49 protein-coding genes and 1 pseudogene (2 of these 50 only partly in view) are annotated in these 56049 nt (G+C 73.1%); 30 read left to right on the top strand and 20 right to left on the bottom strand.

Annotated elements, in window-relative coordinates:
• Positions 1-52, bottom strand: partial view of a DUF6214 family protein gene (locus ACIQJT_RS10640; protein ID WP_402641911.1) — the 5' end (the start) only. The gene continues 413 nt to the left of window position 1, outside the view; 52 of the gene's 465 nt are visible here — the first part of the coding sequence; it begins with the start codon at positions 50-52; its stop codon lies off the left edge, out of view.
• Positions 53-241: 189 nt separating this feature from the next.
• Between ACIQJT_RS10640 and ACIQJT_RS10635 the strand changes: the two genes are divergently transcribed.
• On the top strand, positions 242-1657 hold the full coding sequence (locus ACIQJT_RS10635; protein WP_402641908.1) for an FAD-dependent oxidoreductase: 1416 nt from the start codon (positions 242-244) through the stop codon (positions 1655-1657).
• A 52-nt stretch (positions 1658-1709) separates the two neighbouring features.
• Complete coding sequence (locus ACIQJT_RS10630) at positions 1710-3086, top strand: nucleobase:cation symporter-2 family protein (protein WP_402641906.1); 1377 nt, start codon at positions 1710-1712, stop codon at positions 3084-3086.
• On the opposite strand, the gene ACIQJT_RS10625 is transcribed toward ACIQJT_RS10630, so the two are convergent.
• A complete protein-coding gene (locus ACIQJT_RS10625; RefSeq protein ID WP_053850425.1) occupies positions 3006-3359 on the bottom strand; it encodes a helix-turn-helix transcriptional regulator in 354 nt (117 codons plus the stop codon). The genes ACIQJT_RS10630 and ACIQJT_RS10625 overlap by 81 nt on opposite strands.
• Positions 3360-3527: 168 nt before the next feature.
• Between ACIQJT_RS10625 and ACIQJT_RS10620 the strand changes: the two genes are divergently transcribed.
• Both ACIQJT_RS10620 and ACIQJT_RS10615 read left to right on the top strand, forming a co-directional pair.
• A complete protein-coding gene (locus ACIQJT_RS10620; protein WP_365448859.1) occupies positions 3528-4607 on the top strand; it encodes an NADH:flavin oxidoreductase/NADH oxidase in 1080 nt (359 codons plus the stop codon).
• Between the two features lie 307 nt (positions 4608-4914).
• On the top strand, positions 4915-5094 hold the full coding sequence (locus ACIQJT_RS10615; RefSeq protein WP_365448857.1) for a hypothetical protein: 180 nt from the start codon (positions 4915-4917) through the stop codon (positions 5092-5094).
• Between the two features lie 4 nt (positions 5095-5098).
• Here the strand turns inward: ACIQJT_RS10615 and ACIQJT_RS10610 are convergent, their stop codons facing one another.
• Positions 5099-6409 (bottom strand): PHB depolymerase family esterase, encoded by a 1311-nt coding sequence (locus ACIQJT_RS10610; protein ID WP_402641901.1) that lies wholly within the window; start codon positions 6407-6409, stop codon positions 5099-5101.
• A 1034-nt stretch (positions 6410-7443) separates the two neighbouring features.
• Between ACIQJT_RS10610 and ACIQJT_RS10605 the strand changes: the two genes are divergently transcribed.
• Together ACIQJT_RS10605 and ACIQJT_RS10600 are read left to right on the top strand one after the other, a co-directional pair.
• Positions 7444-8421 carry a polysaccharide lyase family 1 protein gene (locus ACIQJT_RS10605; RefSeq protein ID WP_365448855.1) on the top strand — a complete coding sequence of 326 codons (978 nt, stop codon included), beginning with the start codon at positions 7444-7446 and terminating at the stop codon, positions 8419-8421.
• Between the two features lie 45 nt (positions 8422-8466).
• A complete protein-coding gene (locus ACIQJT_RS10600; RefSeq protein ID WP_402641898.1) occupies positions 8467-9270 on the top strand; it encodes a pectate lyase in 804 nt (267 codons plus the stop codon).
• A gap of 64 nt (positions 9271-9334) precedes the next feature.
• Here the strand turns inward: ACIQJT_RS10600 and ACIQJT_RS10595 are convergent, their stop codons facing one another.
• Complete coding sequence (locus tag ACIQJT_RS10595; RefSeq protein ID WP_402641895.1) at positions 9335-10093, bottom strand: PaaX family transcriptional regulator C-terminal domain-containing protein; 759 nt, start codon at positions 10091-10093, stop codon at positions 9335-9337.
• Between the two features lie 63 nt (positions 10094-10156).
• Between ACIQJT_RS10595 and ACIQJT_RS10590 the strand changes: the two genes are divergently transcribed.
• Both ACIQJT_RS10590 and ACIQJT_RS10585 read left to right on the top strand, forming a co-directional pair.
• Positions 10157-11824, top strand: coding sequence for an acyl-CoA dehydrogenase family protein (locus ACIQJT_RS10590; protein ID WP_402641893.1), 1668 nt, complete (start codon positions 10157-10159; stop codon positions 11822-11824).
• Between the two features lie 137 nt (positions 11825-11961).
• Positions 11962-13983, top strand: a complete 2022-nt coding sequence (locus ACIQJT_RS10585; protein WP_402641891.1) for a HEAT repeat domain-containing protein — start codon at positions 11962-11964, stop codon at positions 13981-13983.
• Between the two features lie 132 nt (positions 13984-14115).
• Here ACIQJT_RS10585 and ACIQJT_RS10580 read toward each other — a convergent pair whose 3' ends face one another.
• Positions 14116-14703, bottom strand: a complete 588-nt coding sequence (locus tag ACIQJT_RS10580; protein WP_365448845.1) for a hypothetical protein — start codon at positions 14701-14703, stop codon at positions 14116-14118.
• A 285-nt stretch (positions 14704-14988) separates the two neighbouring features.
• On the opposite strand from ACIQJT_RS10580, the gene ACIQJT_RS10575 reads away from it, so the two are divergent.
• Entirely contained in the window at positions 14989-16074 is a 1086-nt protein-coding gene (locus ACIQJT_RS10575) for an exo-alpha-sialidase (RefSeq protein ID WP_365448843.1), read from the top strand.
• A gap of 132 nt (positions 16075-16206) precedes the next feature.
• On the opposite strand, the gene ACIQJT_RS10570 is transcribed toward ACIQJT_RS10575, so the two are convergent.
• Entirely contained in the window at positions 16207-16884 is a 678-nt protein-coding gene (locus ACIQJT_RS10570; protein WP_356598333.1) for a uracil-DNA glycosylase, read from the bottom strand.
• Positions 16885-17038: 154 nt separating this feature from the next.
• On the opposite strand from ACIQJT_RS10570, the gene ACIQJT_RS10565 reads away from it, so the two are divergent.
• Together ACIQJT_RS10565 and ACIQJT_RS10560 are read left to right on the top strand one after the other, a co-directional pair.
• Positions 17039-18022 (top strand): N-acetylglucosamine kinase, encoded by a 984-nt coding sequence (locus tag ACIQJT_RS10565; RefSeq protein ID WP_402641886.1) that lies wholly within the window; start codon positions 17039-17041, stop codon positions 18020-18022.
• Positions 18023-18117: 95 nt separating this feature from the next.
• The gene (locus tag ACIQJT_RS10560) at positions 18118-19041 is read left to right on the top strand and encodes a hypothetical protein (protein WP_365448839.1); all 924 of its coding nucleotides are present in this window, start codon (positions 18118-18120) and stop codon (positions 19039-19041) included.
• Positions 19042-19118: 77 nt separating this feature from the next.
• Here the strand turns inward: ACIQJT_RS10560 and ACIQJT_RS10555 are convergent, their stop codons facing one another.
• Positions 19119-20150 carry a lactonase family protein gene (locus ACIQJT_RS10555; RefSeq protein WP_402641884.1) on the bottom strand — a complete coding sequence of 344 codons (1032 nt, stop codon included), beginning with the start codon at positions 20148-20150 and terminating at the stop codon, positions 19119-19121.
• A 111-nt stretch (positions 20151-20261) separates the two neighbouring features.
• Positions 20262-21749, bottom strand: a complete 1488-nt coding sequence (locus tag ACIQJT_RS10550; protein ID WP_402641881.1) for an FUSC family protein — start codon at positions 21747-21749, stop codon at positions 20262-20264.
• Between the two features lie 199 nt (positions 21750-21948).
• Here ACIQJT_RS10550 and ACIQJT_RS10545 point away from each other — a divergent pair, with 199 nt between their 5' ends.
• Complete coding sequence (locus ACIQJT_RS10545) at positions 21949-22425, top strand: Lrp/AsnC family transcriptional regulator (RefSeq protein WP_053846280.1); 477 nt, start codon at positions 21949-21951, stop codon at positions 22423-22425.
• 20 nt (positions 22426-22445) lie between these two features.
• On the top strand, positions 22446-23135 hold the full coding sequence (locus ACIQJT_RS10540; RefSeq protein ID WP_402641878.1) for an HAD family hydrolase: 690 nt from the start codon (positions 22446-22448) through the stop codon (positions 23133-23135).
• A gap of 355 nt (positions 23136-23490) precedes the next feature.
• Here the strand turns inward: ACIQJT_RS10540 and ACIQJT_RS10535 are convergent, their stop codons facing one another.
• A complete protein-coding gene (locus ACIQJT_RS10535; protein ID WP_365448831.1) occupies positions 23491-23988 on the bottom strand; it encodes an FBP domain-containing protein in 498 nt (165 codons plus the stop codon).
• Positions 23989-24058: 70 nt separating this feature from the next.
• Between ACIQJT_RS10535 and ACIQJT_RS10530 the strand changes: the two genes are divergently transcribed.
• Together ACIQJT_RS10530 and ACIQJT_RS10525 are read left to right on the top strand one after the other, a co-directional pair.
• Complete coding sequence (locus ACIQJT_RS10530) at positions 24059-24628, top strand: WHG domain-containing protein (RefSeq protein WP_365448829.1); 570 nt, start codon at positions 24059-24061, stop codon at positions 24626-24628.
• Positions 24629-24645: 17 nt separating this feature from the next.
• Positions 24646-25842: a GDSL-type esterase/lipase family protein gene (locus ACIQJT_RS10525; RefSeq protein WP_402641875.1), complete on the top strand. Its 1197-nt coding sequence runs from the start codon at positions 24646-24648 to the stop codon at positions 25840-25842.
• A gap of 33 nt (positions 25843-25875) precedes the next feature.
• Here the strand turns inward: ACIQJT_RS10525 and ACIQJT_RS10520 are convergent, their stop codons facing one another.
• On the bottom strand, positions 25876-26679 hold the full coding sequence (locus ACIQJT_RS10520) for a LysR substrate-binding domain-containing protein (protein WP_402641872.1): 804 nt from the start codon (positions 26677-26679) through the stop codon (positions 25876-25878).
• Between the two features lie 58 nt (positions 26680-26737).
• Here ACIQJT_RS10520 and ACIQJT_RS10515 point away from each other — a divergent pair, with 58 nt between their 5' ends.
• Complete coding sequence (locus ACIQJT_RS10515) at positions 26738-27121, top strand: DUF5997 family protein (protein ID WP_402641869.1); 384 nt, start codon at positions 26738-26740, stop codon at positions 27119-27121.
• A gap of 75 nt (positions 27122-27196) precedes the next feature.
• Complete coding sequence (locus ACIQJT_RS10510; protein ID WP_402641865.1) at positions 27197-29368, top strand: hypothetical protein; 2172 nt, start codon at positions 27197-27199, stop codon at positions 29366-29368.
• 231 nt (positions 29369-29599) lie between these two features.
• Here ACIQJT_RS10510 and ACIQJT_RS10505 read toward each other — a convergent pair whose 3' ends face one another.
• Positions 29600-30451, bottom strand: a complete 852-nt coding sequence (locus tag ACIQJT_RS10505; RefSeq protein ID WP_402642598.1) for a fructosamine kinase family protein — start codon at positions 30449-30451, stop codon at positions 29600-29602.
• A 417-nt stretch (positions 30452-30868) separates the two neighbouring features.
• On the opposite strand from ACIQJT_RS10505, the gene ACIQJT_RS10500 reads away from it, so the two are divergent.
• The 4 genes from ACIQJT_RS10500 to ACIQJT_RS10485 all read left to right on the top strand — a co-directional run bounded on the left by ACIQJT_RS10500 (position 30869) and on the right by ACIQJT_RS10485 (position 35037).
• On the top strand, positions 30869-31003 hold the full coding sequence (locus ACIQJT_RS10500; RefSeq protein WP_402641862.1) for a hypothetical protein: 135 nt from the start codon (positions 30869-30871) through the stop codon (positions 31001-31003).
• 88 nt (positions 31004-31091) lie between these two features.
• Positions 31092-32147, top strand: coding sequence for an NAD-dependent epimerase/dehydratase family protein (locus tag ACIQJT_RS10495; RefSeq protein ID WP_402641859.1), 1056 nt, complete (start codon positions 31092-31094; stop codon positions 32145-32147).
• Between the two features lie 134 nt (positions 32148-32281).
• Entirely contained in the window at positions 32282-33874 is a 1593-nt protein-coding gene (locus ACIQJT_RS10490) for an NlpC/P60 family protein (protein ID WP_402641856.1), read from the top strand.
• 392 nt (positions 33875-34266) lie between these two features.
• Complete coding sequence (locus ACIQJT_RS10485) at positions 34267-35037, top strand: LuxR C-terminal-related transcriptional regulator (protein WP_365448815.1); 771 nt, start codon at positions 34267-34269, stop codon at positions 35035-35037.
• Here ACIQJT_RS10485 and ACIQJT_RS10480 read toward each other — a convergent pair.
• The 3 genes from ACIQJT_RS10480 to ACIQJT_RS10470 all read right to left on the bottom strand — a co-directional run bounded on the left by ACIQJT_RS10480 (position 35012) and on the right by ACIQJT_RS10470 (position 41454).
• Complete coding sequence (locus tag ACIQJT_RS10480; protein WP_402641853.1) at positions 35012-36487, bottom strand: MFS transporter; 1476 nt, start codon at positions 36485-36487, stop codon at positions 35012-35014. The genes ACIQJT_RS10485 and ACIQJT_RS10480 overlap by 26 nt on opposite strands.
• 107 nt (positions 36488-36594) lie before the next feature.
• Positions 36595-38040: an alpha-amylase gene (locus tag ACIQJT_RS10475; protein WP_402641850.1), complete on the bottom strand. Its 1446-nt coding sequence runs from the start codon at positions 38038-38040 to the stop codon at positions 36595-36597.
• 36 nt (positions 38041-38076) lie between these two features.
• A complete protein-coding gene (locus ACIQJT_RS10470) occupies positions 38077-41454 on the bottom strand; it encodes a pyruvate carboxylase (RefSeq protein WP_402641847.1) in 3378 nt (1125 codons plus the stop codon).
• Between the two features lie 160 nt (positions 41455-41614).
• Between ACIQJT_RS10470 and ACIQJT_RS10465 the strand changes: the two are divergent.
• Positions 41615-42251: pseudogene (locus tag ACIQJT_RS10465) on the top strand (DUF1684 domain-containing protein); the annotation flags it as partial.
• On the opposite strand, the gene ACIQJT_RS10460 reads toward ACIQJT_RS10465, so the two are convergent.
• The 3 genes from ACIQJT_RS10460 to ACIQJT_RS10450 are packed head-to-tail and all read right to left on the bottom strand — an operon-like array spanning position 42247 to position 44690.
• Positions 42247-43035 (bottom strand): DUF427 domain-containing protein, encoded by a 789-nt coding sequence (locus ACIQJT_RS10460; RefSeq protein ID WP_402641845.1) that lies wholly within the window; start codon positions 43033-43035, stop codon positions 42247-42249. The pseudogene ACIQJT_RS10465 and the gene ACIQJT_RS10460 overlap by 5 nt on opposite strands.
• Positions 43036-43083: 48 nt before the next feature.
• Positions 43084-44280 (bottom strand): cysteine desulfurase-like protein, encoded by a 1197-nt coding sequence (locus ACIQJT_RS10455; RefSeq protein ID WP_402641843.1) that lies wholly within the window; start codon positions 44278-44280, stop codon positions 43084-43086.
• 41 nt (positions 44281-44321) lie between these two features.
• Positions 44322-44690: a MerR family transcriptional regulator gene (locus tag ACIQJT_RS10450; RefSeq protein ID WP_365448803.1), complete on the bottom strand. Its 369-nt coding sequence runs from the start codon at positions 44688-44690 to the stop codon at positions 44322-44324.
• A 100-nt stretch (positions 44691-44790) separates the two neighbouring features.
• Here ACIQJT_RS10450 and ACIQJT_RS10445 point away from each other — a divergent pair, with 100 nt between their 5' ends.
• The 3 genes from ACIQJT_RS10445 to ACIQJT_RS10435 all read left to right on the top strand — a co-directional run bounded on the left by ACIQJT_RS10445 (position 44791) and on the right by ACIQJT_RS10435 (position 47968).
• Positions 44791-45864, top strand: coding sequence for an alkene reductase (locus ACIQJT_RS10445; RefSeq protein WP_365448801.1), 1074 nt, complete (start codon positions 44791-44793; stop codon positions 45862-45864).
• A 74-nt stretch (positions 45865-45938) separates the two neighbouring features.
• Positions 45939-47198, top strand: a complete 1260-nt coding sequence (locus ACIQJT_RS10440) for a glycosyltransferase family 4 protein (RefSeq protein ID WP_402641839.1) — start codon at positions 45939-45941, stop codon at positions 47196-47198.
• Positions 47195-47968, top strand: a complete 774-nt coding sequence (locus ACIQJT_RS10435; RefSeq protein WP_402641836.1) for a hypothetical protein — start codon at positions 47195-47197, stop codon at positions 47966-47968. The genes ACIQJT_RS10440 and ACIQJT_RS10435 overlap by 4 nt, the downstream gene beginning before the upstream one ends.
• 22 nt (positions 47969-47990) lie before the next feature.
• Here ACIQJT_RS10435 and ACIQJT_RS10430 read toward each other — a convergent pair whose 3' ends face one another.
• Positions 47991-49148, bottom strand: a complete 1158-nt coding sequence (locus ACIQJT_RS10430; protein WP_402641833.1) for a cytochrome P450 — start codon at positions 49146-49148, stop codon at positions 47991-47993.
• A gap of 121 nt (positions 49149-49269) precedes the next feature.
• Between ACIQJT_RS10430 and ACIQJT_RS10425 the strand changes: the two genes are divergently transcribed.
• The 4 genes from ACIQJT_RS10425 to ACIQJT_RS10410 all read left to right on the top strand — a co-directional run bounded on the left by ACIQJT_RS10425 (position 49270) and on the right by ACIQJT_RS10410 (position 54355).
• Positions 49270-50640: a hypothetical protein gene (locus ACIQJT_RS10425; RefSeq protein ID WP_402641830.1), complete on the top strand. Its 1371-nt coding sequence runs from the start codon at positions 49270-49272 to the stop codon at positions 50638-50640.
• Positions 50641-50862: 222 nt separating this feature from the next.
• Positions 50863-52083 carry an AAA family ATPase gene (locus ACIQJT_RS10420; RefSeq protein ID WP_402641828.1) on the top strand — a complete coding sequence of 407 codons (1221 nt, stop codon included), beginning with the start codon at positions 50863-50865 and terminating at the stop codon, positions 52081-52083.
• Positions 52080-53330, top strand: coding sequence for a VWA-like domain-containing protein (locus ACIQJT_RS10415; protein WP_402641826.1), 1251 nt, complete (start codon positions 52080-52082; stop codon positions 53328-53330). The genes ACIQJT_RS10420 and ACIQJT_RS10415 overlap by 4 nt, the downstream gene beginning before the upstream one ends.
• Before the next feature lie 125 nt (positions 53331-53455).
• A complete protein-coding gene (locus ACIQJT_RS10410) occupies positions 53456-54355 on the top strand; it encodes an amidohydrolase (protein WP_402641824.1) in 900 nt (299 codons plus the stop codon).
• On the opposite strand, the gene ACIQJT_RS10405 is transcribed toward ACIQJT_RS10410, so the two are convergent.
• Positions 54339-54773, bottom strand: coding sequence for a GNAT family N-acetyltransferase (locus ACIQJT_RS10405; protein WP_402641821.1), 435 nt, complete (start codon positions 54771-54773; stop codon positions 54339-54341). The genes ACIQJT_RS10410 and ACIQJT_RS10405 overlap by 17 nt on opposite strands.
• Before the next feature lie 26 nt (positions 54774-54799).
• Here ACIQJT_RS10405 and ACIQJT_RS10400 point away from each other — a divergent pair, with 26 nt between their 5' ends.
• The gene (locus ACIQJT_RS10400; protein WP_365448784.1) at positions 54800-55327 is read left to right on the top strand and encodes a CGNR zinc finger domain-containing protein; all 528 of its coding nucleotides are present in this window, start codon (positions 54800-54802) and stop codon (positions 55325-55327) included.
• A 153-nt stretch (positions 55328-55480) separates the two neighbouring features.
• On the opposite strand, the gene ACIQJT_RS10395 is transcribed toward ACIQJT_RS10400, so the two are convergent.
• A protein-coding gene (locus ACIQJT_RS10395; RefSeq protein WP_402641818.1) for a helix-turn-helix domain-containing protein crosses the window boundary here: on the bottom strand, positions 55481-56049 show its 3' portion. Its footprint extends 244 nt past the window's final position; the window shows 569 of its 813 coding nt (coding positions 245-813); its start codon lies beyond the right edge, outside the window; it ends in the stop codon at positions 55481-55483.

The raw sequence follows: 56049 nt of genomic DNA, 5'->3' as shown, positions 1-56049 counted from the left end.
ACGCCGTCGCGCCCCCGTCCTCCCGCACTTCCCACGCGGGCCACACGGACACGCTGCCGTCCGTCGGACAACGATCAGAAAGATTAAGAAAGGATGCTTCTAGCACACACGCAACGTAACCGCATGATCACACTCCCCGTGGGCGGACACGCATGCCCAGGTCCCTCCGGCACCCTGTCAGAGCAGCACGGGCGGTGCGATCCTGGGAGTGTCAGCGACTCCTGTCGTAAGGAGTTCCGCCGTGCTGCGTGTCGCCGTCGTCGGCTCCGGGCCCAGCGGGTGCTACACCGCCCAGAGCCTCGTCCAGCAGGACCCCGACGTGCTCGTGGACGTCCTCGACCGGCTGCCGTGCCCGTACGGTCTGGTGCGCTACGGCGTGGCACCGGACCACGAGAAGATCAAATCGCTCCAGAACACCCTGCGGACGATCCTGGAGCACGAGCGGGTGCGGTTCGCCGGAGGTGTCGAGATCGGCCCCGGCGGGGTGCCGGCCGCGCGGTTGCGCGAGCTGTACCACGCCGTCGTGTACTGCGTGGGCGCCGCCGGCGACCGGCATCTCGGGATCCCGGGCGAGGAGCTGCCGGGGAGCTGGTCGGCGACGGAGTTCGTGTCCTGGTACAGCGCGCATCCCGACTCGAGGGCCTTCGGTTTCGTGGCGGGAGCCCGGTCGGCGGTGGTCATCGGCGTGGGCAACGTCGCCGTCGACGTGACGCGGATGCTGGCGCGCGGGACGACCGAGCTCAGCCCGACCGACATTCCTCATCCGGCGCTCACCGCGTTGGCGGCCGGCCGGGTGAGGGAGGTCCACATGGTGGGTCGCAGAGGCCCCTCCCAGGCCAGCTTCACCACCAAGGAGCTGCGCGAGCTGGGGTCCCTCCCGGACACCGAAGTGACGGTCATGGCGGAGGAGTTGGCGCTGGATCCGGCATACCTCGACCCCTCGCCCCTGGCCGCTCCGCAGCGCCGGAACGTGGAGGTGCTGCGGGGCTGGGCGGCGGCGGAGGCACAACCGTCGTCCCGCAGGATCTCGTTGCGCTTCTTCCTGCGTCCCGTCGAAGTCCTCGCCGACGGCGGCCGCGTGGGAGCGGTCCGCTTCGAGAGGACGCTGCCGGACGGACACGGCGGTGTGCGTGGCACCGGTGAGTTCGAGGAGATCGAGGCCCAGTTGGTGCTGCGGTCGGTGGGCTACCGGGGCCTGCCGGTGCCGGGGTTGCCGTTCGACGCGGAGAGCGGCACGGTGCCCAACGTCGAGGGCCGTGTGGTGCGCGGCGGTTCCGCCGTCCCGGGAGTGTACGTGGCCGGTTGGATCAAGCGCGGTCCTACCGGCGTGATCGGCACCAACCGCCCGGACGCCAAGGAGACGGTGGCCTCGCTCCTCGAGGACGCACCCGCGCTCGTACGCGGAGAACGGCGCGATGATCCGCTCGACGTCCTGCGCGCGGCGGGACTCCAGCCGGTGGAGTGGGCGGGCTGGTGCGCCATCGAACGGGCGGAGGCGGAGCTCGGGGCGTCCCTGGGCCGGGGCGTGGTCAAACTCCCCGACTGGCAGTCCCTCCTGGACGCCGCCCAGGGCGTCCAGGGGCGCGAGACCGCGTCCAGCGGCGGCCGGCCCCGCGCGGACGCGGCCCGTCGCCACGAGCCCGCACCGGGCAACTGACCGGCAACACCCCCGAAATCAACAGAATGTGCAAGGAGCTTACGGTCCCCCCATGACCAAGCACCCCGTCGACCAAGTCCCCCCGGTACGCCAACTCACCGCCCTCGGCCTCCAGCACGTCCTCGCGATGTACGCCGGCGCTGTGGCCGTCCCCCTGATCGTCGGCAGCGCGATGAAGCTGTCGCCCGCGGACCTGGCGTATCTGATCACCGCCGACCTTCTCGTGTGCGGCGTCGCCACCCTCGTCCAGTGCGTCGGCTTCTGGCGTTTCGGGGTCCGGCTCCCGATCATGCAGGGCTGCACCTTCGCGGCCGTGTCCCCGATGGTCCTGATCGGCACGACGGGCGGCGGACTCCCGGCGATCTACGGCTCGGTGATCGTCGCGGGCCTCGCGATCATGCTGCTGGCCCCGGTCTTCGGCAGACTCCTGCGCTTCTTCCCGCCACTGGTCACGGGCACGGTGATCCTGGTCATCGGCGTCTCGCTGCTGCCGGTGGCCGGCAACTGGGCGGCGGGCGGCGCCGGTTCGGCCGACTTCGGCGCACCGAGGAACATCGCGCTGGCCGCCTTCGTCCTGGTCGTGGTCCTGGGCGTGCAGAGGTTCGCGCCGGCCTTCCTGAGCCGGATCGCCGTACTGGTCGGCATCCTCGTGGGCCTGGCGGTGGCCGTCCCCTTCGGGTTCACGGACTTCGGCGGGGTCGGGGACGCGGACTGGGCCGGGATCAGCACGCCGTTCCACTTCGGGGCGCCCGTCTTCGAGTTCTCGGCGATCGTGTCGATGCTGGTGGTCGCTCTGGTGACGATGACCGAGACGACCGGTGACCTGATCGCCGTCGGGGAGATGACGGACCGCCGGGTCGAGCCGCGCTCCCTGTCGGACGGCCTGCGCGCCGACGGTCTGTCCACCGTGCTCGGCGGCGTCTTCAACACCTTCCCGTACACGGCGTACGCCCAGAACGTGGGCCTCGTCGGCATGACCCGGGTGCGCAGCCGCTGGGTCGTCGCGGCGGCCGGCGGCATCCTGGTCCTGCTGGGCCTGCTGCCCAAGCTGGGCGCGGTGGTCGCGGCGATACCCGCGCCGGTGCTGGGCGGAGCGGGCCTGGTGATGTTCGGGACGGTCGCGGCGAGCGGGGTGAGGACCCTCGCCCAGGTGGACTTCAGGGGCAACAACAACCTGACGGTGGTGGCCGTCTCGGTGGCCGTGGGTGTGCTGCCGGTCGGCGTGCCGACGATCTACGGGAAGTTCCCCGACTGGTTCCAGACGGTGATGAACAGTGGCATCAGCGCGGGCTGTCTGACGGCGATCGTGTTGAACCTGCTCTTCAACCACCTGCCCGCGAAGGGGGGTTCAGTCGCTCCCGATCCGGACGGACTGGCGGGCGGCGGCGTCGAGGAGGGCGTCGAGGAGCCCCGGGAAGAGCCCGTCTAGGTCGTCCCGGCGCAGGCCGTTCATCTTGGCCGTGCCCCGGTAGACCTGCCGGATCACCCCGCTCTCGCGCAGCACCCGGAAGTGGTGGGTGGTCGTCGACTTGGTGACGGGCAGGTCGAAGTGCGAACAGGAGAGCTCGTCGCGGACCGCGGCGAGCTCTCGCACGATCCGCAGGCGCATCGGGTCGGAGAGGGCGTGCAGGATGCCCTCCAGCCGGATCTCGCCACGCTCCGGGTGCGGAAGGGCACGACTGCTGACGGCGGGGGAGGTCACGGCGGCTCCACTTCTCCAGGCATCCCGGGGCCGTAGGGACTCGGGGACCGGCTCGTACGGCCTCGGGCAGTCCATTGTACGAGACCTCTCGTAGTTTGACATCCAACGTACTACGATGCCTATCGTACGAGTCGACCCCACCGGTCCCGTGACGAAATGGAGCCCGCCGTGAGCGCACTCTTCGAGCCCTTCACCCTGCGCGACGTGACGATCCCGAACCGGGTGTGGATGCCGCCGATGTGCCAGTACTCGGCGGCTCCGGACGGTGCCGCGGCCGGCGCTCCGAACGACTGGCACTTCGCGCACTACGCGGCGCGCGCGGCCGGCGGCACCGGCCTGGTCATCGTCGAGGCCACCGGGGTCAGCCCGGAGGGCCGCATCACCCCCTACGACCTCGGCATCTGGAACGACACCCAGGTGGAGGCGTTCCGCCGCATCACCCGTTTCCTGGTCTCCCAGGGCACGGTCCCGGGCATCCAGCTCGCCCACGCAGGCCGCAAGGCCTCCACCGACCAGCCGTGGAAGGGCGGCGCGCCGCTCGCCCCGGACGCGCTGGGCTGGCAGCCGCTGGGTCCGAGCGCGCTGCCCTACGACGAGCGCCACCCCGTGCCGGCAGAGCTGACGGCCGATCAGATCGCTGAGGTGGTCGAGCAGTTCGCGGACGCCGCCCGGCGTGCCCTCGCCGCCGGCTTCGAGGTCGCCGAGATCCACGGCGCCCACGGCTATCTGATCGGCAACTTCCTCTCCCCGCACAGCAACCACCGCACCGACGAGTACGGCGGCTCGTACGAGAACCGCACCCGCTTCGCGCTGGAGGTCGTCGACGCGGTCCGCGAGGTGTGGCCCGACGACAAGCCCCTGTTCTTCCGCATCTCGGCGACCGACTGGCTGGAGGAGGGCGGCTGGACCCCGGACGACACGGTCCGCTTCGCCCACGACCTGCGGGCGCACGGCATCGACCTTCTGGACGTGTCCACCGGCGGCAACGCGGCGGGCGTCCGCATCCCGGTCGGTCCCGGCTACCAGGTCCCCTTCGCCGCCCGCGTCAAGGCGGAGACCTCCCTCCCGGTCGCCGCGGTCGGCCTCATCACCGAGGTCGAACAGGCCGAGAAGATCCTCTCCAACGGTGAGGCGGACGCGGTGCTGCTGGGCCGCGAACTGCTCCGGAACCCGTCCTGGGCCCGGCTCGCGGCCCGCGAGCTGGGCGGGGACGTGCACGTACCTGACCAGTACCACCGGTCGGTCTGAGCCTGTTCCCCGAACGGCCTCCGGCGCAGGGGGCGGAACGGCCTCCGGCGCAGGGAGCGGGAAAAGCAGGCTCCCTGCGCACGGTCGGCTCGCCGGCTGCGACGGGAACGGGTCCGGCGTCCCTTCCGGGCGCGTCCGCCGAACGGATCGGCGGCGCGTCAATCGCGACAACTTCACACGCGGCCTGCATGCCGGCAGGGCCTCGGTTGATCACCGTCGGTACCGGGTGGTCGGCCCGAGACACCTGCCGTCCACCTGCGGCTCGCGCCCGGTTCGATCGCCCTCCCTCTCGGAGGAGGCCCCGAGCATGGAGTCGCGGATCGTCCTGGACATCCTGGGCGCATCGAGCGTGGTGTCCGTGTTTCTGTGCCTCCTCACCGGACTGCTCGACCAGGTGCGGGGTCTGCTGCGCTCCCGGCACGCCGTCCGGCGGGGCGCCCGCGCGCTGCGCCGGAACATCCCGCCGGAGGACCGCGCCGGCCGGTGAGCAATCAACTCGCCGTGCATGCCTGCCCGTTGAGTGTGAAGGCACCCGGGGCCGCGCTGTTCCCGCTGTGGTCGGCCTGGTAGCCGATGCTGACGCTCGCGTTCGGCGCGATAGTGCCGTTGTAGGTCGCGTTCGTCGCCGTCACCGCGCCGGAGGCCGGGCTGTACGTGGCGCCCCACCCGTTGGTGATGGTCTGGCCGGCGGGGAGGGTGAAGGCCAGTTGCCAGCCGTTGATCGTGCTCGTGCCGGTGTTGGTGACGGTGACCGAGGCCGTCAGACCGGTGCTCCAGGCGTTGGTCGTGGCCGTCACCTTGCAGGCGCCCGGCTGGGGTTGGGGTGCCGGGCCCGAGCTGTCGAGGCCGAAGAAGGTGAGGGCACGGGCGGCCATGCCGGTGGCGTAGAGGTTGTGGCCGACCCCTTGGAGGCTGATCGCCTCGACGGGGGCCCGGTCACCGGTGGCGCCGTAGCGGGTGCGGGTCCAGCCGGGGGCGGGCGTGTCCGTGGCTGCTGGTGTCTGGCTGACGCCGAGGACGTTCGTCCACTGCTTGATCTCCTCGCCGAAGTTGGGGTAGCGCAGCACGTCGTCCTCGGTGCCGTGCCACACCTGCATGCGCGGCCGGGGGCCGGTGTAGCCGGGGTACGCGGCCCGGACGAGGTCGCCCCACTGCTGCGGGGTGCGGATGACGGTCCCGCCGGAGCAGGCGCTGTTCCACTCGGAGCCGTCGGTCGTGGCGAAGCAGCCGAAGGGGACGCCGGAGAAGGCCGCGCCCGCCGCGAACACGTCCGGGTAGTCGCCGAGCAGGACGTTCGTCATCATCGCGCCGGAGGAGATGCCGGTGGCGTAGATCCTGGCGGTGTCGGCGGAGTAGGTCCGCACCGTCCAGTCGATCATCGACTTGATGCCGACGGGGTCGCTGCCGCCGCCGCGCTTCAGTGCCTGCGGCGAGGACACGTCGAAGCATTTGCTGGACCGGGTGACCGAGGGGTAGATCACCACGAAGCCGTGGGTGTCGGCCAGTCGGGCCCACTCGGTGCCGTTGTACATGGCCGGTCCCGAGCCGGTGCAGTAGTGCACGGCCACGACGACCGCCGGGTGCGCGGTGACGCTGTCCGGCACGTACAGGTACATCTGGAGGTTGCTGGGATTGGTGCCGAAGCCGGTGATCTCGGTGAGGGCCGCCGTGGGGGCGGCCTCCGTGCGGGCTGCCTCCGTGCGGGCCGACGCGGTGGGGACGGCGACGAAGAGCGCCGCCACGAGTAAGGCCAGCAGGGTCGCGGGCACCGAACGCAGTGGTCTCCTGGGGGTGGTGGACACGTCCTTGTCCCTCTCTTTCGGGAGGATCGGCAGGATGGGTGGGCTGGGTCGAAGGGGCCGGTGGGGAAGGGACGGTAGGGAGGGGCCGGCGGGGAGGGGCTGCCGCTCACGGCCGGGCCCGGCCCGGGCTCGGAGAGGGCCCACGCAACCGGCAGGGGATGAGGCGACGGTCCGGCGGCCGTCTCCTCGCGGATCAGCACGCTGCGGCCGAAGTCCTCGGCCCCGTCGAGCCGGCCGTCCTGCGAGGTCTCGCCGCGCGACGGAATGAGGCCGTTCGCCCCGGTGACGGCCTTCGACATCCGCGAGCCGTCCGGCCTGTCGGCGCACGGGCTCGCGACCGTGCGCTCCAGACCCGCGACCAGGCAATGGACGGGCGCGACCAGGCGGTACGCACGCGCCGCCACGGGGCTCCGGCACACGACCACGCGGTACACACGCGCGACCAACCGGCCCCGGCACACGACACTCGTGCGGCCTCGGTCCCACCGGGCCCGCCCGGAGCCCGTGGACGGCGCAGCCCGGCTGCCCCTAAGCCGGCCCCCCGGGGCTCGTGGTCGCCCCGTGGACGCACCGACGGTTACGGCACCGGAGGAACCGCTCGGGCCCGACGGGCGGGCCGGCAGACAACCGACCCCGCGCCCCGGCGAGGTGAGCGCCGGGCCGCCGACGAACGTACCCGTACACGGAGGCGCCACCGCCTCACCCCTCTCGGACGGTCTGGGCGATCCTGCGGAAGGGAAGCGTCCGGCGAGCATGGTGGCATGCACATGGCTGCCATGGAAGCGCTCCCACACATCGAAAGAATTCGCTTGCGCGCCGCACCCTCCCCCGCCCGAGTGGCCGAATGTCTTCTGCGCGAAGCGTTGACCAGAAAGCGCTTACCCTCTACGTTCCGTTCAGCGATGTGACCGAACCGGTGCAGTGCGACCACACATTGCCGCGCTGTGCTGCACGCACCGTCCAACATGGAGATTAACGTTCACGTACATGGCCTATCAGGCGCCGGGCAGGCGCCACGAAGGGACGCACCCCGCATGCGTACTCGCCCCCCACGTACACACACGCAAAGATCCGCACTGGCCGCTGGTGCGGCCGTGCTCGCGACGGCGGCCGCCCTGGCCGTCACGCAGCCCGCCGGGGCCGCCGAGACCTCCCCCGTCGGTTTCGGCGCCGGAACGACCGGTGGCGGCAGCGCCTCCGCGGTCACCGTCTCCACACTGAGCGCCTTCAAGGCGGCCGTGACCGGCAGCACGGCGAAGGTGGTCAAGGTCAACGGCCTGATCCCGCTGAGCGGCACGGTCGACGTCGGCTCCAACACCACGGTGCTGGGCGTCGGTTCGTCGTCCGGGTTCACCGGCGGCGGACTGCGGCTGAAGAAGGTCACGAACGTCGTGGTCCGCAACCTGAACATCAGCAAGCCGCTCGCACCCGCCGACGGCATCGAGGTGCAGGCCTCGACGAAGGTGTGGATCGACCACAACTCCTTCTCGGCGGACCGCGATCACGACAAGGACTACTACGACGGGCTGCTGGACATCAACCACGGCTCGGACAACGTGACGGTGTCCTGGAACACCTTCAAGGACCACTTCAAGGGCTCGCTCGTCGGCCACAGCGACAACAACGCGAGCGAGGACACCGGTCACTTGAAGGTGACGTACCACCACAACTGGTTCAACAACGTCAACTCGCGCATTCCCAGCCTGCGTTTCGGCACTGGGCACTTCTACGACAACTACGTCGTCGGCGCCGAGACCGCGGTGCACTCGCGCATGGGCGCCCAGATGCTCGTGGAGAACAACGTCTTCCGCAGTACCGGAGTCGCTGTCACCACGAACCGGAGCAGCGACGTCGACGGATACGCCAATCTCCGCGGCAACGACCTCGGCGGAGCCGCCACCGAGGTCTCCCGGGTCGGCACCTTCACCAGCGCTCCGTACGGCTACACCGCCGAGCCCGCGTCCTCCGTCGTCACCTCGGTGACCGGCGGCGCGGGCGCCGGAAAGATCTGACCCCCCACACCCGTCCACCCCCGACACGGAAGAAGGATCCGGGACATGACTTCTTCGGCACGTCCACGCGCGCGTACGCGTGCGCTGACCGGCGCCGCGGCCGCCCTCGGCCTCTCGGTTGGCATGATCATGACTATGCAGGCCTCGACGGCGAGCGCGGCCACCTGGCCCACCGCGAACGGCAGCCAGGCGGTCTCCTCGACCATCAACCTGTCCGGCACCAAGGACTACGGCATGAAGCGCCTGTACGGCACGGGCGACCTGGGCAGCGGCAGCCAGGACGAGGACCAGGGGCCGATCCTCAACCTGGCCGCCGGCACCGTCCTGAAGAACGTGATCATCGGCGCCCCGGCCGCCGACGGCATCCACTGCGCGGGCAGCTGCACGCTGCAGAACGTGTGGTGGGAGGACGTCGGCGAGGACGCGGCGACCTTCCGGGGCTCCTCGTCGTCGAACGTGTACACCGTCTCCGGCGGTGGCGCGCGGTCGGCCAGCGACAAGGTGTTCCAGTTCAACGGCGCCGGCACGCTGAACATCTCCAACTTCGCGGTGCAGAACTTCGGCACCTTCGTGCGCTCCTGCGGCAACTGCTCGACGCAGTACAAGCGGACGATCAACCTCAACAGCGTCGAGGCGACCTACTCGGGCAACAAGCTCGTCGGCATCAACACCAACTACGGCGACAGCGCGACCCTGAGGAACATCACGATCGTGGGCGACTCCGGCAAGAAGATCGTCCCGTGCCAGAAGTACATCGGGAACAACACGGGCAAGGAACCGACCACGAACGGCTCCGGTCCCGACGGCACGTACTGCAAGTACGCGACCTCCGACATCACCTACAAGTAGCCGCTCCGCAGGTGAAGGCGGCCGTACGAAGCGTCCCCGCACGGCGCTTCGTACGGCCGCCCCGTCATGTGCGCAGGCGGCCCTGGGGGACCGTGTCCGCCAGCTCCCGCTGGTAGTCCGCGTACGCGGAGCGCAGTTCGTCGCCCGGCCAGTCGGGCGGCAGGAGCTCGGGCGGCAGCACCGGATCGGTCAGCAGGTGGCGTACGACCGCCGCGAACCCGGTGAGTCGGTCCGCGGGCCGGTCCGCGCGGGCGACATGGGCGAGCAGCGCCCTGGAGTCGGCCGCCCAGTCGTCGAGGGGCCACAACACGGCGGCCAGCTCGGGGCCGGAACCGGCCGGGCGGGCCGTGCAGCGCTGGGCGACCCCGTCGAGGTCGTCCGGGAGCGGCCGGGCCAGGTTGGCGGGGCGCAGCCAGACGCCTTCGCGGAGTTCGGCGAGGCGGAGGGCGGTCAGCCGGGCCCGCAGGTCGGCGCGTTCGGCCGGTCCGCGGCCTGTCGCGGTGATCACGACCATCTCCCAGTCGCCGCTCCACGCGCGCGTGCGGGGGTGCACGGAGTCGTCCTGGCGGCGCTGACGGGCGAGCAGCCGGTCACTGAGGCCGTAGACGGAGTCGGCGCGCCGCAGGTCACCGGCGCCCACCATCCGGCTGAGCGCGGCACGCAGCGTGGAACCGCCGACCCCGAACGGCTCCACCGCGCGGACCAGGTCCTTCACCGGCATCTCCGGCGGGTGCGCGCCGAGCAGCAGGCTCAGCACGACCGACCGGGCCGACAGCGGCCGCAGATCGACCTCACCGTGCTGCTCCGACACGTTCCTCCGCATGGTCACGTACTGTACGACCCGCTTCATGTTGCACTATTGCTACGGCCGCAGAGGAAGTGCAACATGTACTCCATGGTCTCCCATCCCGCGTCCGCAGGGTCCTCCGCCACCCACGCCGTCACCAACCAGCCCCCTCCCCTGGCCCCGTACGACGCCTCCGACGACCCCGTCCTGCTGGAAGGGCTGCGCCGTGAAGGCGCCGGCTGGGCCGAGGAGGGGCTCCGGCGGCTCGGGCTGCGGGCCGGCAGTGCCGAGGCCCAGGAGTGGGCGGATCTGGCCAACCGCCACGAGCCGGTGCTGCGCACGCACGACCGGTACGGCAACCGGGTCGACGAGGTCGACTTCCATCCGAGCTGGCACCACCTGATGCGGACGGCCGTCGCGGAGGGCCTGGCCGGCGCACCGTGGGCGCAGGACCGTACCGGCGCCCATGTCGCCCGTACGGCGGGCGGGTTGGTGTGGGGTCACACGGACGCGGGCCACGGCTGCCCCACGTCGATGACGTACGCGGCGATCCCGGCGCTGCGCAAGGAGCCGGAGCTGGCGAAGGTCTATGAGCCCCTGCTGACCGGCCGCGAGTACGAGCCGGAGCTCAGGGTCCCGACCGAGAAGCGCGGGCTGCTGGCGGGCATGGGGATGACCGAGAAGCAGGGAGGTTCCGACGTCCGGACGAACACCACGGCGGCCACGCCCACCGCGGAGTCCGGGGTGTACACGCTGCGCGGGCACAAGTGGTTCACGTCGGCGCCGATGTGCGACGTGTTCCTGGTGCTGGCGCAGGCGCCCGGCGGGCTGTCGTGCTTCCTGGTGCCCAGGATCCTGCCCGACGGCAGCCGCAACACGTTCCGCATCCAGCGACTCAAGGCCAAGCTCGGCAACCGGTCGAACGCCTCCTCCGAGCCCGAGTTCGACGCGACCGTGGCCTGGCTGGTCGGCCCCGAGGGGCAGGGCGTCAAGACGATCATCGAGATGGTCAACTGCACGCGGCTGGACTGCGTGATGATGTCGGCGACCCTGATGCGGAGGACGCTGGTGGAGGCGGGTCACCATGCCCGGCACCGCAGCGCGTTCGGTGCCCGGCTGATCGACCAGCCGCTGATGCGCAACGTCCTGGCCGACCTCGCGCTGGAGTCCGAGGCCGCCACCGCGCTCACACTCCGGCTGGCGGGCGCCGCCGACCGGGCGGTGCGCGGGGACGCCGGTGAGCAGGCGTTCCGTCGCATCGCCACCGCGGTCGGCAAGTACTGGGTCACCAAACGAGGTCCGGCCTTCACCGCGGAGGCCCTGGAGTGCCTCGGTGGAAACGGGTACGTGGAGGACTCGGGCATGCCCCGGCACTACCGGGAGGCTCCCCTGCTGTCGATCTGGGAGGGCTCCGGGAACGTCAACGCCCTCGACGTCCTGCGGGCGTTGCGTCGTGATCCGGACACCGCGCAGGCGCTGTTCGGCGAACTCGCCCTGGCCCGGGGGGCGGACGCCCGCCTGGACTCTGCCGTGGCCCGTCTGAAGGACCTGTTGGCCACGGCGTCCGAGCCGGGCGCGCGCCGCCTGGTGGAGCACATGGCCCTGACCCTCCAGGCCGGCCTCCTCGTCCGGTACGCCCCGCCCGCGGTCGCCGACGCGTTCTGCGCGACCCGGCTCGGCGGCGACTGGGGGCACGCCTTCGGCACGCTGCCCGACGCCGCGGACGTGGACGCGGTCCTCGCACGGGCCCTGCCCGGGGGCGACTGAGGCCGCTGCGGGCCCATGTGGCGAGAACCGGGCCACCTCCCTGTCCGGATCGCTCAGCGTCACACCCTGATTCCGCTTCGTTGTCGGTCCCGTGGTGCAGACTCCGATCAGTTGGCACTTCGCCTGGGGAGGACAACGTGTTCACGGGGATCGACGAGGTCGACTGGGCCTCGCTGCGGCATGCGTACGGCAGCGCGGCGGACCTGCCCGGACTGCTGCGGGGGCTCGCCTCCGCGGACCCGGCCGAGCGGGAGGCCGCCCTCGACGGGATGTACGGCGCGGTGCACCACCAGGGGGACGTGCACGACGCGGCCTCGGCCTGCGTTCCCTTCCTGCTCGCGCTCGTGGCGAGCGGGGAGGTCGCGGACCGGGCCGGCGTCGTCGAACTCCTCGTCAGCATCGGGGCGCAGAGCACGAGAAGGGAGGACGGCGGCAAGGGCGGTCCGGGCACGCGCGCCCGTGCGGGGGTGTGCGCCGGCGCCGAGGTGTTCGTCGAGCTGGCGGGGGACGCCGACCCCTCCGTCCGCCGGGCGGTCCCCGAGGCCCTCGTGCGGTTCCTGGACGAACCGGACCGGGTGCTGGGCCTGTTGCGGGAGCGCTGTGCGCTGGAGCGGGACCATCGGGTCCTGCTCGCCCTCACGGAGAGCCTGTGCCTCTTCGTGCGGCTGCATCCCGAACACGCGGCGCCAGCCGTCGAGTTGCTGACGGTGCAGAGCTCACCGCCCCACGACCCCGGACTGCGGCTGGCCGCCCTCGGCCGGCTCGCCGAGTGCGCCCCCGACCGGCTTCCGGCCGATCTGGTGACGGTCGCCGTCGGGCTGCTCAGATCCCGGTCCGCGCTGCGGTCCGCCGGACGCGAGGCTGACGGCTGCCCGCACACCGACACCCTCGCCCGTCGGTTACGACGGCTGCGCCCCTCGGACGAGGAGGGTTCGCAGTTGCTGCGAACCCTGCACCGCGCGCTCGGTGACCGGCTCGACGAGCGCACGGCGCTGCTGCGGGGGCAGTTGACCGGTCCGGACGCCGTCGACCGGTGCAACGCCGTGTGGATCTCGGCGGAACTGTTCCGCGAGTGGCGCGGCGACTGGTCCGGGCCCGTCGGCCTGATCGGCGCCCAACTGGCCGCCGACGAGGACAGGTTGCGCGATGCCGCGGTGTCCGTCCTGGAGGAGCTGTACGGCCTGGCCGCGCCCGCCGCCGACGATCTGGCAGCTCTGGTCGGCTCCCGGCCCGACCTGTGGGTACGGGCCCGGGCGCGCGGGGCATCGGCCCTGGGCGGCCCGCTCAGGGCCCTGGCCAGGAGCGGGGACCACCGGGCGATCCCGGTGCTGGCGCAGGTGCTGGCCGGTCCGGTCGTACCCGACGACCTGGGCCTGGTGATCTGCCACCTGGGCCCTGGGGCGGCCTCGCTCGCGCCCGCGCTGCGGCGCAGGCTGGGCGAGGTAGCGCCGGACTCCGCCGGGATCTTCGAGCGGGCCGTGCCGTTGTTGTCGGCTCTCGGCGCGCTGGGTGACGCGGAGGCCGTACCGGAGGTGCTGCGACTGCTGCGGGGGCTGCCGTCGGGGCTGCGGTTGCGGGACGCCGTGGTGGAGGCCGCCGTTCGCGCTCTGGAGGCGTTCGGGAGCGCGGCGCCCTCCCTGGTCGTACCCGTGCTGCGGGAGCTGCTGGAGACCGACTGCGCGGCGGTGGCCGCGAGGGCGCTGTGGGCCGTGGAGGGGGACGCGTCGGCTGTACTGCCGGTGCTGACAGGGGAGTTGGCGGACGGTCGGCCCCGGCGGTGCGCGGCCGCGGGGGCGCTGGCGCGGCTCGGGCCGAAGGCCGGCGGTGCGCTGGCGGAGCTGCGGCGGACGATGTCGTCGGAGGATGTGCGGGAGCGGGTGTCCGCCGCGTGCGCGGTGTGGCGGATCTCCGGGGACGGGGAGCTCGCCGCACCGGTCCTGCGGACGGCCTGGACGGACGATCCCTCCACCCGCCGGACCATCACCGCCTGCCTCGCCGTCCTCGGGCCTGCCGGGGAGCCCCTCCACGACCTCCTCCGTGCCGAACTGGCGGCTCGGCGACGGCACCTGGCGTCGACGTCCGTCGGCTACGGCGGCCACGACGCGCGGGACGACGAGCGGTTGCTGCGGGCTTGCCGGGAGGCGCTGGGGGCCGGGTAGGGGCGGGCTCCGCACGCGCCGCTGGGCTTACGTGCGGAGGGCGTACGGCGAGTGCGGCGAGGTCCGGGCGCGGTGGGCGAGGGTCGCGCACCGCAGTCGCCGGTGCACTCCCCGCGGCCCGGCCCGCCGGTGCTACCTCCCGTCGGCCCGCCGGCCGCCCCACAGCGGTCCGAAGTGCGCCCAGTCCGTGTCCCACTGGTCGAGGCGGCGGCGTTCCATACGGCCGCGGAGGACACGGCCCCCTACGAAGGGCACGGCCGCCGTGCTCACGCCGACCAGCGCGCCGATCGCGGCGGCGCGGATCCGGGCCTGGCCCTCGGTGGCGGGCTGGGTCATCAGCCGTCCCTGCGCGTCGGTCCAGACGGTGACGGGAGTGCCCTGGGTGCTGCCGGGATCGACACGCACCTGCCCGGTGTGGGCGGAGCCGTCGGCCCCGGTCCAGGCCACCTCGCCCCACACCCGGTCGCCGCTCGACGTGCCCGGGTCGGCCGCGCCGGGCGCCCGGTCGGCGAGGCGGGCCACGACGGGCCGCCACTCGACGCGCTCCAGCGCGAGCTGGTGCTCCACGGCCCGGCTGACCCCGAGGCCGGCGAGCACGCCGGCCACGACGGTGAGCAGCCAGGCACCGAGCACGACCCATGCCTCGACGGTGTCGGTGCGGCGTCTGAGGGGATTGCGTCGCCAGCGCCACAGCCAGACCTCGGGACCACGGAACGCCATCGAAGGCATCCTCCTCATGAGCGACAGGCGCACGAACATGCCGGACCGACCTCCCATACGAAAGATCGCCCCTCGATGCTCACGGCTCGCGGCGAGTTCTCCGTCACCACGGTCGCAGCGGCCTCCCACCGCCGCGGGCATCTTGACCAAATCCGCCCGTCAACCGCCGCAGCCGGTTACCATCCCCGGCCTGACCTGCGGCGAAGGCTGTTCCGGAGGTGACTGTCAGTGGCGGGGTGCAGACTGGCCGGTGTCTGGGACAAAGACGTCACGGAGGTGACCGGTATGGCTGAGAAGCTGCTTGCCGTGGGGACGCGCAAGGGCCTGTTCATCGGGCGCGAGCGAGGCGGCACCTGGGAGTTCGACGAGAGTCCGTATTTCAACGCGCAGGCCGTGTACTCGGTGGCGATCGACACCCGGGGCGAGCGCCCGCGGCTGCTGGCCGGCGGGGACAGCGCGCACTGGGGGCCGTCGGTGTTCCACTCCGACGACCTGGGCCGCACCTGGACGGAGCCGGCCCAGCCCGCCGTGAAGTTCCCGAAGGACACCGGGGCCTCCCTGGAGCGGGTCTGGCAGCTCCACCCGGCGGCGGCCGAGCCGGACGTGGTGTACGCGGGCACGGAACCGGCCGCGCTGTACCGCTCGGAGGACCGCGGGGAGAGCTTCGAGCTGGTCCGGCCCCTGTGGGAGCATCCGACCCGGTCGAAGTGGGTGCCCGGGGGCGGCGGCGAGGGTCTGCACACCGTCCTGACCGACCAGCGGGACCCGCGCGCGGTGACGGTGGCCGTCTCTACGGCGGGGGTGTTCCGCACCCGGGACGGCGGCGCGAGCTGGGAGCCGTCCAACTCCGGTGTCTCCGCGGTGTTCCTGCCGGACCCGGACCCGGAGTTCGGCCAGTGCGTGCACAAGGTCGCCCGGGACGCGGCCGATCCCGACCGGCTGTACCTCCAGAACCACTGGGGTGTGTACAGGAGCGACGACGCGGGCGCGCACTGGACGGACATCGGCGAGGGACTGCCGTCCACCTTCGGCTTCGCGGCGGCCGCCCATCCCCGTCGCGGCGGGACGGCGTACGTCTTCCCCATCAACGCCGACGCGGACCGTGTTCCGGCCGGTCACCGCTGCCGCGTCTTCCGCACGGCGGACGCCGGCAAGAGCTGGGAGCCGCTCACGGCGGGCCTGCCGCAGGAGGACCACTACGGCACGGTGCTGCGGGACGCGATGTGCACGGACGACGGGGACCCGGCCGGCGTCTACTTCGGCAACCGCAACGGCGAGGTGTACGCCTCGGCCGACGACGGCGACAGCTGGCGGCAGTTGGCCTCGCACCTGCCGGACGTGCTGTGTGTGCGGGCGGCGGTGGTCGGGTGACGCGGAGCGCCACCGCCGCCCGCCGTCCTGACCGGGACCGCGGCGGCGTTCACCGGCACCCTGCCGCCGCTGTCGGTCACCGTCCTGGACCGTTCCTGACCTGACCCGGGTCCCGCCCGGGTCGGGCACGGGCTACGGCAGTTGCCAGTTCACCGGCTGCGCCCCCTGGGCGACCAGCAGGTCGTTGGCCCGGCTGAAGGGGCGCGAGCCGAAGAAGCCGCGGTCCGCCGACATGGGCGAGGGGTGGGCCGACTCGATCGCCGGGAGGTCGCCGAGCAGGGGGCGGAGGTTGCGGGCGTCGCGGCCCCACAAAATCGACACCAGTGGCTTCCCGCGCGCCGCCAGCGCCCGGATGGCCTGTTCGGTGACCTCCTCCCAGCCCTGCCCGCGGTGCGCGCCGGGCTTGCGCGGGGCGGTCGTCAGCGCCCTGTTGAGCAGGAGCACGCCCTGCTCGGTCCACGGCGTCAGATCGCCGTTCGAGGGTCTGGGCAGCCCGAGGTCGGAGTGCATCTCCCGGAAGATGTTCTCCAGGCTCCCCGGCAGCGAGCGCACCTCCGGCGCGACCGCGAAACTCAGCCCGATCGCCATGCCCGGCGTGGGATAGGGGTCCTGACCGACGATCAGGACGCGGACGTCGTCGAAGGGCTGCTGGAAGGCCCGCAGGACGTTCGCCCCGGCCGGGAGGTAGGTCCGGCCCGCCGCTATCTCGGCCCGGAGGAAGTCCCCCATGTGCGCGATGCGTTCGGCCACGGGTTCCAGAGCCTTCGCCCAGCCCGCTTCGACAAGTTCGTACAAGGGTCGTGGTGCCACGGCGCGTCACTCTACTGGCACCCACTGACACCCCGCATACCCAGGGAAGTCTCCCGCGCGGGCCGCCCCGCAGGCGCTACCCTTCCTCCGCGTCGGGATCTTCGGGCCGGTCGGGCCGGGCGCGCCGCCGGTCGTCGGGAAGGAGGGGTGCCTCGTGCACTCAGCGGCCGGGGACGGGTTCCTCGCCGTCGACTCCGGCGGCTCCGGCCTGCGGGTCGTCGTCGGCACCCCCGACGGGGGCACGACCGCCCCCCGGGAGTCGCGGGTACCCGTGCGGACCGGGCCGCGCGGCATCGATCCGGGGCATCTGATGGAGCAACTGGTTCCCCTGGTGCGGGGGTTGCTGCCGGAGTCCGGGGTGAGCGGGCTGGGTACCGCCGTGGTGGGGGCGGCCGGTCTCGCGACCCTGGGCGACGCGCTGCGGGCGGAGCTTCCGGGCGCGCTGGAGCGGGAGTTCGGAGTGCGGACCGTCGCGCTCGTCGCGGACGCCGTGACCGCCTACACCGGCGCTCTCGGACCTCGCGCGGGTGCCGTCGTCGCCGCCGGAACCGGTCTCATCGCCGTCGGCACCGATCTCAGGACCTGGCGCCGGGCGGACGGATGGGGTCATCTGCTGGGCGACTGCGGGGGCGGCGCGTGGATCGGGCGGGCCGGTCTGGAGGCCGCACTACGCGCCCACGACGGACGGTCCGAGGGTTCGGCGGCGCTGCTGGCCCGGGCCGAGGAGTCGTTCGGGCCGGTCCGGGAGCTGCCCGGCCGGCTCTATCCGCGGACGGACCGGCCGGCCGTCCTCGCGTCCTTCGCGCCCCAGGTGGCGGCCTGCGCCGGGAGCGACCCGGTGGCCCGGGGAATCCTGCGCGAGGCGGCCCGGCACATGGCCGACTCCGCGGCCGCGGTCTGTCCGGCGGAGGGCGAGGCGCATGTCGGCCTCACCGGTGGCCTGTTCAGGATGGGTGCTCCCCTCCTCGAACCGCTGGAGGAGGAACTGGAGCGACGGCTGCCGGGCGCCCGGGTGGTCCCTGCCGCGGGCGGGCCGTTGGAGGGATCCGTACAGATCGCCACAGAACTGGCGCGGAGTTCGCTCACCCTGCCGCCCGATGCGGCGATGTTGTACGTGGTGACCCCAAAGAGGGGCTGAAGCGGACGTAACTCATCAGACAAAACCGGACGGATACCGCTCACCTGCACCCTCCCCGAACAGGGAAGCCCAGGAAGCCAGTAACATGCGTCGCCATGAGCTCCCCCACTGGGCCCGCGTCCGGCCTGCCAGTACGAATGCCGCGACCTCGCCAGCCCGGGCGGCACCGCCGACCCGAGCCGCTGGCGGCTCCCGAGGGCGCGCCCGCGCTCGTCCTCGCGGTGCCCGGTACGCCCGGCGCCGCCACGCGCGGCCTCGCCGAGGAGGTCGTGAGCATCGCCCGCTCCGAGCTGCCCGGCCTCGACGCGCGGATCGGCTACCTGGACGGGGACGACTCGGAGTTCCCCACGCTCCAAGCCGTGCTGGCCCACACCGCCGACGAGCGCACCGCGCGGTACGAGCAGGCCAAGGCCGCCGGGGTGGACGTCAAGGAGCCCGAGGGCCCCGTCGCCGTCGTGGTGCCGCTGCTCGCCGGGCCGGACAGCTCACTGCTGCGCCGGATCCGCCAGGCGGTGATGGACAGCCGGATCGCGGCCGACCTCACCGATGTGCTGGGCCCGCACCCGCTGCTCGCCGAGGCGCTGCACGTGCGGCTGTCGGAGGCGGGGCTGGCCCGCGCCGACCGCGCTCGCCTGTTCGCCGTGACGACGGCCGCGGACGGCATCATCCTGGGCGCGGTGGGCGGCGAGGAGGCGGTGCAGGCGGCCGGGATCACCGGCATGCTGCTCGCCGCGCGGCTGGCCGTGCCGGTGATGGCGGCGGCGCTCGACCAGGACGGCTCGATCGCGTCCATCGCCGACCAGTTGCGGTCCTCCGGCTCGCAGCAGCTCGCGCTCGCGCCGTACCTGATAGGGCCGGAGATCGACCCCGCCGTGATCGAGGAGGCCGCCAAGGAGGCCGGTTGCGCCGCCGCCGAGCCGCTCGGCCCCTACCCGGCGATCGGCAAGCTCGTCCTCGCCAAGTACACGACCGCGCTGGGCATCGCCCCGCAGCAGGCACAGGGCGCGCCGGTGCGCTGAGCGCCCGCCGCGACCGCGTGACACCGAAAGGGCCCGCTCCGTACGTCGGAGCGGGCCCTTCGGCGTACGGTCGTGGCTCAGCCGAAGATCACGCAGGAGGCGGCCGGTACGTCGACCGAGCCCTCGTAGCGGGGCAGGCCGGTCGCCGGGTCCACGGCGAACCAGGTCACCTCGCCGGAGCGTTCGTTCGCCACGTACAGGAAGCCGCCGGACTCCGCGAGGGCCCGGGGCCACCGGCCGCCGCAGATGACCGTGCCGACCAGGCGCAGGGCGTCGCCCTCGACGGCGAACGTGGACAGCACGTCCTCGCCGCGGGTGGCGGTCCACACGAACCGGCCGTCGGGGGACGTGACGACACCTGACGGGTACGCGTCGCCCGCGGGGGCGCCCGCGAGCACCGGGATCTCGCTCAGGGGCTTCAGGGAGCCTTCCCCGGCGTCCCAGCGGCACACGGTGAGGGTCGGAGTGAGCTCGTTGAGGACGTAGGCGTGGGTGCCGTCGGGGTGGAAGGCCAGGTGGCGGGGGCCCGAGCCGGGGCGCAGAGCGACCTCGCGGTGCAGGTCGAGGGCACCGTCCGTCAGCGTGCACACCCGCACGGAGTCCGTGCCGAGGTCGACGCTGACGATCCATCGCCCGCTCGGGTCGGGCTGCACCTGGTGGGCGTGCGGGCCCTGCTGGCGGGGTGTGTGCGGGCCCGAGCCGGTGTGCCGGAGCACGTCGGAGGGGGCGCCCGCGAGGGAGCCGTCGGCGCGCAGCGGCAGGGTGGTGACGCTGCCGGAGCCGTAGTTGGCGGTGAGGACGTGTCCGGCGTGCACGGCGAGGTGGGTGGGTCCGTTGCCGTCCACCGCCACCGGCGGGCCGGCCGGCTCGGGCCGGTCCCCGGACACCCGGTACGCGGCGACCGCGCCCTCGGCCGTCTCGCTGACCGCGTAGAGCACGTCCCCGTCGGCCGACAGGGCCAGGTACGACGGATCGGGTACGCCGTTCAGGCCGCTCAGCACCTTCAGCGCGCCCGTGGCCGGGGTCACTGCGGCCGTCACGATGCCGGGGCCTCCCGCCGCCGTGAACGACCCGATCCAGGCCCGTCGCCGCCCGCCGCCGTCTGCCACAGTCGTCCCCTCTCGGTCTGTGCCGTCGGGGCGACGGTAGCAGTCGATCACGACCGGTCTAGACCAACCGTGGGAAATTCACGGGGCCGTCACGGACATGGCCGTGTCGGTTCAGGCCCCCACCAGGGGCGAGCCGGTCGGGGTCCGCAAGGGCGCCGCCAGCTCCGCGAGCGCCCGTTCCAGGCCGTGCAGATGGGCCAGTGCGGGCTCCTCGGCGTGGGGGCGGTCCGCCACCGGCAGGTCCCTGCCGTCGGTGAGCGCCTCCACGACGGTCTCCACACGGCGGCACGCGGTGGTCAGGCGGCTGTCGTGCGATGCCTCGGGGTCGGCGGCGACGGCGACCAGGCCCCGGATCTCCCGGGCGCAGTCGTCGAGGAGGGCCAGGACCCGGCGGGCGCGCCGCTTGCGGGCCGGCACGGGACTGAGGGGGTGCACCAGCGGGGCCACCGACAGGCGGACCCGGCCGAGCAGGTGCTCCAGTTCCGCGACGCGGCCTGCCGGGTCGGCGCCCGGCACGCCCGCGAGCCGGGCCGCGGCCTCGGCGGTGCAGGCGTGCACGCAGCGCAGGGCGCGCTGGATCCAGGCGTCGGTGACGCTGTGGGTGGTGATCGGCAGCACGAACAGCACCGCCAGGACCGCCCCGACCGCGCCCACGCCGGTCTCCGCGAGCCGCAGCGCCAGCAGGCCGGGCTCCAGGACGCCGAGGAGGCCGTAGAGGAGCTCGGCGAGCAGGGTAACCCAGAGCATCATCCAGGTGTACGACACGGCGGCCGTGTAGAAGATGCCGAAGACGCAGACCGCGACGAGGACGGCCGTGGGCACCGGTGCGCCGTGCAGCGGCAGGGCGACGAGCAGGCCGAGTCCGATGCCGATCACCGTGCCGAGGACGCGGCGGAAGCCGCGCACCAGGGTCTCGCCGCGCGAGGTCGTGTTCACGAAGATCCACCAGGTGGCGCCGACGGCCCAGTACCAGCGCTGACCGGAGACGAGCTGGCCGACGACCAGGGCGAAGCCCGCGCCCGCCACGGCCTGCACCGCCTGGCGGGTGGTCGCACGGGCGAGGCCGGTGCCTGTGGGCGCGGCCGGCACGGGGGCCGGGGGCAGCCGGCGCTCGTAGCACCACAGGCCGAAGCGGACCACGGCGGCGGTGAGCACGGACAGCAGGACGGCGGCGTGGAGCTCGGGCAGCCGGTCGGCGGTCGCGTGCAGGAACTGCGCCACGAAGAAGGTCATGAACGCGAACACGCCGAGGCTGTGTCCGCGCGGGCCCCAGCGCCGGGCGTACACGCCGGCACCGACCACGACGAGGAACGTGAGGTCGCGGGCGACGGGATGGCCGTGGAGCCAGGCGGCGGCGGTGAGGACGGGGAGGCCGACGGCGGGCAGCAGGGCGGTGGTGAGCGCCTGCCCCCGGACGGTGGTGTCCGTGACGGTGAACAGGGCAAGCAGCGCGGCGAGACCGCCGGTGACGGCACCGGCGAGCGAGTGACCCGCGAGACCGCACACCACGACGGCCAGTCCGATCCCGAGCACCGCCCGCGCGGCGAAGCGCAGCCGGACCCGGCCCGGGTCCGGCGCCATGAACACCCTCTTCAGCACGTACCGCCCCCTGAACCTCTCGTACACCGGCATGGAAAAGGCGCCGCGGAGGTCCGCAGCGCCATCGACAGGCCCATTGCAGCATCCTCGCCGCCGTCGGCTCAAGCGAGGTCGACTACGCTGGTCCATTGGTACAGCGAAGGCGGTCCCGGAGCAGCCGTCGGCGGGCCAAAGGACCAGCACGAGGAGGCCGTACGCCATGGCCGTGGACGAACTCGACACCCGCATCCTGCGGTTGCTGCTGGAGCAGCCGCGGACGAGCGTGCGGGAGTACGCGCGGATCCTCGGGATCGCCCGGGGCACCTTGCAGGCGCGGCTGGACCGGCTGGAGCGGGACGGGGTGATCACCGGCACCGGACCCTCGCTGTCACCGGCCGCGCTCGGGCATCCGGTGCTGGCATTCGTGCACATCGAGGTGACCCAGGGGCGGCTCGACGACGTGGGGGACGCGCTGGCGGCCGTGCCGGAGATCGTGGAGGCGTTCTCGACCGCGGGCGGCGGGGATCTGCTGGCGCGGGTCGTGGCACGGGACAACGCGCACCTGGAGGACGTCATCCAGACGGTGATCAGCATGCCGGGAGTGGTGCGCACGCGGACCGAGGTGGCGCTGCGGGAGCGGGTCCCGTACCGGCTGCTGCCGCTGGTGGAGTCGGTCGGACGCGCCACCCGGAGTTGATCTTTGACATCCTGGGGGCCATGAGCGGGCTCAGCGGGACAGCGGTCATCTTCGATCTCGACGGAACTCTCGTGGACAGCGAGCCGAACTACTTCGAGGCGGGGCGTCTGACCCTGGCCCAGCACGGCGTCCCGGACTTCACCTGGAGCGACCACGAGCGGTACGTCGGGATCAGCACCCGCGAGACGGTGACGCGGTGGAAGTCCCGGTACGGACTGCGGGCGTCCGTGCCGGAACTGCTCGCGGACAAGAACCGGCGCTATCTGGAACTGGCCCGCACCGCCACGCGCGTGTACCCCGAGATGCGCGCGTTCGTGGAGCTGCTCGCCGGTGAGGGCGTCCCGATGGCCGTGGCCTCCGGGTCCTCACCGGCGGCCATCGACGCGATCCTGGCCGGGACGGGCCTCGACACGTATCTGCGGACGACCGTCTCCGCCGACGAGGTCGCCCACGGCAAGCCCGCGCCGGACGTCTTCCTGGAGGCGGCCCGCCGGCTCGGCGTCGCCCCGGCCGACTGCGTGGTCCTGGAGGACGCGGCTCCCGGCGCCGCCGCCGCGCACGCGGCCGGGATGCGCTGCATCGCCGTTCCGTACGTCGCGGCCCAGGCCGACGCACCCGAGTTCGCGCGCGCGGGCCTGCTCCTGCGGGGAGGGCAGGAGGAGTTCACGGCCCGGGCGGCCCTGGACTGGCTGGTGCGGGGCGGGAGTTGAGGGGGCGCACGGTCCCGGCCGCGACGAGCGCCGCGGTCCACGGCCTCGGGGCCGACCGGAGGTTCCGGTTCGGACGGAGCGCGGTGTCCGGGGCACGGCCGGCCCGGACGCGGGCCGGCCGGTCGCAGGCGCCGCGGCAGCCGGTCCGAAGGCGCACCTGACACGGATCACCGCGGCGGCCGCAGTGTCCCGCGGGGACTCGTCCACGACCGGCGCGAGAGCGCGCTCCCCACGCTCGGCCACGAAGATCACTGTCGCGCGCAGGGCCTCGGTGTCCGCGGTCGAGAGCCGGTCCGCGGGGCATGTTCGCTCCCTTCCGGTCCTCTCACCTGCACTCCCCCGGCCCGCGGGCGCCTCACACCGCGCTCGTCACCTTGGCGACGAAGGCGGCGAGGTTCGTCACCGTCCGCCGGATCTTCTCGTCCACGGTGAGCGTCTCGTGCAGACGCGCACCGGCGCCCGCGTCCTTCTTGCCGCGCACGTACAGCGAACAGGCGAGGTCGTCGCACATGTACGCCCCCACGGAGTTGCCCTGCTGCCCCGCCTTGCCCGCTTTCGGAGCGACCATCAGGCTGACGCCGCCGGAGTGGGTGGTCAGGCACAACGAGCACATGCTGCGCCGGGTCTGCCAGGAGCCGGCGGCCGAGCCGCGCAGCGCGAGGGCGGTCGGACGGCCGTCCAGGACGGTCACCAGGTAGGCGCGGTCGGGGGCCTGCGGATCGCGCCAGCCGAGGTAGTCCAGGTCCTCCCAGGGGCGGTCGGCCAGGTCACGCGGCACCGACAGCCGCTTCGCCTCACCCTTGGTGCAGTTCACGAAGGCGGCACGGATCTCTCGCTCGGTCATCGGTTCCATAAGCTCAAGCTAGTTTGCCTAAAAGCTTTAGGCAAATGCATAATCAACTACGGCGAACGAGAGGACCGCTATGGCACGGGCAGGGCTGACCACGGAGCGACTGGTACGGGCGGGCGCGGAACTCGCCGACGAGGTGGGCTTCGACCAGGTGACCGTCTCGGAGCTCGCCCGCCGGTTCGACGTCAAGGTGGCGAGCCTGTACTCGCACGTGAAGAACTCGCAGGACCTCAAGACCCGGATCGCCCTGTTCGCCCTGGAGGAACTCGCCGACCTCTCCGCCGACGCGGTCGCCGGACGGGCCGGCAAGGACGCCCTGACCGCCTTCGCGAACGTCTACCGCGACTACGCCCACGCCCATCCCGGCCGTGCCGCGGCGGCCCGGACCAGGCTCGACCCCGAGACCGCGGCCGCCAGCGCGGGCGTCCGGCAGGCCCAGATGATGCGCGCCATCCTGCGCGGCTACGACCTGTCCGAACCCGACCAGACCCACGCCGTACGACTGCTGGGCAGCACCTTCCACGGCTACGCGAGCCTGGAGGGGGCAGGCGGGTTCAGCCACAGTTCCCCCGACTCGGAGGAGTCCTGGAAACGGATCCTGGACGCCCTCGACTCGCTGTTGCGCAACTGGCCCACCCGCTGACCGACAGGCTGAGGAACATGCACGACTGGATCACCACCCCCGTCACGGCCGAGATGCTGCGCGGCGCACTCGACGTGGAGCGCACCGAGCACGGGGTCCTGCCGCACCGGCTGCCCGCCCGGGCCCGCGCCCAGAACACCGACGGCCAGCTCGCCATGGCCGAGTCCCAGCCGTCCGGCGTCCGGCTGGCCCTGCGCACCCGGGCCACCGCGCTGGAGCTGGACACCCTGCCGACCAAGCAGTCCTACGTCGGTGCGCCGCCCCGACCGCACGGCCTGTACGACCTGGTCGTCGACGGGCGTCCGGCCGGGCAGGGCAGTGTGCGCGGCGGCAACGTCATCATCGTCGACATGACCGAGGGGACGTCCGAGGTCCGGCCGGGAGCGCCCGGCACCGTCCGGTTCGACGGACTGTCCGGCGAGCTCAAGGACATCGAGATCTGGCTGCCGCACAACGAGACCACCGAGCTGATCGCCCTGCGCACCGACGCGCCCGTCGAACCCGCGCCCCGCGGGGACCGCAGGGTGTGGCTGCACCACGGCAGCTCCATCAGCCACGGGTCCGACGCGGCGAGCCCCACGGGCGTCTGGCCCGCGGTCGCCGCGGCACTGGGCGGCGTGGAGCTGATCAACCTGGGCCTCGCGGGGAGCGCGCTGCTCGACCCGTTCACCGCGCGGGCCGTGCGGGACACCCCGGCGGACCTCATCAGCCTCAAGATCGGCATCAACATCGTCAACCACGACCTGATGCGGCTGCGCGCCTTCGGCCCGGCGGTCCACGGTTTCCTCGACACGGTCCGCGAGGGGCACCCGGACACGCCCCTGCTGGTCGTCTCCCCCATCCTGTGCCCGATCCACGAGGACACACCGGGTCCCAGCTTCCCTGACGTCAGCGAGCTCGGCGAGGGCCGGCTGCGCTTCAGGACCCTGGGCGACCCGGCGGAACGCGCGAGCGGGAAGCTGACCCTCCAGGTCATCCGCGAGGAACTGGCCCGGATCGTGAAACAGCGCGCCGCCGACGACCCCCACCTGCACTACCTCGACGGCCGCGAGCTGTACGGCGAGGCCGACTCGGCGGAGCTGCCCCTCCCGGACGACCTGCACCCGGACGCGACGACGCACCGGCGCATGGGGGAGCGCTTCGCGGGGATCGCCTTCGGGGCCGACGGCGTGTTCGCCGGGGGCGGTGGAGACTCCGGCGGCTCCAGCGACTGAGGCGGGGCACCGCCTGGGCCGCTGCCGTGCGGGCTACCCCCTGCGCTTGGGCTTGCCCCGCCGGGCGCCCGCACCCTTGGACCCGCCGGCCCCACCGGACCGGCCGGACCCCGCGCGCGTGCCCTTCGCCGCGCCGGAGGTCCCCCGTGCGGCGCTCTTGCCGGCGCCCGCCGGCTTGCGGCCGGCGCCCTTCTCGGGGCGTTGCCCGCGCTCCGGCTCCGGCTGGGTGCGGCCCCGGGAGCTGTTGGGGGTACGGCCCCGGACGATGCCGACGAAGTCCTCGACCATGTCCGTCGTCGCGTCCTCCCGCCAGGACAGGGCGACGCCGGACTGCGGGGCGTCGACGAGCGGACGGTAGGTGAGGTCGCGGCGGTGGTGCAGGCGGGCCAGGGACTGGGGCACGACCAGGACGCCGAGGTTCGCCGCCACGAGCTCGATCGCGTCCGCCGTGGTGGCCGGGCGTTCGAAGGCCGGCTCGCCGGGCGGCTGCTCCCAGCCGATGACGTCGTCGAGGGGATGGAGGACGACCTCGTCGGCGAGGTCCTCCAGGGTGACCTCCTCGGCCGCCGTCACCACGTGGTCCTTGGGGACCACGACGACCGTGGTCTCGGTGTAGAGGGGGATCGCGCTGAACACCGTACGGTCGACCGGCAGTCGTACGAACCCCGCGTCCGCGGTCCCGTCGCGCAACACGTCGGAGGCCTCGGCGGCGGTCACCTGGAGGAGCTCCAGGGGGATGTCCGGCAGGCGCTCGTTCCAGATCCGCACCCACTTGGCGGGCGTCACCCCGGGGACGTACGCGAGCCGGAAGGAGGGGGAAGCTGGCGAGTCTGTCACGCGGCAAGGTTACCCACTGTGGTCGGAGGTCTCGTGCGCGGCCGATAGTCTGGACTCCATGAAGTCGCACCAGAGCACCCAGACGATGAAGCCCGCCACCGCGGCGAAGAAGCTGGGTGTGTACCTCCCTGCCACCCCCGCCGAGTTCCAGGAGGGTGTCGTCTCGCGCGCCGAGTTCAACGAACTCCAGGCGAACCCGCCCCAGTGGTTGCAGGAGCTGCGACGCAACGGCCCGCACCCCCGCCCGGTCGTCGCCGCCCGGCTGGGAGTCTCGATCGCCGGCCTCGCGCGCGGCGGGGTCACCGAGCCGCTCACCACCGAGCAGATCGAGGCGCTGCGGGACGAGAAGCCCGAGTGGCTGGAGAAGGAGCGCGCCACGCAGGCGGAGGTCCGCAAGGAGGCGGCGCGCCTCAAGGAGAGGAAGCAGGACCAGGAGTCCTGACCCCGGGGGCCGCACGCGTCCGGGCCCCCGAAAACTCCCGTGCGCCGGATCGAACACCTCTGCGACCATTCCGGCATGGTCCACCGTCTCGAATCCCTGGTCGTCCGGCATGGCCTCCGGCTGCCCGCCCCCGCGGGCCCCGCCGGTGCGGGCGACGTCGCGGCGCGGCAGTTCGACGCCGCGCTGATGTCCGTCGGCTTCAAGCTGTCGGCCGACGCGCTGAGGACGTTGTCGGGACTGTCCGGGAGCACGGTCGTCGACACCGCCGTGTCCACGCTCGCCGGCGTCCGTGAGATGACCGGCGACCATGTGCGGCACAACGTCTACTTCAAGGACTTCCCGGCGAACGTCCCGGACACCTTCGACTTCTGGATGCGCTGCGTGCGCGAGGCCCTGGAGGACGGCAAGGCCCGCTCCGGCGTCCTCGCCCAGCTCCGCAACGGCGTGATCAACCTGCTGACGCTGCCGTCGTACGGCAACTACCGGCACACCTACGACGAGATGCTCGCCGCGCACGACGAGCTGACGGCCGCGGTCGGCGACCGGCTGACCGTCCTGCACCTGGGCGGCCCCCTGGAGGACGAGCTCACCGCCCTGTACCTGGCGCTGGCCGGCAGCACCACTCCGCTCGGGGACGCGCACCTGGCCGATCTCAGGGTGCTCGCCGAGCACTGCGCGGACGGCCCCCAGCCGGCGGCGATCCCGGTGCGGGAGAACCGTGCCGTCGTCAACGAGGCCCGGCTGAGGGCGGGTTCGGGCCTGCTCCTGGACAACGTGACCGATGTGCTGCGGCTGGCCTGCGCGGTGTCGGGCGGCGATGTGTCCCTCCAGGAGCCGACCCGGTTCCGGGCGCTGTCGCGACCGGTCCGCAGGGCGTTGCTCGCGGGGCTCGACGCGGTTGTGGCGGCGGCCCCGGCCAAGCTCGCCGACGTGCTCACGCACCGTGAGGCCTTCAAGCGGCTCGGCGAGCGGCTGCACCCGCACGAGTACCCGCAGTGGCCGCGTGCCGCCGAGGTGTTCGCCGTCGCCCGGGGCGAGATGAAGGCGTACACCCTCGACGCCCGTGTCGAGGCGCTGTTCGGCGCGGGCGACGTCACGGGGGCGGTGGAGCTGCTCAGGTCCGCGCCGGGCAAGCTCTTCCGTTCGCTGGACCGGCTGCTGCGCGCCGCGCGCACGCCGGAGGAGCGGGACGCCGTGCTGGCCGCCGTCGAGGAGGTCGCCCCGGAGGTCTCCGGACGAGTCGTGCTGTCGGTGCGCGAGCATCTGCAGAACCGGGCCGCGGAGTCGGGCCGCAAGCGGGTGTTCGTCAACCGTCTCGGCCGCGCGCACGTCGCCGACGACACGCGTTCGGCCGCGCCGGAGAGGGAGATCGGGCGTCTGATCGCCGTGCTGGACGCGGAGACCGCTCGCCGACTCCCTTCCCCGGAGCGGCTGTTGGTCGGCCCCGACGTCCTCGACGTGGCGCTTCCGCTCAGCGGGCGGGCGACCTCGGGCGGGCTCGGTGTGCTGCCCCGTGGGTCCCTCTCGCCGGTGGACGGGGAGCTGCTGCGGTTCTTCGTGTACTGGAAGCAGGCGCAGCGGGTCACCGACTACGACCTGTCGGCGCTGCTGCTGGACGCCGACTACCAGACGGTGTCGTGGCTGTCCTACACCAATCTCCGCGAGGTGGAGGGCGAGCACTCGGGTGACATCACCGACGCCCCCGACGGCGCTTCGGAGTTCATCAACCTGCGGCTCGGGGCGGTGCGGGGCACGTACATCGTGCCGCAGGTCAACATCTACTCCGGGGAGAGGTTCGAGGAGGCCGAGGAGTCGTTCTTCGGGTTCATGCTGCGGGACGGCGAGCAGCGGGGGCGGCCCTTCGAGGCGCGTACCGTGCGGATGAAGTCGGAGCTGCGCGGGCCCGGCCGGGTGGCGCTGCCGCTGGCGTTCCGCCGTGGCCAGGACGGGAGTTGGCACGCCAAGTGGCTGCACCTGTACCTGAAGGGGCATCCGGAGTACAACCGGGTCGAGGGCAACCGGGTGTCGGTGGCGACACTGTTGCGGGCCGTCGTCGAGCGGGAGCAGCTCACGGTCGGGTACCTGACCGCGCTCATGGCGAACGGCGGTACGGACGTGGCGGCTTGGGACCCCGAGTCGGTGCCGGAGGGGCCCGTGACGTACATCGGACTGGAGCGCCCCGAGGGGCTGCACCCGGACTCGGTCGTCATCACCCCGGAAAACCTGCGCGACTTGATCCCGGAGTGACTGCTAGCGTTCGTCCCGGCGAGGCCATGGAAGGGCTTCCTTCTCCACTTCGATGAGCCCCCATGGGGCTTGGATCTCCAGTCCTTCCGCTCTCCTCGCCCCCGACGTCCTCGCACGAGGCCATGAAGGGGCTTCCTTCTCACCGGTTGCAAACCGGCTTTCTCCAAGCCCCAGTCCCTTCGCCCTCCTCGTCGACGACGTCGGGCGCGCAGGCGGCCCGGACCGGTCATCTCACCGTTCCAGGGCCGCCTTCGCCGTGCTGAGCGCCTGTTCCGCGTAGCCCCGCCCGAACAGCACGGCGTGCACCAGCAGCGGGAACATCTGGTGCAGGCCGATGCGGTCGGCCCAGCCGTCGGCGAGCGGCGCCACGCTCTCGTAGCCTCGCAGCACCTCGTCCAGGTGGGGGCAGCCGAACAGGTGGAGCATCGCGAGGTCGGTCTCGCGGTGGCCGCCGTGCGCGGCCGGGTCGATCAGCCAGGCGTGGCCGTCGGCGCCCCACAGCACGTTGCCGTTCCACAGGTCGCCGTGCAGCCGGGCCGGGGACTCGGCGGGGCCCGCGAGACCGGGCAGCCGGGTGCAGAGCCGCTCGATCACCTCGGCCTCCGGAAGCGTGATCGTGCCGTCGTCCACCGCGCGCCGCAGAAACGGCAGCACCCGGTGCTCGGCGTACCACGCGGGCCAGTCGGTGCCTTCGCCGTTCCGCATCGGCGCGCGCCCGATGTACGCCTGACGGGGTCCGCCGGGGGGTGCCGAGCCGAAGGCGGGCGCCCCCGCGAGGTGCAGCCCGGCCAGCCCCCGGCCCAGTTCGAGCGCCGCCTCCCGGCTCGGCCGCCCTCGTGCGACCAGGTCGGTCACCAGCAGGGGGCCGTCCTGCCCGTACACGGTCGGCACCCGGACCGTGCCGGCCTCGGCCAGCCAGCGGAGCCCCGCCGCCTCGGCGCGGGCCTCCTCGAGGCCGTCGGTGCGTTTGACCATCACCGTCCGGCCGTCGTCGAGGTCCACCTCGGCCTGCGTGCCGGACAGCGAACGCTCGTCCGTCACCGCGCGGCCGGTGAGCCGCCCCGCCGCGGCACCCGGGCTCATGTCACCCGGGCTCACGTCTCGGTCGTACACCCGCGCCTCCCCGGTCATTCGGTCCTCGCTCGGCAGCAGTGTGCCCGACGGACCCGTGCACAGCCTCCGGGAAGACTCCCAGGCATGTGCTTCGGGCGGGTGCTGAGGGCGGGGCTCCTCGCTCCCCCCGCTCAGCCTCCCTTCCGGCAGCGGTCCACGGGCAGGTCCGTCATGAGCTGCTGTCAGCGGGGCCGGCCAGGGCGCGGGGCAGTTTGCACACCTCGGCCGCGCGGTGCAGGGGGGTTGTCAGGGGCAGGCGACCGCACGGCTCGCGGGTGACCGGCCGCTGGGAAACGACCGACTGGCCGGCGAGATCAACGTCGTCAGCTACCAGAAGTCGCAGGCGGATCCCCCGTCAAGGCGGTCTTCCGCGCGTGGTCGGCCTGTATGCGCGAACACGGCTACTCCTGCGCCGCGCCCACCGACGCCCCCGGCAAGGACCCCCGGTTCACCGGACCGGCGCCCACCCGGCAGGAGATCGCCCTGGCCGAGGCGGACCGCGTCCTGAGCGGCGGCCGCTGACGGCACCGGCGGCCGTCGGCAGGCCCTGTCCCGGCCGTCGGGTCGGACCGGTGCTTCAATGTCACCCCCTGGGCGGAGGAGCGGTGGGATGGGTGCGGAGTCGGGCGTGGTCCTGGTGACCGGTGGCAGCGGTTTCGTCGGCAGTCATCTGGTGCGGCGGCTGCTGGAGCGGGGCTACGAGGTGCACGCCACCGTGCGCAGTCTCGCGAACCCGGCGAAGGTGCGCCCGCTGCGGGACATGCAGGACGAGTTCCCCGGCGCACTCACGCTGTTCGAGGCGGACCTCCTCAAGGAGCGCTCCTTCGACGAGGCCATGACGGGCTGCCGTGTGGTCTTCCACGTGGCCTCGCCGTTCCGCATGCCCGAGAAGATCAAGGACGGCCGGCGGGACATGGTCGATCCGGCCCTGACCGGCACCCGCAACGTCCTGGCCGGCATCGAGCGGACGCCGTCCGTGGAACGGCTGGTCCTCACCTCCACGGTCGGCGCGATCTTCGGCGACTACGCGGACGTGCGGCACATGGACGGGCACACCCTGTCGGAGAAGTACTTCAACACCAGCAGCACGGTGGAGAACAACCCGTACCACTACGCGAAGACGCTCGCCGAGCGCGCGGCCTGGGACGCGGAGGCCGCGCAGGACCGCTGGCGCATGGTGTCCCTCAACCCCGGCCTCGTCCTGGGCCCTTCGCTCACCCCCGCCTCCGAGTCCGGCAGCCTCTTCCTCCTGGAGGAGCTCTTCAAGGGCTACTTCTTCTACGGCGCCCCGGACTTCAGCTTCACCACGGTCGACGTCCGTGACGTGGCCGACGCGCACATCGCGGCGGCGGAGCGGCCGGACGCGAAGGGCCGTTACATCCTGGCCGCGGAGACGATGACGTCGTTCCACGAGATGTCCCGCATCATCCGCACCCGCCACCCCCGCGACCCGCGCATCCCGCGCACCGCGCTCCCCCACTGGCCCGTGCGCGTCCTGGGCCCCGCGTTCGGACTCACCCAGGACTACATCCGCAAGCACCTCGGCATCCGGTTCCGCGTGGACAACAGCCGCAGTGTGCGCGAACTGGGCATCTCCTACCGGCCGATCGAGGAGACGGTCCTCGACCACTACGAGGCGTGGCGCGCGCAGCGGGGTCGGGGCTGACCGGCACCGGCGGCTGCCTGTACGCGACGAAGGTCACAGTTACATCTCACGCTTTTCACACTTCAATCTTCACGCGAGCCTCACAAGTTGGCTAAGTTGACGGCCAGCAGCACGACGGAAGGGGCATGACTTTCATGGCGCCGGATCGAACATCGCGCGATGGAGGGTTCAGCCTCCCCGCCAAGCGCAACTCCGCCCTCGCGACGGCCGCCATGGCCTCCGCGGCCCTCCTCTCGCAGGCCGGCAACGCGGCGGCGGACGAAGGTCCGAGCCCTGACGAGGTGAGCCGACGGGTCACCAACCTCTACGACCGGGCCGAGAACGACTCCGGCACCTACAACGCCACGCGCAAGGCCGGAACGGCGTCGAGCACCCGCGGCCGCGGCGGTTCCCCGGTCGGCGGCGGGAGCAGGCAGGGCGGCGATCCCGCCCTCGACGACCTCGCCAGGCAGTGGTACGGCACGGCCCGCGCGAAGCTGGGGCCCACGGTCGAGGCGTCCCTGCCCGCCGACCGCGTCGCCAACCGCCGCGCCGAGCCGAAGCGCCGAGGCCCGGCGGACACCCCCACGGCACGCGCCCCGAAGCCCGCCGAACGGCCCCTGCCGGCCGCGAGACCCGTGCTCGCCCTCCCGAGCGCCCCCGCACCCGCACCGGCCGCCGCCCTCACCGCCGCTCCGGCCCAGTCGCCCTCATGGGCACCGGAACCGACCCCGCAGAGCCTCACCGGCACCGGCGAGATCCCCGCCCTGGGCACCTCGCGGGTCGTCACCGGGGTGCCGGAGTACACCGCGCAGCCCGTCGCCGCCGCCGTCGACCACGGACCGCAACTCGTCAGCGGTGCAGCCGAGTTCACCCCGTTGTCCGGCACCGCGATGCCGACGTACCCCGAGACCGGTTTCCCGGAGTACACCGCGCCCGCGAGCACCGCATTCCCCGAGTACGGCCCGCAGACCGGCACGGGACTCCTCGGCGACACGGGCCAGTTCAGCACCGTCCCGGCTCAGTACACCGCGTCGACCACCACCGGCTTCGCGGACTACGGCGGTCAACTCGGCACCGGGCAGCCGGAGTACGCCACACCCGCCGCCACGGGTTTCCCCGAGTACCCCGCGCAGACCACCGCGGATCTCCCCGAGTACCTCGCGCGAACGCCCGCGGAACAGCCGGAGTACCCGGAGTACTCCGCCCTCACCGCCCCCCTCGCAGCGATCGCGCCGCCGCCGTTCGACACCACCCAGGGCATCCCGGCGATACCCGCCCCCCGCACCGCGGAACCGTCCTCCTGGCAGTCGCCCCAGCCCACCCCGGCCCCCGCGGTTGCTCCGCTGACCGCGGCCCCGGCCCTCCCCACCCCCGACTCCGGTTACGACTCGAAGGTCATCCAGGTGCTCGCCTTCGCCCGTTCCCAGATCGGCAAGCCCTGCGTCTGGGGCGCGGCGGGCCCGGGGTCGTACGACAACTCCGGTCTCACCCAGGCCGCCTGGAGAGTCGCCGGTGTGTCCCTCCCCCGCACCTCGCTCGGTCAGGCGAGCGCCGGCACGGCCGTACCGCTGTACGCGATGCAACCCGGCGACCTGGTCTTCTTCCACGACGACTTCAGCCATGTGGGCCTGTGCACCGGCAACGGCATGATGATCCACGCCCCGGGCCCGGGGGCGTCCATCCGCGAGGAGTCGATCTACCCGACCGGCGAGTCGATCATCCGCGGCGCGATTCGGCCCGCCTGACCCGTCACGCGATCGCGGTGCGACGGGTGGGCCGTCAGGCTCGACGGCCGACCGGTGACCGTCGGCGCGCCGCAGCCGGCGGCCGGGGGTGAGAGAAGCCTGGGCCCGCCACTGTCCCGCGCGCCGGAGGGCCACCACCCGGTGTTCAACCCGGCACCGGACCCGGGCCTGGAGGTGTCCGACCGGTGGGGCAGGGCCCGTGCGGGCCGCCGGTCCCCCGCGCCGGCGGCCCGCACGAGTCGCGGCCGGCGCGGCCGTCCCCGCGAGGACGGGCGTATCCGGCGGACCGCCCTCCCCCACTGCGGCCCGCCGGAGCTTCGATGTGCTGGAGTACATGCGAGAACGTCGATGTTGCTCGGATGAAGTGTGGGTCAGCGAGGTACTGGGCCGGTATGGGTACAACTGCGTATGAGCGGATGCTGTCGGTCGCCGTGGCCGCGCTCCACGAACGCGACCCTGAGCGGCTGTGGCCGCTGCTGGCGGCCGAACTACCGGCCGTGTGCGGCGGTGACGCCCTGATCTACAAGCTGGACGACTGGAACGAGAACGAGGGCACGCTCGGGCTCTCCCCCGGGGCGGACGCCGAGTTCACCTCGCTCGGCGACGAGGAGACGGGACTGCTGCGTGCGGGTTACCCGTTGGCCGGGCACTACGCGGGCGGACCGGACCGGGCGCCGGTCACCGCGCGCCGGGTGGCGGGCCGTTCCTGGTGCGCAAGCCCGACCGCGCGACTGCTCGACGACCTCCTGGACGTCGACCACGTCCTGGGGATCCCGCTGCCGCAGTCGACCACCCCCGTCACCGGGTGCATGGTGTACCGCTCCGGGCGGGACTTCACCGACGACGAGCTGCGGCTGGCCGAGCAGGTGCAGCCGCTGCTGGCCGCGGTCGAGCAGCAGCGCCAGCTCCTGCGGCGGCTGAACGTTCCTTCCGAGGAGGCGGCCGACCTGGCGCTCACCCCCCGGGAGACGACGGTGCTGCTCCTGCTCGGCGACGCACTGACGGCCGTCTCGATCGGCCGCAGGCTCGGGATATCCGAGCGCACGGTCCACAAGCACATCGCGAACATCTACCGCAAGCTCGGCACGCACGACCGCGTCAGCACGGTGCTGCACGCCCAGCGGCTCGGCCTGGTCCCTACGGCACCGGGGGCCCGCCCTTGAGGCGTTCCAGGTCGGAGGGGCGGACCTGGATGACGACGACGGCGATGAGGGCGGCGAGCACCGTGAAGATCGCGGCGACGACGAAGGCGGCCGAGACACCCGCGGTCAGGACCTCGTCGCCCCAGGAGCCCGGGAGTTCGCCGGTGCGGGCGAAGAGCCTGCGCTCGGCCGGGGTCGCCTGGGCGAGGAAGCGCGGGACCTGCTTCTCCGCCTCGTTGGCGCTGGCCGTGCCGAACATGGTGACCAGGATGGACAGTCCGAGCGAACCGCCCACCTGCTGGGTGGCGTTGAGGAGCCCGGAGGCCGCGCCGGTCTCCTGGGTGGGCACGTTGGACAGCGCCATCAGGGTCAGCGACACGAACTCCATGCCCATGCCGAGGCTGAACACGAGCATCGGCCCGAGCACACTGCCCGCGTAGGTGGAGTGCACGTCGGTCAGGGTCAGCCAGGCGAGGCCGGCCGCCGCGAGGATCGCGCCGCCCACCATGAAGGGCTTGGGCCCGTAGACGGGCAGGAACCGCGAGGCGAGGCCCGCACCGATCGCGATGACGGCGCTGACCGGGAGGAACGCGAACCCGGTCGCCAAGGGGCTGAAGTCCAGGACGTTCTGCACGAAGAGCGTCAGGAAGAAGAACATGCCGAAGATGGCGGCCGCCAGGCAGAGCATGATGCCGTAGGTGCCCGCGCGGTTGCGGTCGGCGAACATGTGCAGCGGGGTGATCGGCTGCCGGGACCGCTTCTCGACCAGCACGAACACCACGAGGAAGACCACCGCGGCGGCGAACGAGGCCAGGGTGAGGGCGTCCCGCCAGCCTTCCTGGGCGGCCCGGATGAAGCCGTACACCAGCAGCACCATGCCCGCGGTGGCGGTCAGCGCCCCGGTGATGTCGAAGTGTCCGGGGTGCCGCTCCGACTCGCGGATGAAGCGGGGCGTGGCGAGCGCGATGAGCAGTCCGATGGGGACGTTGACGAACAGCACCCACCGCCAGTTCAGCCACTCGACGAGGACTCCGCCGGCCAGCAGTCCGATCGCGCCGCCGCCGGCCGACACCGCGGCGAAGACACCGAAGGCCCGGTTGCGTTCGGGGCCTTCGCGGAAGGTCGTGCTGACCAGGGAGAGCGCGGTCGGGGAGGCGATGGCGCCGCCGACGCCCTGGAGGGCGCGCGCGGCGAGGAGTTGGCCCTCGTTCTGGGCGAGCCCGCCGAGCAGGGAGGCGAGCACGAACAGCAGCACGCCCACGACGAACATACGGCGTCTGCCGAGGATGTCTCCGGTCCGGCCGCCGAGCAGCAGCAGCCCCCCGAAGGTGAGGGTGTACGCGTTGACCACCCAGGCCAGGCTGGTGGTGGAGAAGTCCAGGGAGCGCTGGATGTCCGGGAGCGCGATGTTCACGATGGTGATGTCGAGCACCACCATGAGCTGGCAGGACGCGATGACCAGCAGAGCCATGGCGTTTCCGCCCCCGCCGGAGTCCGGTGGAGTGGTCCGTGGTGCAGAACTCGCCTGCGGGTCGGTGCTCATAATCTCCGTTCGACGGTACGCCTTCGCCGCGTCCGTCACCACCGGAGGAGGTGGCACCCCCAGGGCGCCAGGGCCACGAACAGACCGGAGCCGGTCAGTTCGTCTCCGTCACGGTCGTACACCGCCCCGGTGAGCAGGTCGGTGGCCCGGCACGCACGGCCCCCGAGGTCCTCCCACGGCAGGGGCAGCCGCGCCCGGGCCGGACGGCCGGAGTCGTTGACGACGACGAGGTGGCGGGCGTCGGCGTGCGTCCAGGTCCAGGCGAGCAGGTGGTGGTGGGTGTCGTCGTCCGGGAGGCCCCGCGGGGTCAGGAACCGCCACTCGCCCCGGCGTACGGAGGCCGCGGCGGGCAGCAGCCGGGCGTAGAAGTCGCGCAGGGGCTCGTCGACGGGTTCCTGCGGCCTGCGCCTCAGGAACACCGGGGGCCGTACCCGGCGGCCGTCGAACTGGCCCTCGTGCCAGAGCGTGGCGCCGGGCAGGGTCGCGACGGCCACGGCAGCCGCCCGTCCCCGGTCGCCGGGCAGGACGGCGGCGGCCCGGGGTTCGTCGTGGTTCTCCAGGAAGCGGACGAGGCCGTGCTGGTGGGCGAGGTCCGCTTCGAGGTGGGCGCGGACGGAGCCGGCGTCCTCGTGCAGGAGGCGGTCGTAGAGACGCTTGTCGTAGCAGTGGTCGAAGCCCTGCTGCCGGAGGGCGTGTTCGAGGTCCCAGTAGGCCTCGGCGACGAAGAGGAGGCCGGGGTGGCGGGCCCGGACGCGTGGGATGACGTACGGCCAGAAGTCCTCGGCGGGGGCCCTGCCCGCGCGGTCTCCCCAGGTCCTTCCGAAGACGTCGTTCATCATCAGCATGGCCATGTCGCAGCGCACGCCGTCGGCCTGGTCGCCGATGGCGACGAGGGTCGCGACGGTCGCCTCCCGCAGGGCGTCGCTGAAGGCGTCGAGCTGCACGACGTCGGGCCAGGGCGGGAAGTAGGGGTCGCGGCCGCGGGCGTAGACCCCTGCCCCGGTCTCGATGAAGTCGGCAGGCGCCCGGGCCAGGTCGTCGGTGGTGCCCCGGACCAGGCGGTCGGGGTCCGAGGTGAGCCAGGGGTGGTCGGGGGCCACGTGGTTGGGGACGTGGTCGAGGAGCAACCGCACTTCCCGGGCCGCCAGTTGGGCGCGGGCGGCGGCCAGTCCGTCGGGGCCGCCGAGGGAGGCGTCCACGACGTAGTCGCGCACGCAGTACGGCGATCCGGCGATGTCCGCCTCGGTCAGGTCGGGCAGGGCCGCACGGAAGGAGTCCATGAGGCCCCGGTCGCGCAGGGCGATCTCACGTCCGGCCGGGCTGCGTTCCCACACGCCCATCAGCCACACGGTGTCGACGCCGGGCGGTGCGACGCGGTCCCAGACCTCGCCGGGCACGTCACCCAGGGTGACGGGGCGGTCGTAGCTGCGGCTCAACCCGTCCAACCAGACAAGGGTGTTGATCTCGTGGATCACTGTCACGGCTGGGCTCCTCCCCGTCACCGCCAGGTCGACGGCTCAGGCGATCTCGACCAGCAGGTCACCGCCCTCCACCTGCTGGATCCTGTTGATGGCGAGGTGGGAGACCCGGCCGGCCCTCGCGGCGGTGATGGAGGCCTCCATCTTCATGGCCTCGATGGTGGCGACGGTGGCCCCGGCCGCCACCTCGTCGCCCTCGGAGACCGCGAGCGTGACCACTCCGGCGAACGGGGCGGCGACGTGGCCGGTGTTGGAACGGTCGGCCTTCTCGGTGGCCGGGATGGCCGAGGAGACGGCGGCATCGCGGATCTGGATGGGCCGCAGCTGGCCGTTGAGCGTGGACATCACCGTGCGCATGCCCCGCTCGTCGGCCTCGCCGATGGCCTCCAGGGCGATGAGGAGCCGCACGCCGGGTTCCAGGTCGACGGCGTACTCCTTGCCCGGGCGCAGGCCGTAGAAGAAGTCCTTGCTGTCGAGGAGGCTGGTGTCGCCGTAGGACTGGCGGTGGGCCTCGAACTCGCGGGTCGGGCCGGGGAACAGGAGCCGGTTGAGAGTCGAGCGGCGGTCCTTCTCCAGTCCGGTGCGGTCCTCGGCGTCCAGTTCCTGGACCGGCTTGGCGTCGGCGCGGCCCTGGAGCGCCTTGCTGCGGAAGGGCTCGGGCCAGCCGCCGGGCGGGGTGCCGAGTTCGCCGCGCAGGAAGCCGATCACCGAGTCGGGGATGTCGAAGCGGTCCGGGGTCTCCTCGAACTCCTTCGGCGTCACCCCGGCCCCGACCAGGTGCAGGGCCAGGTCGCCGACCACCTTGGACGACGGGGTGACCTTGACCAGGTGGCCGAGGATGCGGTCGGCGGCCGCGTACATCGCCTCGATGTCCTCGAACCGGTCGCCGAGGCCGAGCGCGACGGCCTGGGTGCGCAGGTTGGAGAGCTGGCCGCCGGGGATCTCGTGGTCGTAGACGCGCCCGGTCGGGGAGGCGAGGCCCGCCTCGAAGGGGGCGTACACGCGGCGGACGCTCTCCCAGTAGGGCTCCAGGTCGCCGACCGCCCGCAGGTCGAGACCGGTGGGCCGGTCGGAGTGGTCGGTCGCGGCGACGATCGCCGAGAGGGAGGGCTGCGAGGTGGTGCCGGCCATGGAGGCCACGGCACCGTCGACCGCGTCGGCGCCCGCCTGGATCGCGGCCAGGTAGGTGGCGAGCTGGCCGCCCGCGGTGTCGTGGGTGTGGATGTGCACCGGCAGGTCGAACTCCCGGCGCAGCGCCGAGACGAGCTTGGCCGCGGCGGGGGCCCGGAGCAGGCCCGCCATGTCTTTGACGGCCAGGACGTGGGCGCCCGCGTCGACGATCTGCTCGGCGAGGCGCAGGTAGTAGTCGAGCGTGTACAGGCGTTCGTTCGGGTCCGACAGGTCGGAGGTGTAGCAGAGGGCGACCTCGGCGATCGAGGTGCCGGTGGCGCGTACGGCGTCGATGGCGGGGCGCATCTGGCTGACGTCGTTGAGGGCGTCGAAGATACGGAAGATGTCGATGCCGGTCTCGGCGGCCTCCTGCACGAAGGCATCGGTCACCTCGGTCGGGTACGGGGTGTAGCCGACGGTGTTGCGGCCGCGCAGCAGCATCTGGAGGCAGATGTTGGGCACGGCCTCGCGCAGGGCGGCCAGCCGCTCCCAGGGGTCCTCGGCGAGGAAGCGCAGGGCCACGTCGTAGGTGGCGCCGCCCCAGCACTCCAGGGAGAGCAGTTCGGGCAGGGTGCGGGCGACCGCGGGGGCCACGGCGAGCATGTCCTTGGTGCGGACCCGGGTGGCCAGCAGGGACTGGTGGGCGTCGCGGAAGGTGGTGTCGGTGACGCCGATGGTCGGCGACTCGCGCAGCCACCGGGCGAAGCCCTCGGGGCCCAGCTCGGTGAGCTTCTGCCTGGAGCCCGCGGCCGGCTCCAGGGTCGTGTCGACGCGCGGCAGCTTGGAGACCGGGTCGATCAGCTCGGGCCGCTCGCCGTGCGGCTTGTTGACCGTCACGTCGGCCAGGTAGGTGAGCAGCTTCGTGCCGCGGTCGGCGGACTGACGGGCCGTCAGCAGGTGGGGGCGCTGCTCGATGAACGACGTGGTGACGTTGCCCGCCTGGAAGTCCGGGTCGTCCAGCACCGCCTGGAGGAACGGGATGTTGGTGGCCACCCCGCGGATGCGGAACTCGGCGACGGCACGCCGGGCCCGGTTGACCGCGGTGGTGAAGTCCCGTCCCCGGCAGGACAGTTTGACGAGCATCGAGTCGAAGTGGGCGCTGATCTCGGTACCGGCGTGGGTGGTGCCGCCGTCGAGGCGGATGCCGGAGCCGCCGGGTGAGCGGTACGCGCTGATGCGGCCGGTGTCCGGGCGGAAGCCGTTGGCGGGGTCCTCGGTGGTGATGCGGCACTGGAGGGCGGCGCCGTGGAGCCGGACCGTCTCCTGGGAGAGTCCGAGGTCGGCGAGGGTGGCGCCGGCGGCGATGCGCAACTGGGCCTGGACGAGGTCGACGTCGGTGACCTCCTCGGTGACCGTGTGCTCGACCTGGATGCGCGGGTTCATCTCGATGAAGACGTGGTTGCCGTCCCGGTCGAGGAGGAACTCGACGGTGCCCGCGTTGCGGTAGCCGATCTCGCGGGCGAAGCGCACGGCGTCGGCGCAGATCCGGTCGCGCAGCTCCGGGTCGAGGTTGGGCGCGGGGGCGAGCTCGATGACCTTCTGATGGCGGCGCTGCACCGAGCAGTCCCGCTCGTAGAGGTGGATGACGTTGCCCTCGCCGTCGGCGAGGATCTGCACCTCGATGTGGCGGGGCTCGACGACGGCCTTCTCCAGGAAGACGGTCGAGTCGCCGAACGCGGAGGCCGCCTCACGTGCCGCGGCCTCGATGGACTCGCGGAGCTGGACGGGGTCCTCGACCCGGCGCATGCCGCGCCCGCCGCCACCGGCGACGGCCTTCACGAACACAGGGAAGCCGATGTCACCGGCGGCCCTGACCAGCTCGTCCACGTCGTCGGAGGGCGCCGAGGAGCCGAGGACCGGTACGCCGGCGGCGCGGGCGGCGGCGACCGCGCGGGCCTTGTTGCCGGTCAGTTCGAGGATGTCGGCGCTGGGGCCGACGAAGGTGATGCCCGCCTCCTCGCAGGCCCGCGCCAGCTCGGGGTTCTCGGAGAGGAAGCCGTAGCCGGGGTAGACGGCGTCGGCGCCGGCCTGGCGGGCGGCGCGGATGATCTCGTCGACGGAGAGGTAGGCCCGCACGGGATGGCCCGGTTCGCCGATCTCGTAGGCCTCGTCGGCTTTGAGTCGGTGCAGTGAGTTGCGGTCCTCGTGGGGGAAGACGGCGACCGTCCGCGCGCCCACCTCATAACCGGCGCGAAACGCCCGGATCGCGATCTCACCACGGTTGGCGACCAGTACCTTGCGGAGCATTCCCGTTCCCTTCGGCCTGCCGGTGACGCCCCCATGGTCTCGGCAAAGGCGGCCGGTGGCCATGAGAGTCAGGTCACGTGTCGCGGACGGTTTGGGGATGATTCACGCAGGTACGGCGGTTTTCGCCGAGGACAGGACGCCGCCGTACCCGGGAGTGGACATGGGCTTCGTTCAGGAGTGGGAGGAGTGGCACCGGCAGAGGGAGGCGGCGCTCTCCGGACCGCACGGATTCCTCGCGATCACCGGCCTGCACTGGCTGACCCCGGAGCCGAGCCGCTTCGAGGACGCCCCCGGCGCCTGGTCGGCCGGCGCCGAAGGGGTGGTGGTCGAGCTGGACGAGGGTGCGGAGCTGACCGTCGACGGGCAGGTCGTGCGGGGCCGGTACTCCTTCGGAGTGATCGCCGAGCGGGACAGCGTGTACGCCGACTGGGGCGAGGCACGCCGGGAGATCGCCAAGCGGGGCGGCAACGACATCCTGCGCCCCCGCCACCCCGACAGCGCCCTGCGTACGGCCTTCACGTACACGCCCGCCTACGCGCCGGACCCGCGCTGGGTGGTCGAGGGCCGTCTCCTGCCGTACGAGGAGCCCCGCCCGGTGACCGTGAGGGCCGCCGTGGAGGGGCTGGAGCACGTCTACGACTCGCCCGGGCAGGTCGAGTTCGAGCTGGAGGGCGCACGGCACCGGCTCACCGCGTTCAACGGGCGGGGCCCCGGCGCCCTGATGGTGCTGCGGCCGGGTCAGGATCGACTTCAACCGCGCGGGGAACCTGCCCTGCGCCTTGGCGGCCCTGATCACCGCACGGTTCCGGTGAACGGGGTCACCGGACGGTCCAGGCGCTCCCCGTCCACGGTGATGTCGACGGCCTCGTTGTAGAAGGCGAGGAGTCCCTTGACGGCGCCCACGGCGGGGAGCGGGTCGGGGTAGCTCCAGACGATGTCCTTGTGGGCACCCACCGACCAGTACTCTGCGGTGCCCTTGTAGGGGCAGCCGGTGTGGTGGTCGGTGGCGTCGAGGAGGTCGCGGCGGACGTCCTCGCGCGGGATGTAGTAGCGGGTGGGCAGGCCGGTCTCGAAGAGCAGGACGGGCCGGCGGGTGTCGGCGACGAGCGTCCCGTCGATCTCGACCTGGACGTGGCGGCTGCTGGGCATGGCGTCGACGCGTTTGTGCGGGTCACGGGGGTGGATGAAGATCTCTTCCTCCTCCTCGTACCAGTGGTCGAGGCCGGTCCCCCGGCGCCGGAACCACGCGAAGGCGATGTGGTCGGCGAGATCGGCGGCCGGGAAGGTCCAGGCGGCGTTCTCGACGAGCTCGCCGTCGGCCTCCAGGTCGTAGAAGACCTGTGATCCGGTGTGGGTGCCGGTCGCCGGGTTCCTCGCGGGGCGCAGCAGGTCCTCGCGGACGTCGGTGCGCGGGAAGGCGTACAGCGGGACGGGGACGTCCGGCTCCCAGACGAGGACGGGGTGCCGGCTGTCGACGACCGTGACGTTCCCCTTGCGGCCGCGCACCCAGCGCTCGCTGGGCTCCCACAGCAGCCCTTCCGGGGTGGTCCGTACCTCGCGTGCGGTGGGGAACGTGCTCATGAGCGTCTCTCCCTTCACCTCTTGGGGCGGTTCATCTCTTCGGGGAGTTCACCCCTTGAGGAAGTCGGTCAGTCCCGTCAGGAGCCGGTCGACGTCGTCCAGGTCGTTGTAGGGGGCGAGCCCGACGCGCAGGCCGCCGCTGTCGCCGAGGCCGAGCCGGCGGGAGGCCTCGACGGCGTAGAAGGAGCCCGCCGGGGCCTGGACACCGCGTTCGGCGAGGAAGCCGTACGCGTCGGCCGTGCTGTGGTGCTCGAAGGTGAGCAGGACGGTCGGGGTGCGGTCGGCGGCCCGGGAGTGGACGGTGACGCCGTCGAGCGCGGCCAGCCCCTCGTCGATGCGGGTGCGCAGGACGTGCTCGTGGGCTTCGAGGGCGGCGAACCCGGCGGCCAGCCGCTCCCGCCGGCTGCCGGTGGCGTCCGGGTCGAGCCGTTCGGCGAGGAAGTCGACCGCCGCCGCCGTGCCGGCGAGGAACTCGTAAGGCAGTGTGCCCAGTTCGAAGCGCTCGGGGACGGCGTCGGTGGAGGGCAGGAGCTTGTCCGGGTGCAGGGTCTCCAGCAACTCCGGGCGAGCGGCGAGGACTCCGTGGTGCGGGCCGAGGAACTTGTACGGGGAGCACACGAAGAAGTCCGCACCCAGCGCCTCCAGGTCGACCGGGGCGTGGGCGGCGAAGTGGACACCGTCGACGTACAGGAGTGCTCCGGCCTCGTGCACCGCCCGCGCGATCGCGGGGATGTCGGGTCGGGTGCCGATCAGGTTGGAGGCGGCCGTGACGGCGACCAGCCTGGTGCGACCGGACAGGACGGACCGGATGGCGTCGACCGTCAACTCCCCCGTCTTCGGGTCGAATTCGGCCCAGCGCACGGTGACCCCCGACTGGACCCAGGGGCGGATGTTGGCGTCGTGGTCGAGGCTCGTGACGACCACCTCGTCGCCGGGCGACCACGTCCTGGCGAGGGTGCGGGAGAAGTCGTAGGTGAGCTGGGTGGCGCTGCGGCCGAAGACGATGCCCGCCGGGTCGGCCCCGAGCAGGTCGGCCATGGCCCGGCGGGCCCCGGTGACGATCCGTTCGGCGTTGCGCTCCCCCACGGTGGTCCGCCCCCGGTTGGACAGGGGCTGCGCCAGGGCGTCGGCGATGGCCCGGATGACCGGTTCGGGGGTCTGGGTGCCGCCGGGGCCGTCGAAGTGGGCGGTGCCGGCCGACAGGGCCGGGAAGTGGGAGCGGAGGGCGTCGATGTCGTACGTCACGGGGGCTCCTCGGTCCGGCCGGTTGTGGTCGTCTCAGCCTGTCACGCCGTGCGCAGGCTCTCGCGGTGGGCCCGGTTGGTGGCCATCAGCCGGTCGAGGGCGTCCCGGGTGCGGATCAGGTCCGCGATGTGCTCGGAGAGCCGGTCGCGCTCCTCGGCCATCCGCACCAGCGCGGCGTCGGACGTCTCCTCGCTGGGTGACTCGACGCACGGCAGGAGTTCGGCGATCGTACGGCTGGACAGCCCGGCCGCGTACATCCGCTGGAGGAAGAGCACGCGCTCGACCGCGGACTCCCTGTAGTGCCGCTGCCCGCTCGCGCTGCGCGTGCTGGCGAGCAGGCCCTGCTCCTCGTAGTAGCGCAGGGCCCGGACGCTGACCCCGGCCCGTGCCGACAGCTCACCGATGCGCATGTGTTCCTCCCTGACGGGCTTGACCCTCACGTCGACGTCAGGTTTTAGCGTAACCGCGTGCCCGGGACACGGGTACGACGGATCACGAAGGAGACATGACGTGACGACGCTCTTCACCGGTTTCCGGCTCGGCGGACTGCGGCTGCCCAACCGGGTGGTCATGGCCCCGATGACCAGGGTGCGGGCCGCCGAGGGCGGTCTGGCCACACCGTCGATGGCGCGCTACTACGCCCAGCGGGCCACGGCCGGCCTGATCGTCACCGAGGGGGTGCAGCCGAGCCTGATCGGACAGTCCAATCCCGGTACGCCGGGGCTGTACACCGACGAGCAGGTGGCCTCGTGGCGCCAGGTGACCGAGGCCGTGCACACCAACGGGGGCCGGATCTTCGCGCAGATCATGCACGGCGGCCGGGTCTCGCACCCGGACACCAACGGTCTGCGGCCCGTCGGCCCCTCGGCCGTCCCGGCCGTCGGCGAGGTGTTCACGCCCACGGGACCACAGCCCGCGCCCGTGCCGCGGGCGCTGGAGACGGCGGAGGTCCCCGAGCACGCCGCCTCGTACGCCGAGGCCGCGCGCCGCGCGGTCGACGCCGGCTTCGACGGGGTGGAACTCCACGGCGCCAACGGCTACTTGATCTCGCAGTTCCTCTCCTCCAACGCCAACCTGCGCACGGACCGCTACGGCGGCTCGGTGGCCGGCCGGATCCGGTTCGCCGTCGAGGCGGCCGCCGCGACCGTGGACGCGGTGGGCGCGGAGCGGACCGGTATCCGGCTCTCACCGGGCGGCACGTTCTGGGGGGTCGAGGAGTCGGACGTCCCCGAGCTGTACACCGCGCTGCTGACCGAGCTGTCCCGGCTCGGACTGGCCTACGTCCATCTGGAGGCCACCGCCCCGGAGGAGACCCTCGTCGCCCTGCGCCGGGCCTGGCCGGGCGCGCTCGTCATGAACCCGGTCCAGCCGATGGGCGCCAAGCAGACCGGCCGCTCCGAGGCCGACCACTGGCTGGATCTCGGCGCCGATCTCATCAGCTTCGGCCGCGCCTTCATCGCCAACCCGGACCTGGTCGAGCGACTGCGCACCGGACTGCCGATCGCCCCCGCCGACGAGGCCACCTACTTCCAGGGCGGCGACAACGGCTACCTCACTTATCCCGCATACCAGTACACGGCGTGACGCCTGGGCGGCGAGGACACCACGAAAAGGTAACGAAGGTCAACCGAAGGCAATTGCGGGTGGTCTAGCCCGGCATGAAGATCTCTTTCCTGCTCCACAACGCCTACGGGATCGGAGGGACCATCACCACCACGTTCAACCTGGCCCAGGCCCTGGCCGAACGGCACGAGGTGGAGATCGTCTCCGTTCTCCGGCACCGGGAGCTGCCCAACTTCGTGCTGGATCCCCGGGTTTCGCTGCGGCCGCTGGTGGATCTCAGACAGGAGAAGGAGCACCCCGCGCACCTGAGACCGGCGCGGGTGTTCCCGCGGTCCGAGTACCGGTACGGGCAGTACAGCGAACTGACGGACCAGCGGATAGCGGAGGCCCTCGCCGGGACCGACGCGGACGTGGTGATCGGCACCCGGCCCGGGCTCAACGTGCATCTCGCGGTCCAGGCGCCGCCGCACGTCGCCCGGATGGGGCAGGAACACCTCACACTGGACAACCACTCGCCACGGTTGCGCACCGCGCTGCGCCGGGCCTACCGCGGCCTCGACGTGCTCACCACGGTCACCGAGGCCGACGCGGCCGCGTACCGGCGCCGGATGCGGCTGCCCGGCGTACGCGTGGAGGCACTGCCCAACAGCGTGCCGGATCCGGTGCTGCCGGCCGCGGACGCCTCCGCCAAGGTGGTGGTCGCGGCCGGCCGGCTGGTCCGGGTGAAGCGGTACGACCTGCTCGTCGAGGCCTTCGCCGCGGTCGCCGCCGCGCATCCGGACTGGCAGCTGCGCATCTACGGCAAGGGCGAGGAACACGACCGGCTGCGGCGGCTCATCACCGACCTGCGGCTGTGGAACAACGTCTTCCTGATGGGGCCCGCGGCCCCGATGGAGGCGGAGTGGGTCAAGGGCTCGATCGGGGTGGCCGCCTCCGACTTCGAACCCTTCGGCATGACCATCGTCGAGGCGATGCGCTGCGGGCTGCCCGTGGTGAGCACCGACTGCCCCCACGGGCCCCGCGAGATCATCGCGGACCGGGTCGACGGCCGGCTGGTGCCGGTAGGGGACCGGGACGCGATGGCGGCGGCCCTGCTGGAACTGGTCGGGAACGACGAACTGCGCCGCCGGATGAGCCGGGCGGCCCTGGAGAACGCCCGCCGGTTCGCCCCCGGTCCGGTCGTGGAACAGGCCGAGCGGCTCATCGCGGAGGCCGTCGCGGCGCGGCGGGCGGGCCGGCCGGTCGTGCGGGAGCGTCAGCGCGGAACGCTGACCGCCCGGGGCTCCGCCGCCAGGGACACCGCGCTGGTCGCGGCGAGCGGCGCGCTGCGCCTCGTACGGAAGGGACGGTCATGACCACACCACGCACCGGTTGCGCTGTCGACGCGGAGGGCCGGATCACCTTCGAGCTGCCGGCGGCACCCGGGCACCGGCTGCTGCTGCGGCTGCGCCCGAAGAAGGGACAGCCCGAGGACACCCTGCACGTCCTCGACCTCGACCCCGCGGGCGAGGGGCGCGCCCGGGCCGTCCTGGGCACGGACCCCGTGCTCGCGGAGGGCCGGTGGGACGTGTACCTGCTGGACGGCACCGAGCGCACGCGTCTGCGGCCCGGCCCCCGCGACCTGCGGGCCCTGGTCGACGGGCACCTGCGGGAGCGGCGGGGACCGCTGGCCGTGCGGGTCCCCTATGTCACCAAGGACGGCTACCTCGCGCTGCGGACCTGGCTGCGGCCCGCGCACGCGGAGGCCGGCCGCGTGGACGTCACGGGCGGGACGCTGCGGTTCGCGGCCCGGCTGCACGGGGCCGCGCTGTCGGACGGCGCCGAGGTGCGGCTGCGGCTGCGCCGCGGCGAAGGAGTCGTCCGCGCTCTTGAGCCGGTGGCCGCGGAGGACGGCCGGAGCTTCTCCTTCACGGTCGACGACTCGACCCTGGACCCCGGCATCTGGGACCTGTTCGTCCGTCCCGCTGCGGGCGCCCCGATGATCCGGCTCGCGCGTCTCCTGGACGACGTGGCGGACCGCAAGCACGTCTTCGTCTACCCCGGCGCCCATGCCGGAGGCGTCGAGGTGCGGCCGTACTACACGGTCGACAACGACCTGTCCCTGGAGGTGACCCGGGCCGGCTGAGACACGGCGCGCGTCCGTGCCGTCAGCCCCAGAGCACATGCAGGGTGGGCGGCTTGCGGAAGACCAGGCCGTGCGGGGCGGCCGGGCGGTCGGGGTCGAGGCGGAGGCCGGGGAGCCGGTCGAGCAGGTGCCGCAGGGCGACACGGGTCTCCAGGCGGGCCAGATGGGCGGCGAGGCAGTAGTGGCGTCCGTGCGCGAAGGCCAGGTGGAGGCGGGCGTTCGCGCGGCGGACGTCGAAGCGGTCGGGGTCGGGGAAGACGGCGGGGTCACGGTTGGCGCCGGCCAGGGAGACCGTGACGAGGTCGCCCCGGCGGATCGTGGCCGGCCCGAGAGCGGTGTCACGGGTGGCGTAGCGGTCGACGACGGCCGCGCCCGGTTCCAGACGCAGCGACTCCTCGATCGCATTGTCGAGCAGCCCGGAGTCGGCCTGGACGAGCGCGAGTTGGTCGGGATGGCCGAGGAGGTGCAGCAGTGCGTTGGTGATCATCCCCTCGGTGGTCTCGATGCCGCCGAACATCAGCACCGCGGCGTTGGAGGCCACTTCCGGCAGTGCCAGCCGGTCGGCTGCGCGGGTCAGGAGCGAGGAGTCGGCTCCTTCGGCGACCGTGGCCTCGACCGCCCGCCGCAGTTGTGCGTAGGCCTCCGGACCTGCGGGCCCCGCCGCCAGGCCCGCCGTGAGGTCCGAGACGGACCGCACGATGGCGTCGTACCAGGAGAGCACCGTGTCGGTGCCGGCGCCCACCAGCCCGAGCGCCTCGGTGACGACGGCGACGGCGAGCGGGCCGGCGAAGGCGCGGCGCAGCTCGGCGGCGCCCGTCGGTTCCAGCGCGGTGACGAGCCGGTCGGTCTCCCGCTCGACGAACTCGGCGAAACCGTCGTGCACTTCACGTGGCCGGAAGGGTGCGGTGAACGGCTCGCGGTGGCGGGTGTGCTCAGCGCCGTCCAGGGAGAGCATGCTCGGGCCGACGATCCGGGCGGTCGAGAAGCGGGGGTCGTCGACGGTGAAGGTCTCGGGGTCCCGCATCACCTCGAGCGCGAGATCGCGGCGGGTCACCAGCCAGCCGTTCAGTCCGGGCAGCCACGACACCGGTTCGCACGCGCGGAGTTGGGCCAGACGCGGGTGCGGATCACTGGTGAGCCGGGCCGTCGTGGTGGCGGCGCCGAGCGGAAATCCGATCACGCCCCAGGCTAACCCGGCACAAACCACGTGACGGATCCGCGGGGAGGGGCTTACGCTGCTCCACGATGACGACTCACACTCCTGAACGATTGGGGGTCCCGTCCGCGCAAGGTGAGCGCTGATGCTCCCTTCGACCACGGACGAGGACATCCGTACCTCCTTCTGGCCGCGCGTGCGCGAGTTCGCCGTGCCGGCCTCCATGATCGAGACCGCGACCGCCCGTCGCCTCGCCGGGGACTGGGCGGGGGCGTGCGCCGCCGCCGGTTTCGACGTCGATCTCCATCTCCGTGCCGTGGCGCGCGGCCACGGCCGGGACCTGGCGTCCAGGGTCCGGTCCGATCTGCGCGCCCTCGCACCCGACCTGCTGCGCTGGCACATGCCGAGGGTCGCCCCGGACGGGCTGCTGCGGCCCGGGGTGACCCTGACGCTGGCGCGGTACGACACCGCCGAGGGCCCCGTGCACCTGGTGGCCCGGACCGCGCCCGCCTGGGCGGACGCCGGGCAGCGCGTCAGCCTCGCACTGTGGTCCCGGTCCGCGGCGGACGCCGTGGGGCATCCGCACCCGCGCCCGAACCGACGCTTCCGGCTGGACCTGCACCGGCATCTGTGGGACGCGTCGAGAGCCGGGGAGCTGCGGGGACGGTCGGGGGCCGACGGTCCCCCGCCCCGGTCGGCCGACCGGCAACGACCCCTATGGGCAACGGAGTTGGCGGTGCCGGCCGCCTGTGCCGTGGACCGTTGGGCGTCCGAGGCCCGGACACTGCTCGCGGCCGAAGGGCGGTCCGGCGGCCGCCTGTCGGTGCGCTGGGGCGGGCGGCACCGGCTGGTGCTGGAACTCGCCGCGGACGAGGACCTGGTACGACCCGTACCGAGGCCCTCGGCCGGCAGCGTCTCCGCGCTCCCCGTCCTGCCGGACGCGGCGACCTGGGTGCCGCCCGACCTCCGACTGCTGCGCGCCGGTGCGATCGAGGCCGGCCGGCTGCACCCCCTGGTCGCCGCCGCGCTGGCACCGGGCCGCACGGCCACCGGACCGCCCCGCACCTCCACCGGGCCCGGACGGCCGCGGCTCGTCGAGTGCCGGGGAGCCCTCCACCGGATCGGCCTGGTCGACGGGGTGCTGGCCCCGCTCGACCACGACCCCGACGAGATCCGGCGGGAGGAACTGCTGGTCGCCCTGACCGGCACCCCGCTCCCCTGCCTCCATGCGATCGACGAGGCACATCGTCGTCCGCACTGCCTGGACGGTGTCCGCGAACGCCTCGTGCACGGCGACACCGCCGGCGCGCTGGCCGTCGTGGAAGGACTGCTGGGCCCCGAGGCGCTGCTGCGCGCCGGCCCCCTCCGGGACGAACTGGAGGCGGCCGCGTTGCGACGCGTCACCTACGGCCTGTTCAGGGCCGGCCTGACGGGACCCGGACCCACCTGGTTCCGGCCGCGTCCGACCGGCCGCGACTCCCGCACCCGGCGCGCCCGTCCACGGCACACGCCCTGACCCCGCCACCGCCACTCCCGAGACCCGCGCGCCCGTCCACGGCACACGCCCTGACCCCACCACCACGACACCCGACCTCCGCGCACCCGGCCCCGGCACACGCACTGACCCCGCCACCACGACTCCCGGGTTCGACGCGCCCGTCCAGAGCTGCGCGCTGATCCCGCCACCGGGGACACCGTCCCCCTTCCCGGCCCACTCCTGGCCTACAGGTGATCACACATGCCCAAGACCGTCCCTGCTCCCGCCTCCCAACTCGACATCGCCGCCGACCTGTTGGCCCTCCTGCGTGACTCCACCACCGAACCGCGCCCCGACTCCCAACTGGAGGCCCTCACCCTGGCCGTGGCCGCCGACCTGCCGGTCCTGCTGTGGGGCGAGCCCGGTATCGGCAAGACGGCCGCCCTCACCCAGCTCGCCGCGGCCCTGGACCTGCCGCTGACCACGGTGATCGCCAGCGTGCACGAGCCGTCCGACTTCTCGGGGCTGCCCGTGGTCGGGGACGATCCCGCGACCCAGGGCGTGCCGATGGCCCCGCCGGACTGGGCGGTACGGCTGGTGCGTGCCGGGCGGGGGCTGCTGTTCCTGGACGAGTTGTCCACCGCGCCGCCCGCCGTCGAGGCCGCGCTGCTCAGGCTCGTCCTGGAGCGGCGGATCGGCGCGCTGCAACTGCCGCCCGGGGTGCGGATCGTGGCCGCCGCCAACCCCCGGTCCTCGGCGGCCGACGGCTGGGAACTCAGCCCGCCGCTGGCCAACCGGTTCGTCCATCTCCAGTGGACCCACGACCACGAGGTCGTCGTACGGGGGCTCGGCGGGACCTGGCCGCGGGCCACCCTGCCGCGGCTCGACCCGGGCAGGCTTCCGGAGGCCGTGGCGTTCGCCCGCCGTGCGGTGTGCGGGCTGCTCGCCGCGCGGCCCACCCTCGTGCACCGGCTGCCCACCGACGAGACCCGGCGGGGCGGTCCCTGGCCGTCCCCGCGGAGCTGGGACATGACACTGTCCCTGGTCGCCTTCGCGACCGCGGCCGGTTCCGCGCGGGACGTTCTCTCCCTGCTGGTCCGGGGCACGGTGGGTGACGGCCCGGGCCTCGAACTGCTGGCGAGCCTGGACCGGCTGGACCTCCCGGACCCGGAGGACGTGCTCGCCGACCCCGAGGGTGCCGTCCTGCCCGAGCGGGGAGACCTGCGGCAGGCCGTGCTCGACGGTGTCGTGGCGGCCGTACGCGCCCGTCCCGACCGGGACCGCTGGGACGCGGCGTGGGCGGTGCTGGCGCGGGCGCTGGAGACCGGGGCGCCGGACCTGGTGGTCGTGCCCGCGACCACGCTGGCCTCGCTGCGGCAGCAGGACTGGGACGTGCCGGCCGGCATCGAGAGGCTGGCCGGCACGGTCGCGCTGTCGCGGCGGGCGGACCGGGCGGCGGTCGCCTCCAAGGGCCGCCGGTGAGCGCGACCACCCCCGAGGCGGGGGGCCGACTGGACCGCGACAAGCTCTTCGCCGCCCGTCTGCACGCGGCCCGGGCCCGCCCCTACCTCGCCACCGCGCTGTTCGCGCTGCACACCGTCGAGTCGGAGCGGGTGCCCACGATGGCCGTCGACCGGCACTGGCGGTGCTACGTCTCCCCGGCCTTCGTGGACCGGACGCCGGTGGCGGAGCTGGCGGGCGTGTGGGTGCACGAGGTGTCCCATCTGCTGCGCGACCACCACGGGCGCGGTGACCGGGTCGCGCGGGAGCACGGGCTGACCGGGGTCGGGGACCGGTTGCGGATGAACATCGCCGCGGACTGCGAGATCAACGACGACGTGTACGGCGACGGGCTGCTCCAGCCCGAAGGGGCCGTGCAGCCCTGGCGGTTGCGACTGCCCGAGGGCGAGCTCATGGAGGAGTACCTCGGCCGGATCGGCCTCGGTGCGCTCACCCTCGACCTGTCCTGGCTGGACTGCGGAAGCGGGGCCGACGGTCTGGAGCGCGCGTGGGACCTGGGCCCCGACGGGGCGGACGGGCTGAGCGAGCAGGAACGGGACGCCGTCCGCTTCCGGGTGGCGGAGGGCATCAGGGCGCGGCCGGGGAGCGCCCCGCGGGGCTGGCGGCGGTGGGCGGAGGAGGCGTTCCATCCTCCGCAGCCGTGGCGGGACCTGCTGGGCGCGGCGCTCCGGTCGGCGGTCTGCGGGTCCGGGGCGGGCGACGACTACAGCTACGGCCGTCCGTCGCGCCGCTCGGCCGGGGTGCCGGGCGCGGTGCTGCCGAGTCTGCGGCGCCGGCCGCCGCGGGTCTGCGTGATCATCGACACCTCCGGCTCGGTCGGCGACGACGAACTGGGCAGCGCCCTGCTGGAGGTGGCCGCGATCTCCCGTGCCGTGGGCGGCCGCCGTGACCTGGTCGGCGTGCTCTCGTGCGACGCGGCGGCCGGTGCCGTGCGCCCGTTGTGCCGGGCCGAGGGGATCCCGCTGGTCGGCGGCGGGGGCACCGACCTGCGCACGGGCTTCGAGAAGGCGCTGCGCTCGCGTCCCCGCCCGGACGTGATCGTGGCCCTGACCGACGGTCAGACGCCCTGGCCGAGCGCGCGGCCCTCGTGCCGTACGGTGGTCGGCCTGTTCCCCCGGCCGGGCAGGAGTCAGGCGCGACGCGAGAACGACCCCGAGTACGTGCCGGACGCGCCGCCCGCCTGGGCCCGCGTGGTGGAGATCGGCTAGGCGCCCGGCGGGTAGCGGCCCGGCCGCAGAACGCCCGCGGGGTGGACGGGGAGGTGGTGGGCCGCGAGATCATGGGAGCAGGCGGAGTCCGGGAGCATCTCGCGGGCCTGGGTGGGAGGAGCGGCATGACCAATGTCGACGTGCACCAGCATCTGTGGAGCCCGGCGCTGGTGACGGCCTTGAGGGCGCGCCGGGAGCCGCCGTACCTGGACGGCTGGACGCTGTATCTGGACGGTGAGCCGCCGTACGACCTCCCGCCCGCCGACCACGACGTGGGCCTGCGCGCGGACCTCGCCGCGTCCGACGGGCTCGGCCTCGCACTCGTCTCCCTGTCGGCGCCGATCGGCGTGGAGTGGCTGCCGGCGGCCGAGGCGCGGCCGCTGCTCGACGCCTACCACGAGGGCGCGGCCGCGCTGCCCCGGCCCTTCGGGGCGTGGGCCGCCGCCTGTGTGCGGGACATCGACGCGCAGGCCACGGCCGCCCGACTCGACCAGGGGTTCGTCGGCCTCCAGTTGCCCGCCGACGCCCTCCTCGACGCGGCCGGTTACGCCCGCTGCGCCCCCCTGCTCGACCTGCTCGAGGAACGCGACCTGCCGCTGTTCGTGCATCCGGGGCCCGCGGCCGGCGGCTGCGAGGGGCCCGGCTGGTGGCCCGCGATGGTCCCCTACGTCCAGCAGATGCACGCCGCCTGGTTCGGCTTCCACGCCTTCGGCCGCCCCCGCCACCCTCGGCTGCGGGTCTGTTTCGCGCTGCTGGCCGGGCTCGCCCCGCTGCACGGGGAGCGGTTCGCCGCGCGCGGGGGCGGCGGGACGCGGCCCGACCCGTCGGTCTTCGTCGAGACGTCCTCGTACGGGCCGCGCGCGGTCGAGTCCGTGGTGCGGGCGCTGGGCGTGGACGCCGTGGTCCAGGGTTCGGACCGGCCGTACGCGGAGCCGCCGCAGCACCCCGGCCACGGGCTCGGCGGAGCGGCCGCTTACGCCTTCCGGATCGCCAACCCGCGCAGACTGCTCACCGGGAAGGAGTGACGGCGCGGCGCGGGGGCGCCTCCTCGACGGGAGAGCGCAGTTCCACCCGGGAGACGCCGCGCTCCCGGAACCAGGTGAGCAGGCCTCTGACGAGCGTGCCGCTGTGGTCGTGCCGCCGGTGGTCCGGATCGGTGACGACTGAGACGACGTGCCCGGTCCGGGCCCCGCGCGACCCCGGTCCGGGCGGACGCCGGTCGAGGGCGCCGATGCCGCATGCGGCGAGTTTCCCGTCCCCGGCGTCTACGACCAGGACGCGCACGTCGTCGTCGGCGAGCTGCTCCCACAGCGTCGCGGCCAGCGAGTCCAGCGCGTGGCCGTCGGCGTCGCCGGACCGCGGGGCCCGCAGACGCACCAGCTCCACGAGGTCGTACTCCACCGCCCGCCGTACGGGCCCTGAGCCTGTGCCGCCTTGTCCCATGCCGACCAGGTTGGTGTAATGCCCTTGTGCACCTCAACCCTTACGGCGAGGACCCCGTGAACCTGGCCGCGGATCTGGCCAACCGGCGTCCGGCCGACGCCGAGGACCTCGCGGACCGCTGCCGCGCCGCCGGGGTGGTACTGGACGGCCCGGTCACCGCGCGGGACCTGGCCCGCACGGGCGAGGTGCTGGACGCGTGGGAGAAGGTCGTCGACGCCCCGGACGAGGACGAGCGCGCCGCACTGCTCAACCGCATGCTGGCGACGGCCGCCGCGTACCCGAGGATGACCAACCACGTGGGCACCGGCTGGCATCTGCACTACCGCGACGAGGGGCAGTCGCTCGGCGACGTCCTGTACTCCCTGATCTCCGTGGGCACCGCCCTGCACCTGGCGGGGCGCGGCATGCACCGGCTGCGGCGCTGCGAGGTGACGGAGTGCGCCACGATCTTCGCCGACACGACCCGCACCGGCCGCCGCCGGTACTGCTCCCACCGCTGCGCCAACCGTGACGCGGTGCGCCGCCACCGGGCCCGCACCGCACCGCAGGCCTAGCCCCGGCGAGCTCTGACCAGGAACGGGTCAATTGTTGCCAACGGTCTTCACATAGCTGCGGCCGAAGCTGTTTCCGACAATCATTTCCATCTAACGTGACGGACCGTCAGAACCGCGGTGGCATCCTCCTGGCCCTCGGCAGCAGCATCCCGATCAGCCCGGCGCGGGGTTCCGGCGCCCGCGTGATCCCTGGCCGTGCCGCTCCCGTACCGCCCGCGGCGAGGCGCCCAGTTCCTTGCGGCAGGTCTTGTTGAAGGCCTGGAGGTCGGGGATGCCGACCGTCGCCGCGATCGCCGGGATGGCCAGCGTCGAGGCGATCAGCAGGTGCCGGGCGCGCTCCATGCGGCGGCGCCGGATGTAGGCGACGACCGTCTGCCCGGTGTCCTCGCGGAACAGCCGGGTCAGGTGGGTGTGCGAGACCCCGGCGGCACGGGCGATGCCGGGGACGGTCAGGGGGCCGGCCAGATGCTCCTCGATGTGGGCGACCGCCGTCCGCAGCGCAGGGTGCCGGGCCCGGTCCTCGCCGGTGCCGGCCAGGCCGGTCGTGCGCCACAGCACGGTCCACAGTTCGGCGGAGGCGCGGGCCGGGGAGTGTGCGCTCGCCGCGACCGTCTGCCGCAGCAGCCCGGTCAGCACCGCCGCGTCCGCGCCGGCGTCCTGCATCACCGGGACCCGGTGCCGCTCGCCGTCGCCGGGCAGCCGGAAGTGCGCGTACAGGTGCT

Origin of the sequence: Streptomyces sp. NPDC091972 (assembly GCF_044756385.1) — a bacterium.
In the GTDB taxonomy this organism is placed as follows: Bacteria; Actinomycetota; Actinomycetes; order Streptomycetales; family Streptomycetaceae; genus Streptomyces.
This window is presented reverse-complemented; position numbering and strand designations above follow the sequence as displayed.

What these genes read in the sequence shown, in the direction of transcription:
- ACIQJT_RS10410 (WP_402641824.1), top strand. Translation starts at nt 53,456, where the DNA reads ATGACCAATGTCGACGTGCACCAGCATCTGTGGAGCCCGGCGCTGGTG.
- ACIQJT_RS10545 (WP_053846280.1), top strand. Translation starts at nt 21,949, where the DNA reads ATGGCCGTGGACGAACTCGACACCCGCATCCTGCGGTTGCTGCTGGAG.
- ACIQJT_RS10490 (WP_402641856.1), top strand. Translation starts at nt 32,282, where the DNA reads ATGGCGCCGGATCGAACATCGCGCGATGGAGGGTTCAGCCTCCCCGCC.
- ACIQJT_RS10605 (WP_365448855.1), top strand. Translation starts at nt 7,444, where the DNA reads ATGCGTACTCGCCCCCCACGTACACACACGCAAAGATCCGCACTGGCC.
- ACIQJT_RS10515 (WP_402641869.1), top strand. Translation starts at nt 26,738, where the DNA reads ATGAAGTCGCACCAGAGCACCCAGACGATGAAGCCCGCCACCGCGGCG.
- ACIQJT_RS10440 (WP_402641839.1), top strand. Translation starts at nt 45,939, where the DNA reads ATGAAGATCTCTTTCCTGCTCCACAACGCCTACGGGATCGGAGGGACC.
- ACIQJT_RS10590 (WP_402641893.1), top strand. Translation starts at nt 10,157, where the DNA reads ATGTACTCCATGGTCTCCCATCCCGCGTCCGCAGGGTCCTCCGCCACC.
- ACIQJT_RS10485 (WP_365448815.1), top strand. Translation starts at nt 34,267, where the DNA reads ATGGGTACAACTGCGTATGAGCGGATGCTGTCGGTCGCCGTGGCCGCG.
- ACIQJT_RS10615 (WP_365448857.1), top strand. Translation starts at nt 4,915, where the DNA reads ATGGAGTCGCGGATCGTCCTGGACATCCTGGGCGCATCGAGCGTGGTG.
- ACIQJT_RS10505 (WP_402642598.1), bottom strand. Translation starts at nt 30,451, where the DNA reads ATGAGCCCGGGTGCCGCGGCGGGGCGGCTCACCGGCCGCGCGGTGACG.
- ACIQJT_RS10600 (WP_402641898.1), top strand. Translation starts at nt 8,467, where the DNA reads ATGACTTCTTCGGCACGTCCACGCGCGCGTACGCGTGCGCTGACCGGC.
- ACIQJT_RS10460 (WP_402641845.1), bottom strand. Translation starts at nt 43,035, where the DNA reads ATGAGCACGTTCCCCACCGCACGCGAGGTACGGACCACCCCGGAAGGG.
- ACIQJT_RS10450 (WP_365448803.1), bottom strand. Translation starts at nt 44,690, where the DNA reads ATGCGCATCGGTGAGCTGTCGGCACGGGCCGGGGTCAGCGTCCGGGCC.
- ACIQJT_RS10435 (WP_402641836.1), top strand. Translation starts at nt 47,195, where the DNA reads ATGACCACACCACGCACCGGTTGCGCTGTCGACGCGGAGGGCCGGATC.
- ACIQJT_RS10580 (WP_365448845.1), bottom strand. Translation starts at nt 14,703, where the DNA reads ATGGCGTTCCGTGGTCCCGAGGTCTGGCTGTGGCGCTGGCGACGCAAT.
- ACIQJT_RS10405 (WP_402641821.1), bottom strand. Translation starts at nt 54,773, where the DNA reads ATGGGACAAGGCGGCACAGGCTCAGGGCCCGTACGGCGGGCGGTGGAG.
- ACIQJT_RS10470 (WP_402641847.1), bottom strand. Translation starts at nt 41,454, where the DNA reads ATGCTCCGCAAGGTACTGGTCGCCAACCGTGGTGAGATCGCGATCCGG.
- ACIQJT_RS10510 (WP_402641865.1), top strand. Translation starts at nt 27,197, where the DNA reads ATGGTCCACCGTCTCGAATCCCTGGTCGTCCGGCATGGCCTCCGGCTG.
- ACIQJT_RS10530 (WP_365448829.1), top strand. Translation starts at nt 24,059, where the DNA reads ATGGCACGGGCAGGGCTGACCACGGAGCGACTGGTACGGGCGGGCGCG.
- ACIQJT_RS10560 (WP_365448839.1), top strand. Translation starts at nt 18,118, where the DNA reads ATGAGCTCCCCCACTGGGCCCGCGTCCGGCCTGCCAGTACGAATGCCG.
- ACIQJT_RS10420 (WP_402641828.1), top strand. Translation starts at nt 50,863, where the DNA reads ATGCCCAAGACCGTCCCTGCTCCCGCCTCCCAACTCGACATCGCCGCC.
- ACIQJT_RS10595 (WP_402641895.1), bottom strand. Translation starts at nt 10,093, where the DNA reads ATGCGGAGGAACGTGTCGGAGCAGCACGGTGAGGTCGATCTGCGGCCG.
- ACIQJT_RS10480 (WP_402641853.1), bottom strand. Translation starts at nt 36,487, where the DNA reads ATGGCTCTGCTGGTCATCGCGTCCTGCCAGCTCATGGTGGTGCTCGAC.
- ACIQJT_RS10535 (WP_365448831.1), bottom strand. Translation starts at nt 23,988, where the DNA reads ATGGAACCGATGACCGAGCGAGAGATCCGTGCCGCCTTCGTGAACTGC.
- ACIQJT_RS10495 (WP_402641859.1), top strand. Translation starts at nt 31,092, where the DNA reads ATGGGTGCGGAGTCGGGCGTGGTCCTGGTGACCGGTGGCAGCGGTTTC.
- ACIQJT_RS10500 (WP_402641862.1), top strand. Translation starts at nt 30,869, where the DNA reads ATGCGCGAACACGGCTACTCCTGCGCCGCGCCCACCGACGCCCCCGGC.
- ACIQJT_RS10525 (WP_402641875.1), top strand. Translation starts at nt 24,646, where the DNA reads ATGCACGACTGGATCACCACCCCCGTCACGGCCGAGATGCTGCGCGGC.
- ACIQJT_RS10575 (WP_365448843.1), top strand. Translation starts at nt 14,989, where the DNA reads ATGGCTGAGAAGCTGCTTGCCGTGGGGACGCGCAAGGGCCTGTTCATC.
- ACIQJT_RS10630 (WP_402641906.1), top strand. Translation starts at nt 1,710, where the DNA reads ATGACCAAGCACCCCGTCGACCAAGTCCCCCCGGTACGCCAACTCACC.
- ACIQJT_RS10540 (WP_402641878.1), top strand. Translation starts at nt 22,446, where the DNA reads ATGAGCGGGCTCAGCGGGACAGCGGTCATCTTCGATCTCGACGGAACT.
- ACIQJT_RS10425 (WP_402641830.1), top strand. Translation starts at nt 49,270, where the DNA reads ATGCTCCCTTCGACCACGGACGAGGACATCCGTACCTCCTTCTGGCCG.